This is a genomic window from Mucilaginibacter roseus, assembly GCF_021215455.1.
GTDB lineage: Bacteria > Bacteroidota > Bacteroidia > Sphingobacteriales > Sphingobacteriaceae > Mucilaginibacter > Mucilaginibacter roseus.
Genome location: NZ_JAJPWV010000008.1, coordinates 1 through 53,459, shown reverse-complemented (window position 1 = coordinate 53,459; position 53,459 = coordinate 1). Strand labels below are relative to the sequence as shown.

Below are 53,459 nucleotides of genomic sequence, written 5' to 3'. Positions count from 1 at the left end.
GTGTTTCGGGGGTCTACTAAAGAAGATGGTTCTATAATATCAAATTCTTTCATCAAGTTCCCTCTGGCACAAATGCTATTGATTTAATGTTTAAACTAATCTCTACGCCGGTCTCTATTTCTTAATCTCGATATTCTTTCGACTAATACTTTTCATTATTGATAACAGACTTTGTAAATCTTTATCGGATCGGGCTTCACCAAAAAGTTGTATCTTTTCGTACCAGTTTGTATTATCTGTATTCTGTATAATTACCTGTGTGTAATAATGGGAAGTACAACGTTTAATATCCAAGGTCTCAAACTGGCCTAAAGCCCAAATCATCTGCCTATTGACAGGGCAGTCATTTGGATATAAATCCCTTTTAGGGAAATTGCCAAGGTATACTCCACCTTTTGGTGATAGCCTATCTTGGTTGTTTTTCGGCTTGAATTTAAATATCCAATAATCTGTACCTTGTTGTTTAGTAAGCTCGTAATACCGGGGAATAGATATAGTTAAATTACTCATACCAAGATCAACCTTTCGAAGCGTGGTATCGGCGTTAATGTTATTTGTAATATCAGTTGGTTTATACTGATGGGAGTTGTTTTGTAAACCAAACACAACTATAAGAAAGGTGACGGGCAAAAACAGTAACTTTAAATTCATTCCCTAATTTGCTTGTTGCTAAGGAATAATCAAAACTATTTAATCCTATACAGTTCCCAGTCAGGTGTTTCGTACACCTTTTGCACCAGCATTCCGGGATCGTTGTTACGCATAAAGTTAAAGTACGTATTATTAAGCTGTGTATAGCCCTTTGCGCGGTTTGAAGTACTTGCAACCAGTATATAGCTTACATAGCCTCTCGGCGTTTCAATAGTAGTCAGAAACTTATCCTGATAAGGCATTACCAGTTTTTGTATATTATTAACAAAAGCCACAATCGGGTAAGCTATCGCGTCGTCCGTCATGATGAGCGTATTATCGGGGAGCGCGTTAATGTAATTGGCTATATCCTGATTCTGCTCCTGATCGTTGTTTTCAGTAGGCTTACGTAGCATAGCCATAAATTTTTGCTCATCAGCTATTGGCGAACGGTTCAAAAAGTAAAAGCCCGTAAATATCTGTATGGCCATACCTACCCCCATTAAAATCTTCAGGGTCTTTTTATCCTTGAATGATTCCAGCCGGAATATAATACATAGCAAAGCCAGCACCAGAAATATCAAGTAAAACTCGTGCGCTATGTAGATCTTGTCATACTTCAATCTTAAAAATTCAACAAAAGCGAAAGGAGTAAGCAGCGTAAGCGCCTGGTAAGTATTTTGCCTGTACATGTAGAGCGCCAGCAAAATTAGCGGACTATACATAATCATCTTAAGGGATAGCAGTACAGCTGAATCGGGTATTTTATAGGTTGTGCTGCTTGTAATCTCATCAAAATTTATTTTATCAACCAATACATTCCATGTGGCGTAAGGGCTTTCAATAAAGTAATTTAAATCATTGGCATGTGTTAAGTTCAGCAATTTGTAACACACAATGGATGCTATCGGCAGGATAAAAATGATAATATAGAGTGCAAAGGTTTTCGATATAAGCTTGCGCCTGAGCGATGGGTTATTAAAGCTCAAAAACAAGCGGAAGATGGATTCCTTTTCACCCAGGTTTAAACTTTTAAGTGTTATAGACAGTACCAACGGTATAAAAAACAGCGTCAGCCATATAAAACGATAATCGCAAAAAGTTAGCGTAACCAAACACATGCTTGCTATGGATACGTGATAGGTAGTGTTAGACCTGTAGAACTTCAGGATATTTAAAAAGAACAGGTAAAAGAAGGCTAACACAAGGTAAATACTCTTGCCGGCCGTTGCGGTATATAACATTCCCGGATGGAAAAGGAATAATACTACAAGCAGTACCAGGTAAAAATTATCTTTTACTTTTTTTAGTAAAGTGGACGATATCAGGTAGAATAATATAGCTGTGCCTATGGCCGATGCAATTACCGGTGCCAAGAGGTAATTTATTCCCGTAAAAATAAAAGTTGAGTAAAACGGAATTATAGGCGCTGTTAAACCCATTACCTTAAGCCGGTTACCCAGGCCTTCAAAAACTATTTTTGATTTTTCTATATAAAATAAGGCTTCGGCATTGTAATACCCCAGCTTATTAAAATATATGCCCAGCACCAGGTAGTAAGCACCCAGCAAAACAGTTATCAGTAAAAGTAATGTCGATCGTTTTATCATTTTACAACGTTAACCGGGCTACTCATTTTACTTAAACCGTGATTGGTTTTTTCCCAATAAAACGGGTTAACAATTAACTGGTACAAACCTTTATAAGCCGCCACCGAATGCAGCATCCAGTAAACAGGGTTTGCTACCGCGAATAATATAAGCTCGTAAAACCTGCGTTTAAATACGGCCATCATGTTTACATAGATCATCAGGATGTTACCTACCATCAGGTTGAATATGGACATGAAGAGCACCCAATCCGGAAACAGCGTACGTATGGTTGAAAGGTCAAACAGTATATAATTTAAAAATATGATTAACAGTAATGGATAAACCAAAAAGGTTATAGGTGTTGCGCCGATAAAAAAGCTGAAACCTAAAAAGCCTTTCAGGCCAATCTTACGGTATAACGCAATCGGATCGCGCATATGTACCAGGTAAGTTTGCATGTAACCTTTAATCCAGCGCGAACGCTGGCGTATCCAGTTAAACGGCTCGTTATTGGCTTCCTCGTATGTAGTGGAATTTACTACCGCTATTTTATAACCCTTGGCATAGGCACGTACGCCTAAGTCGGCATCTTCAGTTACGTTAAACGGGTCCCACGCGCCTAACTCAATCAGGTTCTCCATTTTAAAGTGGTTGCTTGTACCACCTAACGGAATCGGAATATCAAGCGTATCTAAGCCAGGCAGCATATAGTCAAACCAATATGAATATTCCAGCGTGAACATTCGCGTCAAAAAGTTCTCGTTACGGTTAAAGTAGTTTAGAGAGCATTGCACGCAGATAAAATGATCAGGCAGTTTTGTAAATAAGGCTACAACTTTTTTCAGTTGATCCGTATCCGGGATGTCCTCCGCATCATAAATGGTCAAAAATTTACCACGCGAAAAGTGCAGACCATAATTACAAGCTTTGGGCTTGGTTTTAGGCATATGGAAAGGCACCACTATTACCTCGAACGTTGCGGGGAAATCCAGGTTACGTACCGCGTTCAACGTTTTGTCATCATCCTCTTCAATCAGCAATTTAATATCCAGCTGCTCGCGTGGATAATCAATACTTTGCAGGTTCCATATTAGTTTTTTGATCAGCTTATCCTCTTTGTAAACCGGCAGGTGAATGGTGTAAACCGGCAGCTCCTCAGTCACTACATCGCGTACTTCCTGATTGGTTACAGCCTGGTGCAATTCAAACCTTGAACCTACCAGCGCCAAAAAGAGCTTGAACGATATGGCGATCAGAAAGAAGAAACTCAATATAACGTTAATTGTAATAGAGGTGTTTTTGAAATTAAGCACAAGGCCAACACAAATAATGCCAACCAACCCAAACAAAAAGATAAGCTGCTTTGACGTGAACGTAACCCTTGCTGAGTTGGCAGGGTCGCGGTGCATTAGCTCAAACACGGCCGACTTTACATACTTTTCACCCAGCAACCTATGGCTCATCCAGGTAATTTCCAGGTCTGAAGCCACGATAATCTCGGGTTCCATATCGTAAGTGAACCGTACAAAATCAATAAATAGCTGATCGGTAGGGTCGGCCATAAGGGTTATGAGTTTGCCGTCCTGCACGCGCAGGGGCAATGCTACATGATCATTGGCCAGTTTTAGCTCAATTTTACTAAGTATTTCAGAATCATGCTCTTCTTCACGAACCTCGTTCAATGTTATTCCGGCGTTTATAAGCGAGCGCTCATAATTTTTACGGGAGATGTAACCAAAATTGAGGGCTACCTTTATAAAAGCCTGCCCCAATGTTGCCGAAAGCTTTTCAATGCTTTCACGGTCAGCCCGGGTTATAAAACCATCGGTAATCAGTAGCTCGGCAACAGAGGTTATCATTTGTATATAGAGAGAAAGAAATTGCCCGGCTACGGTAAAGCTGTAGCCGGGCTTGATGCTTTATAATTATTCGTTAAACAGATCCTGAGAGCTTTGTACCCTCGAACGTACGTATAGGAATGATACCAGGATCAATACCAGAATACCTAACAGGATGTACAGGTTGTAGCTTTCCCAAAACTGAGCCAGTCCGCTTTTGGTATCTACATACTCCAGGTTCTCGCTTGATTTATTGATGTTGAACAAGTATTTGTTGGAGTTAACATCGGCAATACAAACGTTGCTCGAAAGGGTTGATAATTGCTCGGTAATAGAGCGAGATACAGCCAGGAAAGCCTCTGCTGGGTGTTTACCTGTAGCGGTAAGTACCAGCGTGGCGTTATTGCTGCGACCGTAAAATATTTGTGCCAGGCCGTTTGATACACTGTCAGAAAGGGAATAAACCACCTTGTTATTCTCGGCATTATATAGGCGGAATTTCTGATTGAATTTGATCGGCGCATCCGGAAAATCGTTCATTAGCTTATCATCCTTTGAAAGCAACGCTACAACGTTATACTTTTTCAGATCAGATGCGTCCACACCGTCAGAATATACTATTTCAGGGAAGTTATTAGCGTTAATATTATTATTCAACTCGTAAATGATCTCACCCAAAGCCGCAGCGGCATATTTTGCATAGCCTTTGCTTACAATCAGGCGGGTTGAACCGCTGTTAAACGCTTCGGGATATTGATAGAAGCTCAGATCATTGGTAATGAACGGGTTTTTTGAGGCCAGGTATGATTTATCAACATCAATCTCACAAAAGAAGTTGGTAAAGCTATTGGCACAATTACCACTGCTCGGATAAAACCTGAACTCCGCCTCAAGTGTGTTGTATTTGTGGTGCTGATAACGGTTGATGGTTACCGCGGTGTTTAATTTACCCGATGCGTCCAGCTTCTCGCTGCTGATCAATAATCCGTTCAAATAGATATTGAAGAAGCCGCGGTCACCAGGGTTCAGGCTGCTGTAAATACCGGCGAAGCGTATCTCAACTTCTTTAGGTGTAAAGCTAAAATCGCTGTTTTTAAAATTGTAAACGGTTTTTAATGAACCTATGCCCGACATAAAGTTGCTTGCGCCACCCAGCTGCTTTAATGATAATTTTGAACGGCTTTCGTCAATGTTTTGGAAGAAGCTATTTTGCGCTTCATTTATCAGCAGGTAGTCGCCGTAGGTGGAGTTAAGCACATTCATGTTACCCAAAGCGGTAATAGCCTTTTCGTAACCGGTATCATCACCGCCTGACACAAACAATATCTCATTAGGAACAACGCTTGTTGAAACCGTTTTAACCGGTACGTTTTTACCGCGTACGTCAACCATAGTAGTTAGCGTATCAGTTAAACTGGTTATGCTTTTGTGCAGATAAAGCATGCCTTGGCTGCCTTGCGGATTCACTTTAACCAAGCGGCGTTGTGCTTCCGGCAGTTGCGATACCTCGCCAACCATAATATAGTTCTTTACGCTATCAGGCAATTTGCCGGCCTCGTAAACATGTATCTCTTTTGAGGTAGTGCGCTTTAAGCGTGCGTAAGCCCATGCCACGGCTTTCAAATCATGCAGTGATGGGTTGTTCGGGAAAACAATAGCACGTTTTGAATCAAAGCAGTTGCTGATGTTTACATTATTAAAAAAATTCTTGTTGCTCTTGATGAGCGACAGGTAGGAGTTTCCCTTAACCTTGATCCACATGGCCGGGTTATCCAGGTCGCGGCATTTATCGTTACTGATGGTAGCAACGGTTTTAATCTGTAATTTCAGATACTTCTCAGGCGAAAGATCACTTCTTGAGAGGTTTATTACGACTTTTTGTATCGAGTCGCGTGTTAATCTCGAACTGATGATCGGCTGATCGTTGATCAAAATATTGATAAACGAGTTCTCCTTAATCAATGCCTGCGATGGTTCAAAATACAACACCAGTTTGCTGCCATTCATCTCAACCAGCGGACTAATCCGTAAAAAGTAAGATGTTGCGCCGTTCATGCCGTAAATGGCATTATCCGGATGCCCCATTGATTTAAAGGACACGATACTCTGTGCCTTTAAACCGGTTGATAGTACAAGTAAAAAGGCTAAGAAGGTTAAAACTCTCTTCATCGGGTTGTATTGTATATTAGTTAATAGCGTAAAATTCTACTCTGAAATAGTTGCCGTTATCATCACTGCGATAATAAATTTCGCCGCCCATTTCCTGCGTCATCAGTTTGGCAATTGAAAGGCCCAGGCCCAGCCTGCTTTCATGCACCGCGCCCACATCGTTAAGGGTTTTCAGCTTGTTGAACATCATATCCAGTTCCTGCTGACCGATGGCAATGCCTTCGTCAATAATCTCGAACACAAATTTTTGACGTTGCAGGCTGGTAACCACTTTAATGTTGTTATTGGTTTGCGAAAACTTAATGGCGTTTGATAGCAGGTTTTGAAAAACCTGGCCGGTAAATACGCGGTCGAGTCTTACATTCAGCGGCAACTTTAATATGTTATCAATCAGATGTATATTTTTCATATGGGCAGTTTCCTGCAAGCCTTTAAAAACATACTGCACTTCCTGGTTGGCATCAAATATCTCCAGGTTAAATTTAATCTCAGGCGATGAAATCTCTTTAACGTCCATCAGCTTGTTCAGCATATATTGCATCTTCTCGGCCGACTCAGTGATGTATCCAACAAATTCTTTCTGGTCATTGCTCAGGCGATAATCTTCCTCTTTCACCATGTTGTTGCTCATAATGATGGAGCCGATCAGGTTTTTAAGGTCGTGCCCAGCAATGTTTATAAAGCTGTTTTTTTGTTCGTCAAGCTTACGCAGCTGCGCGTATTGCATATCAATAATGTTATTCTTCTCATTGATATCCTGGTATTGGGCTTTAAGCTGATCGTTTGATTTCTCGATCAGTATCTGCGCCTGTACCTCGCGAACAAGCACTTTAAAGCGTGCATGCGGTATTATGGTTGATATAACAACGATTACGAAGAAGAACTGCCCGCCGTTGTTTACCAACAGGTCAATAGTGTACTCGCTGAAGCCGTTAAAAAATATGGCTAAAAATAAAAAGGCTGCCAGTGCCTGAATAATAGAGTTAAGCGCTTCCCAAAATACCTGCAGGTTAAAAAACAGTATAATGGCGGCATAAAGTAAAAAGTAAACGTTGATAGATTCGATATTAACCAGGTTGCACAACAGCGCGGTTGTTATCGAGAGAATGAACAGCACAGCGTGCAGCAGTATGCGGTAGTTTTTTTTATGAGCCTGAAAGTAATTGTAAAGCATGTAGATCACAAAAACCGAGGTTAGGCGCACAATCAAAAAACTAACCCAGAACTGGTTTGCGTATATAAAGTCGACTATGCTAAAAAGCGGGTATAAAAAAATGACCGTCCATACGATTATATTAGTTTGATACCAGGCCTTTTTCAAAACCTCTTTCGAGAACTCCTCTTTGGTGATCTTTAAAAACATTACGCTTAGTTGAAATATTAGGGGGTAACAGGTTTAGTGTTTATAAAAACGTGTTAGTAAACTACCGGCGTATCAGGCAGGGGGCTCACAGTTGCACAATAACAAAAAGCAATCCAATCAGCAAATAGATGAACAGCTTCAGGCGAGCGCGATGGCGCTAATGGTCTATTTATAAAAACCGTTTGCAGATAAGCAAGAAGCTGGCAAACAAAGCTGTTTAGCTAAAAAGCAATGTTTAATGCTGATTTAAAAACTTGTTGTAAACTAAACCGACGTACAATTGTTACTCAACTATAAGCTGTATTTTGATACTATATTTTTTTCCACACCGATAATGTTTAGCAACAAAACTTAAGTGGGGTGGGGTTATATCGAATAAACGGGGTAAATTTTCCATGTTTTGCGGAAAATTTTACCGGCTATCAACAATTGTTAGTAGCGGAATTTAAAGTCAAATCCGCTAAAAGTGATGTTGGTCACGCTGCTTAAAAACATGCAGTATAGTTAGTTAATTTAGCTAACTTTACGCCCTAATTGTTAATTATGAGATTTTTTGAAGAAAAGAGAAGGGAAGTAATGACGCATATTGAAAAATACATGCTCGATAAGATGCATGATTTTTTAAAGCCGATAGATACTATTTGGCAACCTGCTGATTTATTGCCTGATTCTTCACGAGATACCTTTTTTAATGAGATAAAGGAACTTCAGGAAAGCGCGCAAGGCTTATCGTATGATTTAATCGCCGTTTTAATAGGCGATACCATTACCGAGGAGGCGCTGCCGACTTATGAATCGTGGCTGACCATGGTTGATGGTGTGTCAAAAGATGAAGAGGGCGGCTGGATGAAGTGGACCCGCTACTGGACTGCCGAAGAAAACCGCCATGGTGATCTGCTGAATAAATACCTGTATCTGTCAGGCCGGGTAAACATGCGCATGATGGAAATATCAACGCAATACCTGATAGCTGACGGTTTTGATATAGGTACCGGTACCGACCCGTACCGTAACTTTATTTATACTTCTTTCCAGGAGTTGGCTACTAACGTGTCTCACCGCCGGGTGGCATCCCAAGCAAAAAAACAAGGCGATACGCTGCTATCAAAAATGTGTGGTGTTATTGCTGCTGACGAAGCCCGCCATGCCAAAGCTTACAAATACTTTATCGAGAAGATTTTCGAGGTAGACGCGAGCGAAGCCATGCTGGCGTTTGAAGATATGATGCGCAAAAAAATTGTTATGCCTGCGCACTTTTTACGCGAAGTAGGACTTAAGATAGGCCAAACTTTTGGCCATTTTACTGATGCTGCCCAACGTTTAGGTATTTATACTGCTGTTGATTACGTTGATATTCTGAAAGAATTGATTGAGGATTGGCATATTGAAAGCGTTACTGACCTTAACGCCGAAGCAGAAAAAGCCCGCGATTATATCATGAAACTGCCTGAGCGTTTGTTGCGCGTTGCCGAGCGCATGAAAAACCCGATGCTTGAGTATAAGTTTTCCTGGATAAACGGTTAAATCTGCGGGGCTGTTGCGCCGAGTTGCTTTACAAAAAGCTCATCCAGAACAGACTCAAGGGTAAGCACATTAACGTCGTCAACATAATGTTCTGATTTCGCTACTTCCAGCGTGTGGCTGCCTGTAGGCGTCAGTTTAAACAAAAATCCTTTGTATAAACCGGGTTTTTGTATGATGATGCTTTGCCCATCCATCAACAGTTCAAAATCAATATCCGTTTTCCGGTGGTTGGCAAACTGCGCGTTAAGTTTTGCTTTTAAATATTGATATAAGTCGTCAATCAATACCGGCTTTGTTGTGTTTATAATTTTCATAACCTGCTGTTGTGGGTTAATTTTGTTGATATACAACTGTGCACAGGTTTATAATGTTTTATACAAATCATCAGCTTATATGAATTACAAATTATTGGGCCGTTCGGGCTTAAAGGTTTCTGAACTATGTTTAGGCACCATGGGTTTTGGTACCGAGGCCGGCTGGGGTGCCGACCAGCAAACCAGTTTTGCCATTATGGACACCTTTGCCAACGCGGGCGGCAATTTTATTGATACTGCCAATGTTTATAAACTAGGCACCAGCGAAAAGATAATAGGCGAATACATCAGCAATCATGATAGGGATTACTTTGTGTTAGCTACCAAGTATACGTTGCTTGATAATCGTACAAACCCTAATGCATCGGGTAATAACCGCAAAAACATGATGCGCAGCGTTGAGGAAAGCCTCAAGCGTTTAAAGACGGATTTTATTGACGTGCTTTATCTGCATATATGGGATAACATTACACCCATTGACGAGGTATTGCGCGGGCTTGATGACCTGATAAGCCAGGGAAAGGTGAATTACGCCGCAATAAGTGATACCCCGGCCTGGGTAGTGGCCAAAGGCAATACCCTGGCCGAACTAATGGGCTGGAATCAGTTTATCGCGCTGCAAATTGAGTATAGCCTTTTACAGCGTACCCCTGAACGTGAGCTTACGCCAATGGCAGCACACTTCGGGATGACGGTTACGCCATGGGCTCCTTTGGCCGGTGGCGCACTTACGGGTAAATACCTGCGCGGAGAGCAGGGCCGTATAAAGCCCGAAAGCAAGCGCTTGGACGAAAACAGTGTACGTATCACCAAAAAAGTTATAGAGATAGCCGATGAGTTGGGTGTATCGCCGGGCAACGTAGCCTTGCAATGGACACGTCAGCAAGGTTTCTCTTCTATCCCTATTGTTGGGGCAACTAAGGTGGAACAGCTACAGGAAAATCTGAAAGTGACCGATCTTGTATTGTCCGATGCGCATTTGAAGGCGCTTGACGAAGTAAGTGCCGTACCACTTGGTTTCCCGGGTGATTTTTTCAAAGAGGATGCTGTTAAGGTTAACTCTTTTGGTGGTTTTTATGACCGGGTTGAAAAGCGTTGATATTTACGGCCTGCTGTAAACCCGTAAAATAAGGTAACAACAAGTTAATAAAATGTCTGCAAACTATTTTTTTAAAAAATAAGCGGCTGAAATTCATCTGCTTAAGTTGAATTGAATATGTTAGTATATTATTTCGCATTTAGGTGCGTTATAATGCTATGTAAGTTCAATTCTTACATATGTGATAAGGTTTAGGTTGAGAGTCCCCGGGCAGCGAGTGCAAGGGGGCTCTTATTTTTTTGGTATACTTGAAACCTTATTTTACCTTGATAGCATGACTGATCTGAAAGCCAAACTGCATTCGCTGTGTTTAAATTACGTACAACAGAAAATTGGTAACGCCGGAGAGGCCATAGCCGAAGCGCAGCAGGCCGCTAATAACGAAACTAAAAGCAGCGCTGGTGATAAGTATGAAACCGGCCGCGCTATGGCGCAGCAGGAAACCGACCGTAACATGGCCCAGCTTAACGAAGCCAATAAGCTTAAAGTAGCACTGAACCATATTAACACCGCACCTAACACAACCGGTATAGCTGATGTAGGCAGCCTTGTAACTACCGATAACGGAAATTTTTATATCGCGATAAGTGCGGGCATTTTGCAGGCTGATGGCGACAGCTACATCGCCGTTTCCGTGGCATCGCCGATAGGTGCCTTACTAAAAGGTAAGCGCAAGGGCAATGAGTTTGCACTTAACGGTAAAAAATACTTTTTAACTGGTGTTTATTGATGAGCCTTTTTGGGCAGGTATACAGTTACCTCTGTTCCGGCACCAGGTTCGCTGTGTATGGTTAACCGGCCTTTGTTAACTTCAGTAAATTGCTTTATCAGCAATAAGCCAATGCCGGCGCCTTGCTCATGGTTGGTGCCATAAGCGCTGATGCTTTTACCTACGACCTTAAATAGTTGCCCCATTTTTTCGAGGCTGATGCCCACGCCGGTATCCTTAATGTGGATGGCCTGGTAGTCGGTATCTTCTGTATAATAAATACTTACCGTGCCGCCTTGCGGCGTAAACTTGATGGCGTTACCTAATAGGTTTTGGATAATGATCTTCAGGTGGTCGGCATCAGCGTATACCGGTTTGGGTGAGTTGTAATCATGTATAAGCGCTACTTTTTTACTGTCAGACAGGTATGCCGAAACTCCCTTAATCTCGTTCACAATTTTAGTAGCATCCAAAAGAGCCGGCTGTGTAATATTGCCCTCGAGCTGGCTGTTTGCCCACAGCAGCAAGTTGTTTACCATGGCCGATATCTGGGCAACCTGCTTATAAAAATGTTCCAGAATCCGGTCGCGCTCTTCATCGGTAAGTTCATCATCACGTATAAGCTCAATAGTTTGCGTAATTGATGCAAAGGGTCCCCGCAAATCATGACTTATTACCGAGAATAATTGGTTTTTGGTGTGATTAAGCGCGTCGAGTTTTTCATTTTGTATGCTTATCTCTTCCTTTTGCCGGGCAATTGATTTATTGCGGCGTTCAAGTTTAGTGTTAAGGTTTGACTTCTGGATGTTACTGCGGCTCATTATAAAAGCGAACACACTTATACACACCGCCATAACGCCAATAGCTATCATTAGCAGCATATTAAAGCGCGTTTTTTGCTGTTCTACTTCGTTCTGCTTTTCAAGCGTCAGGTTTTCAGTGCGTTGCTGTTGCAGGTGCAGGTAGTTTAGGTTTCGTTCTTTCGATTCGTTCAACAGGCTATCGTTGTACGCTGTCATTAACGCGTTATATTTATAAGCTTGCTCAAAATTACCCGTTGCAGCATATGCTTTTCCTAATATTTTCAGCGCGCGAACCTGATCCCACAAACTGTTTACCTGGCTGGCGAGTGTAAAGCTGGTCAAAGCGTTTTGCTGTGCCTGCTTATAAAGCTTTAGTTCAAATTGCGATTGTGCCAAGCCGGAGTAAGCGAAGGCATTTTCCCATTTATCCTGATAATTGCCCCTTAATACCTTGTTGTGATAAACAAGGGCGGTATCGTACTGCTTAAAATGATAATGGGTTTCGCCCATGCGGTTATAGCTCATGGCTACAATCTGATTGTCGTGCGTGGCCATACCCATTTCACGGGCCTGTTTTAGGTATTGAAAAGCCCGGGCAGAGTCGCGCAACTCATCATAACTAAGCCCGATATCAAACAACATACGGCTCATTTTAAACTTATTGCCCAGTTGCCGGTAAATGTTAAGCGCTTTTGAAAATTCGCGAATGGCGTCCTTGAATTCATCCTGCCCGAGGTAAATCAACCCGCGGAGCTGATGCGCATCGCCGATACCCTTTTTATAGTTAATGCGGTGGCTGATATTCAATAGTTTTGTAACAGCCTCTAATGATAGAAAATAAGACCCTTTTACATAATAAGTGCCGCCTATGCTGGCCCAGGCATTAGCTTCGCCTAAATCATATTGAGTGTTTTGCGCAACCTTCAGGGCTTCTTTGGAGTAAAAAAGGGCGGTATCGGTGTTTTCTGTACGCAAGGCCAACGATAAGGAAGTCAGCAGTTTGATGTTTGCTGTATCGTTGTAAAAATTTTTACCAAGCTTCGCTTTTCGGTATTGTTGCCGCAAGCTGTCTGCTTGCCCGGAATATCCCTGTTTGCAAAAAACGGTGAGTAGTATAAATATCAGGTAGTATCCTTTTTTCATGCAACAGGTTACAGTGGTAAGCCAAATGTTGCAATAACTGCCGATAATATCAAATAATACTGCGTTTAAAGCATAAAACAGCGAAGGCGGCCCTGTGGAAGCCGCCCGCGCCGAGGAGTTGGTATAAGATCAGTTTTTATTTTTTAAATATCACTTTTGCTGATACGTTATAAAAGCGGGTGCTGTCGCTATCAGGCTCGTAACGGGTAGCAAATTTTATAGTTTGTGTTTTACCTTCAAGTGCCTCTTGCTGGGTAATGGCTTGTTCAGCAGTATCAAATACTTTGTAAAAAGTGAATTTGCGGGCAAACTTCACATTAACAACCGCTTTGCCACCTATGGTAGTATCGGCAACGGTTTTTTCAAACTGGTTAAGGTTGTACGATTTCCAGTTTTTTACGGTAGTACCCCATTGTGTTACTGTAGTGTAATCAAGATCTTGCAGGGCGGTGCCGGCATAGTTTTCAGTAAACATGATATACCATGATTTGCTGTAACGTTCTTTATCGATCAGCAACTGAACCTTCTCGTTAAAAACCAGGTTAAGTTGGGTGCCTTCAACGTTTGTGTTGATCACCTGTACGGATGGTTCACTGATAACCGGCGTAACCGTTAATGCTGCCAGGAGTTTCTTATCTTCTTCAGTTGCCGGTTTGGTAACTGTTTGCTCGTTTGGTATGGTTGACTCAGGCAAAACATCATTAAGCTTTTTGCAGCTTGCAAAAGCAATGATTATTATGGCGCTTAGTAATATTCGTTTCATGCCATAGGTAATCCAAAGATGAGTCCAATGCCAAAAAAAAGCGTAAATTAACCATAGCGGAAAAAGGGCGTGAAAAATTTGAATTTTTTAAATTGAAAGAAAATAATTTATATTTTTTTTCTCAAAAATGAAATTTGTTACTGTTTTGTATAACCTAAAAGAAATGTTTTGCAAATTTTAAGAAAAAGTGCAAACAAATAAGTTTTAAAAATAGCGTAACCTTAATTCGTATTTTTCGTATGGTGAAATTGTTTTAACAAAAAATGTGTAAATATTTCTTCGGTGTGGAATTTTTTGGGGAAATAATTACCCATTATTCCATTTTCCACAAATTGCATATATTGGCTGAACCAATTTTGCCAAATGACTAAAAAAATTTTACTGCCACTTGCATTGCTGCTTTTTGCAAATACATTGTTTGCTAAGGTTGAGCTTCCCGCATGTTTCACTGATGACATGGTTTTACAGCAAAAAACCCAGGTTAACTTTTGGGGTAAGGCTAAACCCGGCGCCAATGTTATCATCAGTACCTCATGGAACAAAAAGAATTACACCGCCAGGGCGGATGCCAGCGGAAAATGGACAGCAAAAGTAGCAACGCCATCCTACGGCGGGCCATATACCGTTACATTTAATGATGGTGAAAAGCTTCAGTTGAATAATGTGCTGATAGGAGAAGTGTGGGTTTGTTCGGGCCAATCCAATATGGAGATGACGCCGACCGCTATGTACGGCGATATATTAAATTATCAGCAGGAAAAGGCTAACGCAAATTATCCGCAAATACGGATGCTGAAGATAGAGAACATCACCCGGACCGAGCCGCAAACAGAAGTTAAAACGCGCGGCAACTGGCAAATCTGTTCTCCGCAAACATTTCCCAAATTTTCGGCAGTCGCTTATTTTTTCGCACGCGATATTTATCAGCATACCCACATTCCGATAGGCATAATTAATACCACCTGGGGCGGCACCATAGCCGAGGCCTGGACCAGCGGCGATGCGCTTAAAACTATGCCTGCCTTTGCGCCGGCGGTAACTGCCATGGAGAACAGTCCTGCAGAACAGGAAGTGTTAGCCCGCTACGATGCTGAACTTAAAACATGGATGGCGCAGATCGAGAAAAAAGATCCCTCATACACAAACAGCAAGTTGCCATGGATAGAAAGTAATTTTAACGATGCTGCCTGGAAGACCATCAAAGTGCCGGGCTATTGGGAAAAAAACGGTATGCCGAACTTTGACGGCGTAGTTGGTTTCAGAAAGGCGGTAAAAGTACCAGCAGCATGGGCAGGTAAAGATCTGGTAATCAGCCTGGGCACTATTGATGATATGGATGTAACCTGGTTTAACGGGGTTGAGGTTGGCCATAACGAGCTTTATAATGCAGGCCGTGTATATACCATCCCGGGTAAGCTGGTTAAGGCTGGCGATAATACCATTGCCGTAAGGGTGTTTGATACCGGCGGAGACGGCGGTATTAACGCTGATGAAATTACCCTGGCACCTGTAGGCAAACCTGCTGAGGCTATCAATATTGGTGGCGAATGGAAGTATAACGTTATCAACAAAATGAGCGATATGCCGCCTATGCCTTATCGTGCCGATGGGCCGAACCGGCCAACGGTATTGTATAATGCTATGGTAAACCCGATTATCAATTACACTATTAAAGGTGTTATATGGTACCAGGGCGAAAGCAATGCCGACAGGGCTCACCAGTATCGTACCTTATTTCCGTTAATGATCAATAACTGGCGCGGCAAATGGGGGCAGGGCAATTTTCCGTTCTATTTTGTGCAGTTAGCGGCTTTTATGCCTAAGGATAAAATGCCTGTTGAATCGGCCTGGGCTGAATTGCGCGAGGCGCAACTGATGGCCTTGAAACAACCCAACACCGGTATGGCCGTAACCATTGACATTGGCGATGCCGCTAACATACATCCCGCTAACAAGCAAGAGGTAGGCCGCAGGCTGGCACTTATAGCACGGGCAAAAAACTACGGCGAAAAAGTAACTTTTTCGGGTCCCGTTTATTCATCAGCTAAAGTAAAAGGCAATGCTATGGAGTTGACTTTTAATAATGCCTCGGGCTTAAAGGCAAAAGGCGATAAACCAACTGGTTTTGCCATAGCCGGCGCTGATAAAAAATTCTACCGGGCCGACGCTAAAATTGATGGAAATAAAGTGATTGTGAGCAGTGCCGATATAGCTACCCCCGTGGCGGTGCGTTATGGTTGGGCCAATAATCCAGACTGTAACTTATATAATGGCGATGATCTGCCGGCATCACCCTTCCGTACGGATGACTGGCAAGGTATAACTTATGGTAAACAATAAAATACAGCAGGATTTACCTGCTGTATCGCATTACCCTAACTAACTGGCGGTGCCTTTTGGCGGCGTAATAATCATTAGTTACCAGTATGGCATGTATAACACCCGGAATCCAAAAAAACAGGGTAAGTATTATGCTGAGTATGAAAGCGCCTAAGCGGCCGGTAGTAAACACGGCAAGCGGCGGAAATATGATGCAAAGAAAGTAACGCATGGTGTTTAAGTTTTATATTAATATGACGATGCCACTGCCAGATTGTTACACCGTTTAATTGAATTGCAGCAAAAATGCTGAGCCCTTGCCTTCAACTGATTGTACTTTGATATTGCCTTTATGCAGCAACATAATTTGCTTGCACAAGCTGAGCCCAATACCGCTTCCCGTTTTGCGCGTGCTAAAGAACGGTATGAATATTTTATCCAGCAGTTCCGGCGGCATGCCTATACCATTGTCGGATATTTTTAGTACGATCTTGTTGTTGGCCGTAGTTTCGGCGGATAGGGTGATCACCGGTTCCTTCTGATCCTTAACCGCTTCGATGGCGTTTACCAGCAGGTTGATCAGCACCTGTTCTATCAGGTTAACGTCTACCTCAATAGCTACTGAAAGATCGCGCAGAATAATATCCAGCTCAATATTCTTTTTCTCCAGCGATGGCTGCATCAGGTTGTTCAGGTTCTCAAAAAGGTCGCACACCAATACCTTCTCCAGGTCGAGCCGGGTAATTTTGTTGAGATTACGGTAGCTTTCTGTAAACTTCAGCAATCCTTCACTGCGCTTTTTAATGGTATCGATACCCAATTCCAGATCCTCTAACTGGCTGCTTACCGGACTTCCTGCTATTTCAGGGCTTTTTAACCGGTTTTTCAGGGTATCAGCCAGGGATGATATAGGCGCAACCGAGTTCATAATCTCGTGCGTCATTACACTCAATAGCTTTTGCCAGGCTTTTGACTCTGTTTCGTCAAGCGCCTCACTCACATTCTGAAAAGCAAGTAGTTTATAAAGCTTGCCCTCGCTGCGCAGCAAACTCGCGGTAACCAATATTTTAACCAACTGTTGGTTACGGTTTATAGTTACGATGTTGCTATCGCCGGGCTTTAGTTTAATAATATCCTTGTAAAGCGCTTCCTCTCGTTTTTCTAAGGAGTGTATGGATTTAAGGTAAGGTATGCCCAACAGATTTTTAAAGGCCTCATTTATCCACCCGGTTTCGCCGGTCTCTTCCTCGTACGACAAAATGCCGGTATCAACCAGTTCTAAAATTTTTTGTAAATAATAATACTGGGTTTCGCGTTCGCGGCTGATTACCTTGAAAGTGGTGTTAATATCATTAAATCCCTTGCGCAACGGTTTCAATTCGTCGGGCGCGCGGTGTACATCAAAGTGGCGCGAAAAATCACGGTAATGTATCGACTCAACAAACTGGCTGACCTCCTGCTGTGCTTTTTGCTGGAAGGAAATCATGCTGAAAACGCAATATATTACTGCCGGCCCTGTAATAATTAAATAGGGATACTGGCCCTTAACCAGTACAAAAGCGGTAGCCGTAACCGTGGCAAACAGGTACAGTACCCGCAGCACCAGGCGCCATTCGTAACGGTTAAATATCATATTTGCTTAATCTGCGGTATAGGGCGGTACGGGTTAAGCCCAACTCCTTGGCTGCACGGGTTATGTTGCCGCTGTGCTTTTCAATTACCCGGAGTATGGCGTTTTTTTCCATAGCGCTTAGTGGAATGTTGTCATCGCCTTCAAGGCTTTGCTGCACGGGTGCTTCTAATGATGAAAAGAGCAGGTCATCCGGGCCCAACGTATCATTGTCAGCCATAATAACTGCACGCTCAATAGAGTATTGCAACTCACGCACGTTACCAGGAAAGTTGTATGATTTGAGTTTTTGCAAAGCCGCGGCCTCAAACTCCATTGCCGGTTTAAGATACTTTGACGCATACATTTTGGCAAAGTGCCGGGCAAGCATTACAATATCATTATTACGTTTACGCAATGGCGGCATGGTAATTTCAACGGTGTTTATACGGTAAATCAAATCCTTACGGAATCGGTTTTCATTAGCCAGTTCCTGCAGCGGTACGTTGGTAGCGCATATCAGCCTGATGTCGATATCTATAGGCTTGTTAGTGCCCAAACGGGTTACCTGCCGGTTTTGCAATACGGTTAACAGTTTGGCCTGTTGTTGCAGGGTGATGTTGCCAATCTCGTCTAAAAACAAAGTACCGCCATGTGCATCCTCAAAGCGGCCGGGCCGATCTTCGCGCGCGTCAGTAAATGCGCCTTTTTTATGGCCGAACAGTTCACTCTCAAACAATGTGTCGGTAAGTGCACCCACATCAACCTTAACAAAAGGCTTGTTTGCCCTTAACGAGCGCTCGTGTATGGCTTTGGCCATAAGGTCTTTACCTGTGCCATTTTCGCCCAGTATTAATATATTGGCGTCGGTAGGCGCTATCTTATTTACTTTATGAAAAATGTCCTGCATAATTTCCGAATCGCCCAGTATATCTGTCGACCCGGCTTTGCTTTTCACTGGTTTATTGGTTTTGTCGCCCTCTTTCTTGTCCAGCAGGTCTGTGATGGTGCTGATCAGTTTCTCGTTATGCCAGGGCTTTACAATAAAATCATTGGCACCCTCTTTTAATGATCGTACAGCCAGGTCAATATCGCCATAAGCCGTTATCATAATAACGCATACGTTGGGCTTCCACTCCTTTACCTTGCGCAGCCAGTAAATACCTTCGTTACCGGTATTAATGGCGCTGTTAAAATTCATATCTAACAGTACAAGGTCAACCTGGTTACGCTGTAGCAGCCAGTTCAGGTTTTCAGGATTTTTCTCGGTAATAATCTCGTGTACCTCGGTTTTAAGCAATAGCTTTACCGCGGTAAGCACATCCGGATCATCATCAACGATAAGGATGGTTGCCTTTTTTAATATCATTTGTGCCAATGCTGAATATGATGTTAAGGTAAATAAAATATTGATCGCTTAAAATGCCGTTAACCAAATAGCATTGTTTTTCGCCGTTTTTAAGCTAAATTATATGCTCAGGATAGGCAACAAACCAACCATAAATTCAACTGATTGATAAACAGAATATTGCTGTTTTTAACCTTTGCGAACACTGTATCAATAACGTACACCTGCTGTAACATTAGCGTACGCAGTTATTAGCTATATGTGGCTTAAGTTGTTGTAATTCAGATTTTTAATTTGTGGCACATGTTTTTGTTAGGTACTGTAAATTCATTTATATCACAGTGGACAGAAAAATTGAGAAAAAGAAGTGGAATGCTAAACGTATAACTACCATAGCCGGTATAGCAGGCATAGTGCTGCTGGTTAGCGGTAGCATCTATTTTACATCGGGCAAAAGCAAGCTTAATGTTGATACCGAGCGTATTACTATCAGCGAGATAAAAAAAGGCCCTTTCCAGGAATTTATACCGGTTAACGGCGTGGTAATGCCTAAAACCACCATATACCTTGACGCGGTTGAAGGCGGCCGTGTGGAGAAACTATTTGTTGAAGACGGTACCACCATGAAAGCCGGCCAGCCGATATTAAAACTAACCAATACAGACTTGGAGCTAAGCCTGGCTAATGAAGAAACATCTGTATTTAACGTGCTTACGCAGATGCAGATATCGCGCGATAATGCCCAGCAAAATACAATTGGCAAGCTTAACCAGATGGCTGAGGTTGAAAGTGCGCTGAAAGAGGCCGAGCGTGTATTTAAATTGAACAAACACCTTTACGAGCAAAAAGCTATTGGCTTGCAGGAGTTCAAAAAATCAGAAAACGAGTACCTGTATGCTGTAAACCGTAAAAAACTCACTACAAAAATCCTGAATCAGGACAGCAGCTCAACCAAGCAGCAGTTAACGCAGATGGGCGAATCTTACGACCACATGAAGAGTACCCTGGCACTAATGCGTAAAAAGGTAGGCGACCTGATTGTGCGCGCGCCGGTTGACGGGCAGCTAACCTCGATGGATGCTGAAATTGGGCAGACCAAAAATAAGGGGCAACGTTTAGGGCAGATCGATGTCTTATCAGGATATAAAGTAAGGGTTGATGTTGATGAGCACTATATTTCGCGTGTGTACAATGGCCTGATGGGCGAGTTCACACTGGATAAAACTTATAAACTGCGCATAAAAAAAGTGTTTACCCAAGTAACCAACGGCCGTTTCCAGGTTGATATGGAATTTATTGGCGCCATACCAAAGGAGATGCGCCGCGGCCAAACCTTGCAGATACGATTGGCTCTGAGCGATGAAACACAGGCGCTACTGGTACCTAAGGGGGGCTTTTACCAGCAAACCGGCGGTAACTGGATATTTAAGCTGAGCGATGACGGCAAAACGGCTTACCGTGTTGATGTACAGCTTGGCCGCCAAAACCCGGATTATTACGAAGTGCTGCAAGGCCTGCAACCGGGCGATAAGGTGGTAACATCAAGCTATGATACCTATGGCGATATGCAGGAACTGGTACTGAAGAACTAACAAAAGATATTTATAAACTGAACAATCACAATTAATAACCACCATGTGGTTAAGGAGGAAAAAATGATAAAGATAACTGATCTCGAAAAGTTTTATCGTACTGAAGAAGTTGAAACCGTTGCGCTTAACAAACTATCGCTCGAAGTAAAAAAGGGTGAGTTTGTAGCCATTATGGGGCCTTCGGGCTGTGGTAAGTCAACGTTGTTGAACATCATTGGCATGCTGGATGACCCTGATGGCGGTAGCTACGTTTTCAACGGTACCGAGATTGCCCACTACAGCGAGCGCAAGCGTGCCGATCTGCGTAAGCATAACATAGGTTTCGTTTTCCAGAGCTTTAACCTGATTGATGAATTAACGGTATTTGAAAACGTAGAGCTCCCGCTGATCTACACGGGCGTAGCCGCGGCCGACCGCGCAAAGCGCGTTGAAGAGGTGCTGGATAAAATGCAGATCATGCACCGCCGTAACCACTATCCGCAGCAGTTATCGGGTGGTCAGCAACAGCGTGTGGCCATTGCCCGCGCGGTAGTTAACAAACCTAAGCTGATACTGGCGGATGAGCCTACCGGTAACCTCGACTCAAGCAACGGTAATGAGGTAATGGAGCTGTTAACTGATTTGAACGAACAGGGCACCACCATTGTAATGGTAACCCACTCCGAGCACGATGCGCGCTACAGCCACCGTATTATCCGCCTGCTGGATGGCCACACCGTAATGGAAAACATCATGATATAATAAGCAAACCAATACTCAAAACAATCACCTTTAATCACAATAAACATGTTCAAAAATTACCTTAAAATAGCCTGGCGAAATCTTGTACGTAACAAAGGCTTCGCTTTTACCAATTTGTTAGGCCTTACCATAGGTATTACCTGTGCCATGTTTATTTTTTTATGGGTGAAGGATGAGGTATCGTTTGATAAATTCAATACCGGCTATAACAACATATTTCAGGCTGTAGCTACGCGCGATTTTAAAAACAATGTTTTTACCGACGAGAACATGGTTTTCCCGCTGGCAACCGAGCTTAAAACCGGTTACCCGAATATTGAGCAGGCAGCGGTTACTACCCAAACCCAAAGCAACCTTTTTAACCTGGGCAATTCTAAGCTGAAGCGCGATGTATTGTATGTGAACGAGGATTTTTTAAAAGTATTTACGTGGAAGTTTGTAAAAGGTAACGCCGCACAGGCACTGAAAGACCCTTCATCCATCGTTATCACACAATCATCCGCAAAGGCTTTTTTTGGCGATGCTGACCCGATCAACAAAACATTAAAAATGAATAACGATCAGTCGGTAAAAGTAAGTGCGGTTGTAGCAGATCCTCCTGGCAATTCAACCGTACGTTTTGATGCTTTGATACCGATCAACTATTCTTCGCCGCAGGCTAAGCAGGATATGAATGAGTGGGTAAATTCATCGTGGCGGGTATATGTTAAAGTTAAAGAGGGCACTACCGAAGCTGAGGTAAGCCGCATTATAAACGGGGTGATGAAAAAACATAACCCTAACGAAAAGTTAAGCACCTACTTTGCGTACCCTATGAGCAAATGGCACCTGTACCACGACTTTAAGGACGGCAAAAACGTAGGTGGTATGATAGAGTATGTGCGCCTGTTCTCCATCATCGCGCTGGTAATATTGTTAATTGCCTGTGTAAACTTCATGAACCTGAGCACCGCCCGCAGCGAGAAACGCGCTAAGGAAGTAGGCATCCGTAAAACGTTGGGGTCTGATAAAAAACAACTTGTAATACAGTTTTTTGCTGAGTCGATGATATTATCATTGATCGCATTTGTGCTTTCGGTAATTCTGGTGGTAGCGCTGATGCCAATGTTTAACCAGTTGGTGGATAAGCAGCTTTTGTTAAACATAGGCGAGCCGCAACTTTGGCTGGGCGCTTTAATTATTATTTTATTTACCGGTATTACCGCAGGCAGCTACCCGGCACTATACCTGTCATCATTTAACCCGGTCAAGGTTTTAAAGGGTAGTATACCGGTAGGCAAAGGGGCGGTAACGCCGCGCAGGGTATTGGTGGTGGGGCAATTTGTGATGTCGATACTGTTAATATCATCAACCATCATCATCTACCAGCAAATACAGCACGTTAAAAACCGCAATGCCGGTTACAACGCCAATAACCTGATCATGTTGCCGAGCACCGGCTCAACAAACCGCAACTTTGATGTAATTAAAAACGAGCTGATGCAAACCGGTATCATTAAGGCCGTTAACCGTACTTTTTCGCCGGTTACAAATATCTGGTGGTTATCTGGCGGGCCCGATTATGCAGGCAAACCGGCGGGCGAGCAGATCATTTTTTCAGGCATGTATACTGATGTTAATTTCAGTAAAACGCTTGGGGTTAAAATACTCCAAGGGCGTGATTTTGATGGCACGCCGGCCGACTCATCAAACATGCTGTTAAACAAATCGGCAGTAGCGGCAATGGGTCTTAAAAATCCGGTAGGCATGAAAATGAACTACGGCCCTAATGTTTATACCGTTATAGGTATTACCGATGATATTGTAATGACCTCGCCTTACGAAAGCGTAAGGCCGATGATGACCTATTACCGCAGCGGTAACAACAACAACCTGAACATGATCAACATCAGGCTTAATGATGGCGTACAACCTAAAAAGGCGCTTGCTTCCATCAAGTCTGTTTATAATAAATACAGTCCTGACGACTTGTTTGAATACCAGTTTGCAGATCAGGAATACGGCGCAAAGTTTTATACCGAGGAGCTGATTAGCCGCATTACCAACATATTTGCCGGGCTGGCCATATTTATTTGCTGCCTTGGTTTAGCCGGGCTGGCCTCATTCACCATCGAAAAACGTTTCCGCGAAATTGGCATACGCAAGGTGCTGGGCGCATCGGTAAAGCAGGTAATTATGCTGATATCAACCGAATTTTTAAAGCTGGTAGGGCTGGCGTTTATCATAGCTGTGCCGGTAACCTGGTACCTGATGCACAACTGGCTGCAAAAGTATGCTTACCATGTTGACCTGAGTATATGGGTGTTTGGCTTTGTAGGCCTGTGCATACTGCTGCTCACATTAGTGGTCGTATCATTAAACACCTTAAAGGCGGCAACCAGTAACCCGGTAAAAAGCCTGCGGAGTGAGTAAAAATATCCAACCATAAATCACAATTATTATTAAAGCCATGTTAAAAAACTACCTTAAAATCGCCTGGAGAAATCTGCTTAAAAATAAAGGCTTCACTTTTATAAATATTGCCGGCTTAACCATTGGTATGGCAAGTGCCGCGCTTATTTTACTATGGGTGCAAAATGAGTTAAGCTACGATCGCTTTCATGATAAAAAGGATCGACTGTATACCATGTACAACCGGGCGGTTTTTGATGGTAACCTTTGGTGCTGGAATACCACACCCAAAATTATGGCCAAAACCTTAAAGGCCGATTATCCGCAGGTTGAAGAGGCGACGCATACCACCGAGTGTACATTTTTATTCACCGTGGGCGATAAGAAACTTATGGAGCGGGGTTATTTTACCGATCAGGGGTTTTTAAATATGTTCAGCTTTCCGCTGGTTAAGGGTGAACGTAACAAAGCGTTAGTTGACAATTCATCCATCGTACTTACAGAAAAAGCCGCTAAAAAATTATTTGGAAGCACTGATGCCGCCATGGGCAAAACGGTTAAGATAGATAGCAACGCGCATTTTACGGTTACCGCCGTTATGCAGGATCTGCCTAACAATACGCGCTTCAGATTTGAGTATTTACTGCCGTGGACCTATATGAAGAAAATAGGCTGGGACGATGAATCATGGGGAAATAACTCTGTGCAAACCTATGCCTTATTAAAGCCTGGCGTAAAATATGAAGCAGCAAACGCCCGCATAAAAAACATAACCAAATCACACTCTGATCAAAAGGATACCGAAGTATTTCTCCATCCTATTGAAAAATGGCGTTTGTATTCAAAATTTGAAAATGGCGTAAACACTGGTGGTAAAATAAGTACGGTAAGGCTTTTTGCCGCGATAGCCGGTTTGATACTGGTTATCGCCTGTATCAATTTCATGAACCTGAGCACCGCCCGCAGCGAGAAGCGGGCTAAAGAAGTAGGCATACGTAAAGTTGCCGGTGCGCCAAGGGAGTTTTTGATAGGCCAGTTTTTATCAGAATCGATATTGATAGCCTTGTTTGCCGGTGTGCTGGCATTAATTATTGTTCAGTTAAGCCTTTCGGGCTTTAATCAGCTTACCGGTAAGGAGCTGTTTATGCCTTACGCGAGTGTTGATTTCTGGATCATATTCTTCGGCTTTATCATTCTTACCGGCATCATAGCGGGCAGTTACCCTGCTTTCTACCTGTCGTCATTTCAACCTGTTAAAGTGCTTAAAGGTACATTTAAAGCGGCCAACGCGCTTGTTGCACCCCGTAAGGTACTGGTGGTTATACAATTTACCGTTGCCATTGTGCTGATCATCTGTACCATTATTGTTAAAAGCCAGCTGCAGCATGGCCAAAGCCGCGATACCGGCTATAAACGTGATAACCTGGTATATAGCTATATGACCGGCGATATGGGGAAACACTACAATGCCATCCGTAATGATATGATGGCAAGCGGTGCCGTAACCGGGGTAACCAAAACCAGCGCCCCAATTACAGAAGGCTGGAGTGATAGCTGGGGCTACAGCTGGCCGGGCAAAGACCCTAATGCGAAGCTCGATTTTAATGTGTTTAACGTTGATGGCGAGTTTACTAAAACCATGGGGCTAAAAATTATTGAGGGCCGCGATATTGATATTGTGAAATATCCAACCGACTCGTTAGCTATGCTGCTAAATGAGGCCGCTGTTAAAGTAATGGGTTTTAAAAACCCGGTAGGGCAAATAGTTAATAATGGTGATACAAAATGGCATGTAGTGGGCGTGATAAAAGATTTCATCCTACAATCGCCTTACGAGCCTGTGCACCCAATGGTTGTACAAGGGCCAAGTTCATGGTTCAACATTGTACACTACAAGCTTAACCCAGCGCGCAGCACCGCAGCAAACCTGAAAAGTATTGAGCAGGTATTCAAAAAATATAATCCCGACTACCCGTTTGAATACAACTTTGTGGATGAGGACTACGCTAAAAAGTTTGCCGAAGAGCAGCGCGTAGGTACACTGGCAACATTGTTTGCAGGGCTAACGGTATTTATATCATGCCTGGGTTTGTTTGGCCTGGCTACCTATATGGCGCAAAACCGCATTAAGGAGATCGGTGTACGCAAGGTATTAGGTGCATCGGTAGGGCGCATCACCCGTTTGCTTTCAATTGATTTTCTGAAACTGGTTCTAATCTCATTCCTGATAGCCGCGCCGTTCTCGTGGTGGGGTATGTCCGAATGGTTGAAAAGTTATACATACCGCGTTGATATCAGTATCTGGGTGTTTATTGGTGCGGGTGTAATGTCAATGTTAATAGCTATCGCTACCATCAGTTACCAGTCCATAAAAGCGGCAATTGCCAATCCGGTTAAAAGTTTACGCAGCGAATAAAAAATAAAAATAAAGGGAGATCATCATGCTAAAGAACTTTTTAAAAGTTGCCTGGCGCAACCTGTATAAAAACAAATCATTCTCTTTTATACACATACTGGGGCTAACCATGGCATTACGGTATGCACGATGATCTTTCTGTACATCACTAACGAATTTAGTGTTGACAGCTTCCATCAAAAAGGGAAAAACATTTACCGGGTAATGCGCGGGTATGATGCCACAAAAGCACGTGTGCCATACCTATCGGGCCCCTATGGTCCGGCTTTGCTGAACGATTACCCGAAGGATATCAAAAAAGCGGTACGTGTTATGCCTACACAGGCGCTGATAACCTTAGGCAATAACTCGTTCAACGAGAAAAATGTTTACGCCGTTGACCCCAGCTTTTTTGAATTATTTAGTTTCGGGCTGATCAAGGGCAATGTTAGCAGCGTTTTAAAAGATCCGCATAGCATTGTACTTACCGAAACAACCGCGAAAAAGTACTTCGGTAGTACCGACCCGGTAGGCAAGGTGATTGAAATGGACAAGAGCCTGCAACTTAAAGTTACCGGCGTTGTGCGCGATGTGCCTTCAAACTCACATCTCAACTTTACCATGGTGATGCCAATCACCAATTACACCAATGAGGAGTGGTTTACCAAATGGCGCAACAATAATGAGTTTGTTTATGTAGAACTTAACGAAGGCGTTAACCCGGCACAGCTCGAAAAGCAGTTTCCTACTTTTATGGATAAGTATATGGGTAAGGACCTGGCGCAGATGCATGCCCACTTTGATCTGGCATTAACCCCGCTGAAGGATATTTATTTTGAAGAATCGTCCAGCTTTGATAATGTTAAGCATGGTGATAAAAAGGTGGTGTATATCTTCCTGTCCATAGCCGTACTGATATTAGTAATAGCCTGCATCAACTTCATGAACCTTGCCACATTGCGTGCCGTTGAACGCTCAAAGGAGGTAGGCCTGCGCAAGGTGTTAGGGGCTATGCGTAACAGTTTGATAGGGCAATTCATAGGCGAATCGGTATTGCTTACGCTGATTGCATGTGTATTTGCCATCGCGTTATTATTATTGATAATGCCCTGGTATAATGGCTTGTTGGGTTATTCACTGGCAATATCATGGAATTCACCAGCGATATATCTGTTTTTATTGGGCGTGATATTATTTGTAGGCTTTCTGGCGGGTAGTTACCCGGCGTTCTTCCTGTCATCATTTACACCTATACAGGCGCTAAAAGGCAAATTGCAATTGGGCAAGGGCGGTGCGTTCTTCAGGCAGGCGCTGGTGGTGGTGCAATTCAGTATTTCGGTGTTCCTGATCATCAGCACTATCATGATAAAAAAGCAAATGAGCTTTGTAAAGAGTAAGGATCTGGGTTACAGCAAGGAGCAAACCATTGTTGTGCCGATTAATAACGGCGACATCTATAACAACCGCATAAGCTTTAAAAATGAGCTGATGGCGCATAGCAATGTGGAGTCAGTGGCCATGATGTCGGGCGAACCGGGTGGCTATTATGATAGGCATAGCTTTGAGGTAGAGGGCCAGCACGAAACCTATAATGCCCGTACCGAGTTTGCCGATTTTGAGTATGTAAAAACCCTCGGACTTAAAATTGTAGCCGGTCGCGATTTTTCGCCGAAGTTCGCTACCGATACCACCGGCTCAGTTTTAATTAACGAAACCGCCGCTCAACAGCTGGGCTTTACCCCGGCGCAGGCCGTTGGTAAATGGATTATTGATAACATGCGCGATAGCAACCGCAGGCACATAGTCGGAGTGGTGAAGGATTTCAACTTCCTGTCGCTTAAAGAAAATATGGATGCGCTGGTGATTTCGCCGGCTGAAGATAGCCGCGTTGCAGTCATCAAATTAAAACCGGGCAACGTAACTGCCGGATTAAATATAATTAAACAGGCGTATACCAAGGCGGCTCCGGCATACCCAATGGAGTACACTTTTCTCGACCAGAAATTTGATACTACTTACAAAGCCGATCTGCGGCAGCAAACCATATTGAGCGTGTTTTCAGGCTTGGCCATTTTTATTGCCTGCCTGGGGTTGTTTGGCCTGGCATCATTTACCGCGGGAAAACGGACAAAGGAGATTGGTGTACGCAAGGTGCTCGGTTCATCGGTACAAAATATATTGATACTACTGTCGGGCGACATGCTGAAACCCGTACTTGTCGCCACAGTTATAGCTATCCCGTTGGGGTATTACAGCGCTGATAAATGGCTGCAAAATTTTGCTTACCGCACACCTATGCATTGGTGGGTGTTTGGGCTGGCTGCCATTATCACTTTCGGCATAGCCATTTTCACGGTTAGCTTTCAGTCGCTAAAAGCAGCATTAGCCAACCCGGTAAAAAGCCTGCGCAGCGAATAGCTAAGTGTTTACTGTTTAAATACGGATATTATGTTCACTAAAAATTTGTTAATAACATGGCGCGGCCTGTGGCGCAACAAAACCTACGCGGTTATTAACCTGATCGGTTTAAGTGCTGGTATTACAGCATGCCTGCTGGTAGCCGCTATTGTGCTGGACGAACTATCGTATGATAAGCAGTGGACGAAAGCCAACCGTATATACCGGGCCATATCAGTAAACAATCGTATAAATGGTAGCGACCGCTTTCCGCAGGTGTTTACAGGTCTTGGTCCTTCGTTGAAAAAGGACTTTCCGGAAGTTGAGGACTATTGCCGCATGTCGGTATATGGCGACCGCCTCAAAATAGGTAACAACAGCGATGGTGTTGCAGTGCAAACGCTATCAGCTGAGTCATCTGTGTGGAATTTTCTGGATTTTCAGATCACTGAGGGCAACCCTAAAAAGTTTGTACCAGGCTACGCAAACCTCGTAATAACCGAAAAGATAAAGCAACAGTATTTTAGAGGGCAAAATCCGGTCGGTAAAATATATTACAACATGCCTGAGTACGGCGATCCGCAGCCTTACCTGGTAACTGGTGTTATAAAGGCCTTGCCGGTTAACACCCATTTAAGGGCCGATGTGATTTTAATCGCAAGTTATCGCCCTAAGGATGATCTGCTTGCCAAAGAAGAGTACGGCACTTTCAGCACGCAATATTTGATGCTGAAGCCTGGTACTGATACCAAAAACTTCAGTAAAAAAATAAACGCTTGGTACGCTAAAGTAACCGCGCCCAATAAGCCTGGGTACAGCTTCCAACTGCAACCATTTGAGGATGTATACCTGCGCTCGGATTTTGCCGGGGTGCAAAGTGTGCAGGGCAGTATGCGCAATCTGTACATATTTATCGCGGTAGCCGCCCTGCTGCTATTAATAGCCTGCTTCAACTTCATGACGCTGACCACTTCGCGCGTGTTTAGCCGCATGCACGAAACCGGTGTGCGCAAAGTGCTTGGCGCGAGTAAACCGCAATTAATGTCAAGGTATCTGACCGAGTCGCTGGTGTTTTTCAGTATGGCCTTTGTGTTGGCAGGGCTACTTTCCAAACTGTTTATGCCGTATCTGGAAACTTATATAGGGCACCAGCTAGTGTTTAATTTATATGGTTTTGGGTTTGTATGGCTGGCTGTTATTGCTGTTTTAGGGATGAGTTTGCTAACAGGTTTATATCCCGCCTGGTACCTGTCACGGCCGGAGCCGATGGTGATATTACGCAGCCAGGCTACCACTGGTTTTAAGCTCAACTGGCTGAAAAAATCGCTGGTGGTGGGTCAGTTTGTAATATCAATAGGGATAATCATCGCCACGTTGGTAGTGCATTATCAGTTGAGCTATTTAGACAAGGCCGATGTGGGTTTCGATAAAAATAACCTGATTAAACTGAGCTTTAATAACTGGGGTAAAAATGCCGAAGTGTTTAAGCAGCAGTTAGAGGCGTTGCCTGGTGTTGAAACAGTGAGTATAGCTTCCTGGTACCCGGGAGCAGGCGCGGGCTATATGTCAACAGAAATTAATGTACCCGGCCAGAGCGGTAAAATACAAGCCAATTATATCCGTGGTGATGCAGACCTGCCTGCTGTACTAAAAGTAAAGTTAACTAATGGAAGACTGTTCGATCGCAACCTGCGTACCGACGTAGTTGACTTTGACTCTGTAATGCGGTCAGACGAAAAGCGCGCCGATGAATTAATGCACAGCAGGCCGGTTATTGTTACCGACTATACTGTCAGGCTGCTTAACCTGAAGCTTAACAATAGGGTAGCCAACGTAGAAGGGATACCGGTAGGTGTGATCAGTAATTTTCATAATGAATCGCTGCATTTTGGCATGAAGCCATGTATCATCCGTGCTGAAAAATTGACCGAGGGTTATATACTGATCCGTTTAAAAAATAATCACCCTGGTAACTCGCTTACTTCTATCAATACGCTGTTTAAGGCTACATATCCTGAAAAGCCTTTTTTATATGAGTGGATAAATGATGTAGTAAACGCCCAGTACCAAAACGAGGCTAAGCTTAAGCAATTGTTTTTCAGCTTTAGCATGCTCATTGTGTTCCTGGCCTGCTTGGGCCTGTTCGGGCTCATTACATTTACGGCGCAGCAGCGTGTGAAAGAGATAGGTATACGCAAGGTGCTCGGCGCTTCGGTAGCCAACGTAGCCGCCTTGCTATCTGCTGATTTTGTTAAGCTGGTATTACTGGCCATGTTGATCGCCACACCGCTGGCAGGCTATATCATGTCGAGATGGTTGCAGGATTTTGCCTTTCGTATCAATTTAAGCTGGTGGATGTTCGGCCTGGCCGGCGCTATCACCATGTTTATAGCGGTAATAACGGTAAGTACTAAGGCTATTAAGGCGGCTACTGCAAACCCGGTGAAAAGCTTGCGCAGCGAGTAACACACTGTATCGTAAGCGAACAGTGTATGTTGCGCATGCGAACAGCAGTTAGATAATTGCTGTTTTTAAGTCGCTTTAAATCAAGGCTTTGAAATTTTGGTACACGCTTTACTTACAGTAAGCGGGCTTGGTTAGCTCAACAACCTTAAAACTAATCATACAATTGATATGCTAAAAAATTACATAAAAACTGCCTGGCGTAACCTTTGGAAGGGTAGGGTATTCAATATCATGAACATCATCGGCCTATCAGTGGCTGTGGCTTGTTGTATTATGCTGTTCCTTACGGTGTATTATGAGTTTTCGTACGATAAATTCCATGCTAATCTCGATAAGATCCACCAGTTTTATTTCACAAAAAATGGGGCCGAAAAGGTGGAGAAAGCTACCTCAATGCCTGCGCCCCTAACCCCAGCGGTAAAGGCCGAATACCAGGATATAAAATATATTACCCGCATGAGCAACGGTGGTACTGTTGTGCGTTATGGTGATAAGCAGCTTGAAGAAAGCATCCACTTTGTTGATCCTGATTTTTTGAAGATGTTCACCTTCCCGGTTGTTAAGGGTAACACCGATGCGCCGCTGAAGGATCTGAATGACGTGGTGCTTACCGAATTTGCGGCAACAGCCATATTTGGCAAGACTGATCCTATTGGTAAAAGTGTTGAGCTGAACTACTCGGGCGAGCCTAAAACGTTTGTAGTGAGTGCCGTGGTTAAAGATTTTCCGCCTAACTCAAGCATAGGTTTTGACGTGTTGCTGCGGTTTGAAAATACGCCAACCTACCAGGCGAACATGAAGAGCTGGGATCATCATGATCATAGCGTTTTTGTGCAGCTAAATGATAATGTAGAGCCCGCCGCGTTTGAATCCCGCCTGCAAAACTTTGTTAAAAAAACGTTTAAAACCACCATTGCCGATATGAAGCGCGACGGTGCCCGTCCGGATGCGCAGGGTAACGTATATACCTTAAATCTTTTACCTTTTGCTGATAACCATTTTGATACTGAACTGGTAGGGCTTGAGGGTAACTCGGTAAGTAAAATATATGTTCTGGCCTTGTTGGCTATAGGCATTTTTATATTGGTTATAGCGTGTATCAACTTTGTTAACCTATCGGTAGCGCGTGCCTTTACCCGCGCCCGCGAGGTTGGCGTTCGTAAAACTCTGGGTGCAGGTAAGTGGCAATTGCTTACACAGTTTTGGGTAGAAACGCTGCTGGTGTGTTTGTTCGCGCTTGTGCTGGGTATCATCATGGCTAACTTTGCTTTGCCAGGCTTTAAGGCAACCTTCCGCAGCCAGGTATCTATGAGTATGCTTCTACAGCCAATTCAATTAGTAGTTATCATTGGTTTATTTGTGCTGATTACCATAATAGCAGGTTTATATCCGGCTTTGCTGATGATGCGTTACAAAACCGTTATGGTTTTAAAAGGCTCTGTAAACACGGTAAAGCCCGGCAAGGTGCGTAATATATTGCTGGTAACGCAGTTTTCGCTATCAACCCTGCTCATTGTTTGTACGCTGATTACTTGGCAGCAAATAAATTACTTTAAAAACAAACCTTTGGGTTATAGTAAGGACGAGGTGGTGAGCATCCCGGTAGGTAATTCTGTCAACGGTGCCCGCGCGTTAGAGTTGTTCCGCAACCAGTTAAACGGCCAGCCGGGCGTGGTAGCTATATCAGGCGCTTACGATAATATGGGTAACGGTAAAGATGGATCAACCCGTACCTCAATTATTGGCTTTACCTATAAGGGCCACGATGTACGCACCAATATACAAGGTGTATCATACGATTATGCTAAAACCATGGGCATACAAATGATTGATGGCCGCGATTTTTCTCGTGAGTTCGCCACCGATAGTAATGCCATCGTAGTCAATGAAAAAATGGCCGCGCAGCTTGGTCGAAAAAATGTAGTGGGTACCTATGTGGCAATGGATGAAAAACATCCCCAGCTTGTTGTAGGTGTAATGAAAAATTTTCACTTCCGCTCGTTGCGTACCGAAATAGAGCCGCTGACCCTGGTGCTGAGTGGCTACGAAATGAACTACATATTTGTGAAGGTAAGGCCGCAAAACCTGTCGCAAACCTTTAACATGATTGAGCAGAAATGGAAACAAACGTTCCCTAACGCGGAGTTCCAAGGCTCATGGATAAATGAAAATACCGAACGGCAGTATAAGGCTGAGCAGCGCCTGTCAACCATATTCATCAGCGGTGCTATTATCGCCATTATTATATCCTGCATCGGTTTGCTGGCTATATCATTCATGATCATGGTGCAGCGTACTAAGGAGATTGGCATCCGCAAAGTGCTGGGTGCCAATATAGCCGGGTTGGTTCTGTTACTGTCCCGCGATTTTCTGAAACTGGTATTACTGGCAGCCGTAATAGCCTTCCCGATAGCTTGGTGGCTGATGAACCAGTGGCTGCAGAGCTTTGTTTACCGTATTGATATTCAATGGTGGATATTTGCTTTGGCCGCTTTTATTGCCGTGTTCATTGCTTTTATAACGGTAAGCTTTCAATCCATCAAGGCGGCACTGGCCAACCCCGTACGCAGCCTGCGCAGCGAATAAGTAACCCCTAAACATTACATCATCATGCTGAAAAACTATTTTAAAACAGCCTGGCGCAACATCACGCGCAACAAGCTATTCTCGGCTATAAATATTACCGGCTTAAGCATAGGCCTGGGGTGTGTTATGCTCATCATCCTTTACGTGCAGGATGAGGTAAGCTTTGACCGCTTTAATGATAATGGCCGGCGTATATACCAGATAGTACACCACGGCCGCGGCCCCGAGGGCGATGAGCAAAAAGGCAGCATAACCGGCGCGGTGCATGCCGCCATGTTTAGGCAGGAGATACCCGAGATACAGGATATATGCCGCGTTAACAGCTCATCGGGCCTTGTAAAAAAAGGTACCGAAGTTATTAGCGAAAGGGGCATGTATGTTGATGACAGCTTTTTTAAAGTATTCACTTTCCCGTTGGTAGAAGGTAATTCGAGCACTGCTTTGGCCGGTCCAAACAATATCGTACTGGCCGAATCATTAGCAAAAAAATACTTTGGCAACGCCAATGCAGTAGGTAAAACCCTGCAAATAAACGTTGATGGTAAGTTTGAACCGTTCGTGGTTACGGGAGTGGCTAAACAACCGCCGCTTAATTCCACCATCAGATTTGATTATGTGATGAACATCACCCGCACCTTCCAAAAACAGGAGTGGAAAGCGAACGACTTGTTTACCACCTGGCTCAATTCATTCATACTGCTGCGCCCCGGCGCTGATCGGGCCGCGGTGGAAAAGAAGATGGAGCGTGTGTTTAACAGCTATGCCGGTAAATTGATGGCCGATATCAGGAAGCAGTATGGTAATAAGATCTACATTAAATATGTACTGCAGCCATATCTCAACATCCATTTAGACAAAGGCAATTACTACGCCGGTAATGGTTTAACGCCCAACAGCAAGTCGGACTACTCGTATATATTAGGCGGCATCGCGTTATTTATCCTGATAATTGCCTGCATTAACTTTGTTAACCTTACGCTTTCGCGCTCGCTGCGCCGCAGTAAGGAGATCGGCATCCGCAAGGTGAGCGGCAGCTCGCGCGGAATGCTCATTGGGCAGTTCATGGGCGAATCGCTCCTGCTGACATTGCTGGCCTTTACGCTGGCCCTGGCACTGGTTAGTATTTGTTTGCCCTTTTTTAATGAAGTGGCCGAGAAGCAGTTGCAGCTAAGCTATCTGTTCAATCCGCAAACTATATTGTTGTTTTTAGGGCTGATCGTTTTAAATGCTGTTTTATCGGGCTTTTACCCGGCACTGGTTTTATCGGGCTTTAACCCGGTAGAAACACTTTATGGTAAATTTAAGATAGCAGGGAACAATTACCTGGGTAAGGCATTGGTGGTGGTGCAGTTGAGCATCGCGGTACTGCTTGCTATAGGTACTATTATTATGCAAAAACAATTCAACTACATGTTGAATAAAGATCTGGGCTACAAGCCTGATAATATTGTAAATGTTTATATGCCGTTCAATAATAATCCGGGTACTAACATTTTCAAATCCGAGTTGAGCAAATATCCGTTCATAAAAGGCGTTACTGCTCAAAATACCGCGTTCGATGGATTTACGGGCAGGCAGTTCAAGGCTAATAATAAAGACTTGTTCAGTACCCAATTTTTTGATGTCGACAATAACTTTATTAACCTGATGCAAATGAAGCTGGTATCGGGCCGCAACTTCAGCAGCACAACAGACACGGTATCGTGCATCGTTAACGAATCCTTTGTGAAAGCCGCCGGATGGAAGGGGAGCCCGATAGGCGAAACGGTTACCTGGAACGATAAACCGCGTGAGGTAATCGGCGTGATTAAAGATTTCCATTCCGCATCGCTGCAAAGCACCATCGCGCCGCTATTGCTTGATCAGGGTATAAAAGATAATAACTATTATGTGCTGGTGGTAAAAATTGATCCGGCTAAAAAAGCCGAAGCCATACAAACCATACAGGCTACTTACAAGCGTATTGTGCCTGATCAGCCGTGTAACTATTCGTTTTTAACCGATATGCTGGCCGACCAGTATAAGAGCGAAAAGCGGTGGAAGTCAATCATTAGTACTGCATCCTTTATCTCTATCCTGATATCGTGCATGGGGCTGTTCGGCTTGGCCACACTGTCTATTGAGCAGCGGGTTAAGGAGATTGGTGTGCGCAAGGTATTAGGTGCAAGTTCGGCGGCTATAGTAAGGTTGTTGTCATTAAGTTACCTTAAACTGGTATTAATATCGCTTGTAATCGCTTCGCCAGCGGCCTGGTACCTGATGCACCGCTGGTTGCAGGACTTTCCATATCGTATTGAGATGAACGGCTGGACCATAGCGCTGGCAGCGGCCGGTTCCATATTGATCGTACTGTTTACCGTCGGGTCACAATCTATACGCGCATCCATGGCCAACCCGGTAAAAAGCTTACGTAACGAATAGTTTTTTATTTTAATAGTCATGCAATGCCCCGCCTAAAGCGGGGCATTTGTTTTAGGTGACCAAGGCAGATGAACTGTATCATAACCGTACGCTCCATGTTACATAAGCGAACAGGAATTTGCTGTTCGGTTTGTTTTAAGTTGTTGATATTTAGTTGTTTATTGTTTTGGTATGTTATTCATATATTAATGGCATAATCACAATTAAAAATACGATGCTATCACTACAACATATTTCAAAGTATTACCAAACAGGCGGCAACAAAACCTTTGTACTGAATGATCTGAGCCTGGATATCGATCAGGGCGAATTTGTATCGATCATGGGGCCTTCCGGCTCGGGTAAATCAACCCTGCTGAACATTATCGGTATGCTCGATGAGCCGACCAGTGGCTACCACTACTTCATGGATCAGCCCGTGCATCAGCTTAAGGAAAAACAACGCTCGGCATTATATAAGCAATATATCGGCTTTGTGTTCCAGGCCTACCACCTGATTGATGAGCTTACCGTTTTAGAGAATATTGAAACTCCGCTTATTTACCAAAATATAAAAGGCGCTGAGCGCAAAGCCCTGGTGGCCGATATGCTCGACCGGTTTAACATCGTAGGCAAAAAGGATCTGTTCCCGGCACAGCTATCAGGCGGACAGCAACAACTGGTGGGCATTGCCCGCGCGTTGATAGGCAAACCTAAACTGCTTTTGGCCGATGAGCCTACGGGTAATCTTAACTCAAAACAGGGTGAGGAGATCATGGAGCTGTTTAAAAAAATAAATAAGGAAGACGGCGTCACCATCATCCAGGTAACCCACTCCGAAAAAAATGCCGAATACGGCTCGCGCATCATCAACCTGTTGGATGGACGCATTGAATCAACAACCACCCTTTGATAGGATATTTTACATGCGATACTTTTTATTATATATAGTTACCTCACTGGTTTTAGTTACCGGCGTGGCCCAGGCGCAGCAGGCAGATTCTGTGTATAGCTTGCAGCAATGCCTGGATATAGCCATCCGCAATAACCTCGATGTCAAAAAGAGCGAGCTGGAAATGGAGCGCCAGCGTATTTACTGGAAACAAGCCCGCCTAAATCTGTTGCCAACCATTAATGGTAGTGTTGATCACTCCATCAACAACGGCCGTAGCCAGAATGCAGACCTTACCTATGTTAACGCGCAAATTACCAACGCGAATTATAACCTGAACAGTAATCTGGTACTGTTTGACGGCTTGGCCATGTTTAGCAGTATTAAACAAACCGCGCTTGCTTACCAGGCCGGGCAAATGGATTTTCAGGCGGCAAAGAATAGTATCAGCCTGAATGTTATAACCACCTATCTGGCTATGCTTAATAACGAGGATCAGGTAACGCAGGCCGAAACCCAGGTGCAGGTATCAAAGCAACAGGCAGACAGGCTGGAGATACTCAATCGTGATGGTAATGTTACCCCTGCAGAGTTTTACAACTTAAAGGGGCAGTTGGCAAATGATCAATTATCGCTCATTACGGCTAAAAATAACCTGATCGCCTCAAGGCTTAATTTGCTCGAGTTGATGAACATCCCTTACAACAAAAACATAAAGTTTGAACGCCTGAGCGCTGCTGAACTGCCGGCAGCCTACAAAACGGCCCAGGACGACGTATATAACACCGCCCTTAAAGATTTGGCACAGGTTAGGGCAACCGAGCTGCGGGTGCGAAGTTCAGAAAAAGCGGTTAAAGTGGCCAAAGGGCGTATATTCCCAACGCTGAGCCTTTATTCAGGGGTGTTTACCCAGTACTCAAGCGGGTCGGCAGGTAGTTATACCACGCAGTTCCGTAATAACTACAATACCTCGTTCGGCTTAAATTTATCAATCCCTTTTCTGAATGGCTTTAAGCGCAGGAATGATATAGCACTGGCTAAAATAAACCTGCAGGAATCGCAATATGTTGATTATACCACTAAGGTAAAGCTCAAGCAAAATGTTGAGCAGGCCTATGCTAATATGACTTTGGCGTTGGAACGGTATAAAATTCAGGCTGACCAGGTGGCGGCTTATGCCGAGGCTTTCCGCACTACCGAGATCAGGTTTAATGCCGGCGCAGTTACCTCGGTTGAATTTGTGATAGCCAAAGGTAACCTTGACCGCTCGCGTACAAACCTTATAGTTGCCCGTTATGATTATTTTATCCGTACTAAAATATTAGATTATTACCAAAACCGGCTTTCATTTAACTGATAGCTTTTGTCATCACAATAGTTTTATAGCCTTTGCCATTGTGGTAAAGGCTTTTTTGTGCCGGGTTTATTCCTTTTAATTGTAAAAATCGTAATTCGACCGTTTTGCCGAACTTTTTTTCCGCTAAATCAGTTTAAAGGGTTGCGTGCCTTTATTACGAGTGCACTTTTTGTTATATTAATAGCTAAACCAGCGGCTTGTATGAAAAAACTGTTACTCATCTTTTCGGCATTATTGTTAATAGTATCGGCCTGTAAAAAAGATCCGGCTGATTTTACCGGTTACGAGAATGTTATAGCATCCGTTGATAGCTATCAGCCCCTTTTAAAGGGTAGTTACTGGGTTTATGCCGCAACTTCAGCGTCATCAACGGACACCATTATAAAAACCATCAACGGCAATACAATCAATGTAAATGGTAATACCTATTACGAAGCAAGCGTGGTATCGGCAAGCAACGGAACGTCAAAAGAATACTATTATTCTGATGGGCATAGCTATTATACCCGCACCATAGACGCCCTGCTAAGCGACGAGCCGGTTAACTTTTACTACCTGGTTGATACCGCTAAAGATAATACCGGATGGAGCGGCCGGCTAACAAATAACGGCATGGTTGAGGGCAGGGAAGTGATACAGGTTGGCCTCATGAAAAATAATGACACTACCCGCAATGTGCTCGGTAAGGATTACAGCAAGGTGGTAAGCACGGGCGTTACCGTGTCGGCCAAGCTGGATGATGGCAGTTACGCGTCGTTATATACCTATAATCATTACATGGTTAAGGGCATTGGCACCATACAAACCGATATACAGCAGGGTAATCGCTTAATTGGCAGCATAAGTTTGGTGCGTTATTATATACCCGAACTCCCCGAAAACTAAAACAAAAAACCTTACGCCCGAATTTGTAATTTAGTGTCCGCAAAAAACGGATACGCTTAATTATGCTTCAAAAGCTAACCATAAACAATTACGCGCTGATTGACAACCTGGAGATCAGTTTCGATAAAGGGCTCAACATACTCACCGGCGAAACAGGGGCGGGTAAATCCATTATTCTGGGTGGACTGTCGCTTATATTAGGCCAACGTGCCGAGAGCCGTTACTTTTTTAATCAGCAAAAAAAATGCATCATCGAGGGCTTGTTCCGTGTAGATAATCTGGGTATAAAAGAGTTTTTGGCAGAAAATGATCTGGATTACGATGCCGAAACTGTGCTTCGCCGTGAAATATCGGCCGACGGCAAATCGCGCGCTTTTGTTAACGATACCCCGGTAAACCTGACTACCCTGAAACAATTAGGCGAAAAGCTCATTGATATACACTCCCAACATGCAACGCTCGAAATTAACGATCCTGACTTTCAGTTAATGGTGGTTGATGCCGTGGCTGGCAATACAGCGCAGCTGGAAACTTATCAGGCCAAGTTTAAACAATACCGCGCGGAAAATGCCCGGTTAAAACAGTTGATTGATGATAGCGAGAAAGCCAAGGCCGATTTAGACTATTACCAGTTTCAGTTTGATGAATTGGAAAAAGCCGGTTTGGCAGCCGACGAACAAGAACAGCTGGAGCAGGAACTCTATACCCTGAACAATGCCGAAGAAATAAAACGCAATCTGCTTGGAGCAAATTATTTATTGCAGAACGGCGAAGCTGCGGTATTGGCGCAACTGAAAGAGGCGGGACAGCAATTATCGGCTTTGGAAAAATTTAATCCGGAGATTGAGGATCTGCATGCACGCCTTAACAGTACAGTTATAGAACTGAAAGACATTGCCGCCGAAATTGAAAGCCTGGAGCAGCGCACCTTTACCAACGAGGCGCGTGCCGGCGAGGTGAACGACAGGCTGAGCGTGATGTATAACCTGCAAAAAAAGCACCGGGTAAACACCAATGCCGACTTGCTGCAACTGCAGGATGAACTATCTGCCAAAATAGAGCAGGCTATATCAAGCGATGATGCTATTGAGAAATTGCAGAAAGAAATTGCAGCGATAAAAAAGGATTTGGAGAAGCAGTCGGCCGGGCTTTCGGCCAAACGCAGTAAGGCTATTCCATCTATTGAAAAGCAAGTGATAGATACCCTGGCCGAAATGGGGATGGGGAGCTCGGTATTAAAAATTGAGCTGAACAAAGCTACTGATTTTACCAAAACAGGTACTGATACGGTACGTTTCCTGTTCTCGGCCAACAAAGGCCATGCGCCGGGAGAGATGAGCAAGGTAGCGTCGGGCGGCGAGCTATCGCGGGTAATGCTGAGCATTAAATCATTAGTAGCGCAGTATACCGCTTTGCCAAGTATTATTTTTGATGAGATAGATACGGGCGTATCCGGCGAGGTTGCCAACAAGGTGGGCCAGATTATGGAGCGCCTGGCCGCTAACCTTCAGGTGATCACCATTACGCACTTACCGCAAATAGCCAGCAAGGGTCAGCAACACTTTTTTGTGTATAAAGATCAGCAGGGCGACGTTACCTATAGCCGCATAAAGCCACTTGCCGAGCAGGAACGTGTACTGGAGATAGCCAAAATGCTAAGCGGCGACAAGCCCGGCGAAAGTGCACTGCAAAATGCAAGGGAATTGCTTTCTTTATAAGTCTTTATGAATTTGCAGTTTGCAGTGGGCAGTTTGCTTTTAGTTAGCAGTTTGCAGTTGTTTGGGTTAAAAGACAGCCGCCAACTGCCCACTGTAAACCGTCCACTGCCCATTGCGAACTCTCCCCTGCGAACTGCCCACCGCAAACTGCCAACTGAACACCGCCAACTGAAAAAATAATTATAACTTTACCCCGATTATAAAAAACTCATATAATGGCTTTTAATTTATTACAAGGTAAAAAAGGGATAATATTTGGTGCCCTTAACGAGCAATCAATAGCCTGGAAGGTAGCACAGCGCGCCGTACAGGAAGGTGCCGAAATAGTATTAAGCAATGCACCTATTGCCTTGCGCATGGGCGAGCTAAACAAATTGGCCGAGGAGTGCAACGCGCCGGTTATTGCAGCCGATGTTACCAGTAACCAGGACATTGAAAACCTGCTTACCAAAACACAGGAGCACTTTAACGGCGGCGTTGACTTTATACTGCACTCAATTGGTATGAGCGTTAACGTTCGTAAAAGCATCCCTTATCCTGAAAATAATTACGATTATACTTTTAAAGGTTTTGATATATCGGCCCTGAGCCTGCACCGTATTTTACAGCTTGCCATGAAGCAGGATGTAATAAACGAGTGGGGATCAGTAGTGGCATTGAGCTATATAGCTGCTCAGCGTTACTTCCCTGGGTATAATGATATGGCCGACAACAAAGCCGTATTAGAAAGCATTGCCCGTAACTTTGGTTACGAGTATGGCATGAAAAAGAAGGTGCGTGTTAATACCATCTCACAATCACCAACGCGTACTACCGCCGGTTCAGGTGTCAAAGGCTTTGACGGTTTTATTGAATTTGCCGAGAAAATGAGCCCGCTGGGCAATGCCGATGCGGATCAGTGTGCCGATTATGTAGTAACTCTTTTCTCTGACCTTACGCGCATGGTAACCATGCAAAACCTGTATCACGATGGTGGTTTTTCATACACCGGCGTAACACAGGCCGTAATTGATCAAATGGCTAAATAATCAGCTAAGCAATACTAACAAAAAAGGAGACAGCGATGTCTCCTTTTTTGTTGATCTACTTTTCCGTCGGCGGGCTGCCTCTAAAGGCGTCCAGCTTATCAATACGTTCCAGTTTTACAGGTTTGCCGGTGCGGGCCGATTCGTAGATAGCTTCCAATACCTTGTGGTCCTGCAAACCTTCTTCACCCGGCGTGTAAGGTGTTTTATTGTCCATTACGCATTCCGAAAAATGATCGATCTCCAGCGCGAACTGGTTCTTTTCACCTTTAGACGGATTTTGTTTCATTTCGATATCACCTTGTGTTTGCGATACTTCCATTTTTAAGCCATGGTAAGCAAAAGCCGGGTCGAGCCCGAACCAGCCGCCGTTATCAGCATAACACCGATAGTGCTTGGAGTCGTGCACGCCATAACTGCATAAGTTGTTTGCCACCGCCCCGCTCGGGAAAAACATCTGGAACATCACCGTTTCTTCCACCTCTTTAAAGCGTGGGTCATTCGGTGTGCTGTACATGCTGGCCAATACGGTGTGCGGTTCTTCGCCTAATAAAAAGCGGTTGGTATTGCTGCAGTATAAGCCAATATCAGGCAGCGAGCCGCCGCCAGCCAGTTTCTTGTCCAGGCGCCATTGTGGTGGCGCGCCGGAGTTTTGAACGTTGACAGAGTTGATCACCTTAACCTGTCCATATTTCTTGTCACGCGTCCATTGCATGGCCAGGCGGTTATGCGGTTCATACTGTATACGGTAGGCAATCATCAGCTTTTTGCCGGCCTTTTTGCAGGCATCTATCATCTCCTGCGCCTCGGCGGATGAGTTGGCCATAGGCTTTTCGCACAGTACATGCTTACCGGCCTTCGCCGCACGTATAGTATACTCTTTATGCATGGAGTTCGGCAGCACAATATATACCGCGTCTATCTCCGGGTTTTTACTTATGCTATCGTAATTCTGGTAGTTGTAAATATTTTTATCGGCAATACCATATTGAGCGGCTACCTTTTTTGCCTTATCGGGGCTGCCGCTTACCAGCGCCACTACCTTTGAATATTTGCATTCTGCAAAGGCGGGCAGCAATTCGCCAAGGGTTAGGTTGCCCAAACCAACCAGGGCATAGCCAACCCGTTTTGCAGGTGGTGAAATGGCCGGCCATTTATCTTGCTTTTCGCTTGGTGCGTGGATGGGCGGTAATTCAACCTTTATGGCGTCGCTGGTTTTTTTGCTGCCGGTACCTGTAGGTGTTTGTGCCTCGGCCTCGTTATTTAATGATGCGCCGATGATGCCTGAGGCTATAATGGTTTTACCGGCATTTCCAATAAACCGCCTGCGGTTATAGCCATGGTTATTGTCCGGTATGTTATTGTTACTCATAAATTACTATACTAATGGTTAATATTTTTTACTAAAAACCAATATTCCGCCGTTAAGTTTCAGTAATCTCGCGATTAAATTACCGCCCAAAAGCAATTATTGCTTAACTTCAACATAAAACCTGTCATATTTGTAATCATAATATTTCCACTACCTTAGTATATGCACTCATTTGATTTCAGCTTTGTAAAGGTTACCGTGTTTGATGTATTGGATGTGCTGTTGGTGGCCTTTATTATTTACCAGCTTTACAACCTGATACGGGGCACTATCGCAGCCAATATATTCATTGGTTTAGCCGTGGTATGCGCGCTGTACTTTGTAGTGCGCGCGCTGGATATGAAGCTGCTTACCGGCATCCTGGGCAACTTTATGAATGTGGGCATTATTGCTATTGTAGTGGTATTTCAGCAGGAGATAAGGCGCTTTTTGTTATTAGTGGGTAAAAACGCATCCTTACAGCGCAACCGGGCATGGTGGCAATATTTTTTTGGTAAGAGTACAGTTGAAAAGAATAACTACATCCGCATTAAGCCTATAATTGATGCCTGCAAAAGCATGAAGCAATCGCGCACCGGCGCGCTGATTGTGATTGTAAAGATATACGACGAGCAGTTTTACCAAAATAGCTGCGAGATGATGGATGCCCGCATATCTAAGCGTTTGCTGGAAAGTATATTTCAAAAACATAGTCCACTGCATGATGGTGCGGTGATCATCTCCGAGAACAAGATCAAATCAGCCAGCTGTATTTTGCCGCTGACAGAAAAAAGCGACCTGCCTGCACAGTTCGGCCTTCGCCACCGTGCAGGTATAGGCGTTACCGAAGCCAACGAGGCAACAGCGATCATCGTATCAGAGGAAACCGGCGAAATATCATACGCCAAACAAGGCCGTGTAAAAATGAACATCAGCTTTGCCGAGTTAGAGAAATTGTTGAACAAGGATTTTTAATCTTTTTGAAATGAAGATTTGGCTTTTATTCACGTTAGTTGCGCTTTACGGGTTTAAAGCCTCGGCTCAATGTGCTATCGATAAAAGTATCATAACCAACAACTCCTGGCGTACCACCGTGCACCATGCCCGGTATATAGGTAATGCGCCAAGTTATGTTTTTGCCGCTGGTGGCGATACTGCAGCAAATTGGAATGTTTTGCGTAAGCCCATCGATATCAAACAAATACCCGAAAAGGCATTGGTTTATAAGAAAAGGGTAGAGGACTCAATAATCAGCTATTCGGGAAAGGCGTTCTTTAACGATCTGAGATTTATAAGCGCTGAGGTAGTTTATCCTGATCGGGTTGAACACTTCAGGCAGCACGGTCGCCCGGATATTTTGCAAATGTATACAGCCACTTACTTATATACTTACAGGACGGAGGTAGATAGTCTGGCTTATGTGGATTTTGAGTTTCCGGTTAATGGGAATGGCGACCTGATGGATTGGCTGATTATCCCGCAAAAGGGAAAATACAGGCCAGTGATAAAAAAAGTTGACTATTGTAAACTTATAAAAGTAGCAGGCAATGCGGCGAATGATCTATTTCCGGTGGGAGAAATATCTTTTGAATATGATATGAACCTAAAAAACTTCAACTGGATTATTACGCATAAATCATCGGTTGTTCAAACTGAAAGCGGTAAATACAGCATTCGAAACGTGCGTGTTGACGCGGCAGATCTTGGTCAGGTAACTCCCGGTTTTACAACACAAGAGGTAATAGTGGACTACATAAAGTTAATTCCGAAAACTACGGAGTAATCTTCACCCTGCCCACGGTATCCGGATTAATGATTTGTACTTTTTTTACCGGCATATTATAACCTGTAATTTTATTGCCTTTACCTTGTACCGGCATTTTGCTGTTGTAGGGATGAATTTTTGATACCGGCATACGGCTGTATACTATAATATCATTATTGATCGGCCCGCTTTGTACAGCTACTATCTCATTTAGGTTTGATTTTACTCTGCTACTATCCGTTGGGAGTACATAGCTTTTGTTTTGATCAGACTTTTTAGGCTGAGCCGTAATAACTACCTGTTGCTGCGCACGTGCGTAACTGAAAGCGGCCGAAAAAAGGGCAATAAGAGCAATTTTCTTCATGATAACAATCCGGTTTGTAATAAAAAAGGGTCGCTTGTATTACTACAAGACAACCCTTTAGACTTAATGTTGCAAGTAAGGTTTAATTACTTGGCATCATTTATTGCTTTGATGGCATCATCAGCAGCTTTTACCGATGCATCATCTTTTAATTCGGTACGTTTGGTTTTAATACCGGTTATGGTAGTAATTACAAAAGGCGCAATGCCATATTTTTTGTATTTAACCCCCATGTTTTTTAGCACCTCAATACCTTGCTGTGCGTAAGCAGGGTTTTTAACGCGCCCGGCCAGGTCAGCAAACTCTTGGGCAGAGTCAAACTGAGCTTGTATGCCCATTTCTTTGTATTTGCCATACACGTAAGGCCATTCCGCATCGCCGCCGGCAATTGCATAGGTGCCCATAATAGCGGTAGCTAATGCGCCTTTGCTGTCATTCTCTAAAGATTTCGCTACTTTTAATGCCTCCGCCGGCTCAAGTTGTGCCAAAGCGTTTAATGATGCTCCCTGTACCGCGTACGATTGGCTTTGTACGCCATCGCGGAAAATCTTGATCATGCCTGATGCTTTTAATTTACCTAATACGGTGATAGCAGCAGCTTTAACATTATTATCCTTGTCGTTACGGGCAATATCCATCAGGATAGGTTGTGCTGCATTTCGTACATCGTCATTCGCCATATTGGCGGCGTCAATTGCTTTTATACGCAGGCCATAATACTTATCTTTTAAAGCGGCAATAATAATCTTTTGAGCATTTTTATCGCCTTGCGCAGGTATTGCCGCGGCAATAGCTTCACGACGGTCAACATATAAAGGCGCGTTAGCGTACTGGAATGCAAACTCCTCTAACGTTTTTTTATCTGTCTTTTTAGTCGGCACTACTTTATCACCGTCAACATTCACCAAATCAGGTTTTGATGCTACTTTAAAGGTTAAGGTATCTGCCTTATTACGCAGCCATACCTGATGGCGTTCTTTTTTACCGCCGGCGTATACATCAACCGCTATAGGTAAAATAAAGGCATCGCCGGTTTGGGTTTGGTTAACGTAAACGGTTTGGGTTTTGGTGCCCTCATCCCATTTGTAAGTAATATCAAGCACCGGGTGGCCGGCGTTGAAATACCACTCGTTAAAAAACCAGTTCAGGTCGCGGCCGCTGGCTTCTTCAAGGGCAAGGCGTAGTTGGTGCGCTTCGCCATTCTTAAAGGCGTTTGTTTTCAGGTAGATACTTAAGCCTTTGTAAAAAGCATCCTCGCCCAAATAGTTACGCAGGTAGTTTAATATAGTACCGCCTTTTTGGTAGGTAACCACATCAAATACATCCTCTTTATCATGATAATGAAAGCGTACCAGGTTTTTGTTTTTAGCGTCGGCACTACGCAGGTAGCTTTGCAGGTCGTCATAAATATGCGCGCCGCCTTCGTCTTTGCCGTATTTATACTCGGCCCACATGGTTTCGCTAAAGTCGGCAAATGATTCGTTCACCGTAAGGTTGCTCCAGCTTTCGGCGGTAACATAATCACCAAACCATTGGTGAAACAACTCGTGTACTATAGTGCTGCGGCCACCATCGTAACCGGCATCCATCAGCTCACGCGGAGTGCCTTGTACATATTCGCCGTGCAGGGTAGCGCTGGTGTTCTCCATGGCGCCGCTCACGTAATCACGCACTACAATCTGCGCGTATTTGTTCCAGGGATAATCAACGCCTAATTTTTTGGAGAAGAACTCCATAGTCTCCGGCGTAAAGCCGAAAATCTCCTTAGCGTAAGGCGCGTACTTTGGTTCCAGGTAATAGTTAACCTCCTTGTCGCGCCATTTATCTTTATAAATCTTGAAATCGCCCACAGCCATCATAAACAGGTATGGCGAGTGCGGCAACTCCATCTTCCATGTATCCGTACGGGTGCCGTCTGTATTAGTTTTTTGCGCGGCTAAACGGCCGTTTGATAGGGTAACGTACTTGGCAGGTACCGTCATGCTGATCTCCTGGGTGGTTTTTTGATTCGGCTTGTCAATAGTAGGGAACCATGCTGATGATGATTCCGTTTCGCCTTGCGTCCATATCTGGGTTGGCTTATCCTTCTCCGTGCCGTCAGGGTTAATAAAATATAAACCTTTAGCATCGCTTATGGCGGCGCTGCCCTGGGCTTTCAGTTCATCAGGCTTTGCTGTATAATCAAGGTATACAATATAGGTTTCGTTGTTACCATAAACTTTATCCAATTTAATGGCCAGCGACAGGCTATCATAAGTAAATTTAAGCGGCACATTTTTGCCGTTTTTAACAACCGAAATATTTTTGATGTCCATCCCTTTAGCATCCAGTCGCAGGCTGTCGGTAGGGTAAAAGTGTGGTTTCAGGGTAATCCACTCCTTGCCGTACAGGTAACGTTTTTTGTAATCAAACCGCACGTCGAGCTTGGTGTGCACCAGGTCGTTAATTTTAGTAACGGTTTCGCGGTAGATCTTTAATTTAGGATCGTCGGCCGGTTTTTGCTGAGCCACAGCCGGTACAATGCAGGCAGCCATTAGGAGGGCTTCTGCAATCAGCATTTTTTTCATGTTAATGAGGTTGTTAAAACGCAAATTTAAAATATTAATAAAGCCCTGCAATCTTTACATAATTAAAGTCGGGCTAAAATTACTCCGGTTAAGATGCTGCAAATAGCCAAAATGTTACACGTAAAATAGTCTGTTTGGCTATATTTACCACTAAGTTTAGCTAACCAATTAATATACAATACTAGGCGTATTGTATATTTAATTTTCTATCAACCAATATATGAAAACAAACCGCAAAATACTGCCGCTTATTATTGCAGCAATCATGCTGGCCGGAGCATCATCAGCACAAACAAAAAAAGGTTACACCAGCCTGTTTGATGGCAAAACCCTTAAAGGCTGGAAGCGCCTTGCCGGCACTGCCGATTACAAGGTGGTTGACGGCGCTATACAAGGTACAACCGTTACCGGCAGTGGCAACACGTTTTTGGTTACTGAAAAGGAGTATGGCGATTTTGTACTGGAACTGGATGCTAAGTTAGAGAATGCCATCAGTAATTCGGGCGTACAAACCCGCAGCCACTTTGATGCCGCGGCCAACAACGGTAAGGGTAAGGTTTATGGCCGCCAGTGCGAGTTTGACCCATCGCCAAGGGCATGGGCAGGTGGTGTTTATGATGAGGGCAGGCGCGACTGGCTGTACCCGATGGATTTGAACGCTAAAGCGAAAGGAGCTTTTAAAGTTGGCGAGTACAACCATATTAAAATAGAATGTATTGGTAACCAGATGAAAACCTGGATCAACGGCGTGCCGATGGCTTATGTTATTGATACCGTAGATGCCAAAGGTTTTATTGGCCTGCAAGTACACGCGGTAAGTAAACCTGAAGAGGCTGACAAGAGAATATGGTTTAAAAACATCCAGATAAAAACAAAGGGTTTAAAGCCCGAGCCTTTTAATAAAGATGTTTATGTGGTAAACCTTACGCCGAATAGCCTGTCGGCATTTGAAAAGCAAAGCGGCTGGCAGCTGTTGTTTGATGGTAAAACCAGTACCGGCTGGCACAGTGCCCGCAGTGATAAATTTCCGGCAAAGGGCTGGAACATCAGTAACGGACTAATCAGCGTGGAGCCATCAAACGGGGCAGAATCAACTAATGGTGGTGATATTGTAAGCGATGGGCAATACAAGGCCTTTGACCTTTCTTTCGAGTTCAGGCTTACCGAAGGCGCTAACAGCGGGGTGAAGTATTTTGTTACGCTTGGCGAAAAAACACAAGGCTCGGCTATCGGCCTGGAGTACCAGGTGCTGGATGATGTGCGCCACCCGGATGCTAAATTAGGGCGCGACGGTAACCGCACGCTGGCATCGTTATATGATTTGATTACAGCCAAAAAGCAGCCACGGTTTACACACGCCATCGGCCAGTGGAATATTGGCAGGGTAGTGGTTTACCCTAACAACCATGTGGAGCATTACCTGAATGGTGTTAAGGTGCTGGAGTATGATCGTGGCTCAAAGGAATTTAAAGACCTGGTAGCCATCAGTAAATACAAAGTATGGCCAAACTTTGGCGAAGCGCCGGAGGGGCACATCCTGCTACAGGATCATGGCAATTCAGTAAGCTTCCGCAATATTAAATTGCGCAACCTGTAACGGTAACCTCCATAAAGTGATTGTTAGTTTATTAAAAGCTAACAATCACTTTACTTTCATAATATAGCTTAGCCAATTGTTATGAAGTATTCTGCCCTAAAACGTTCGGCGCTTGTTTCAGTTGTTTCGTTACTGATTGCCGTAACTTCTTTTGCTCAAAACGTGGCTATTAACAAAGCGCATAGCCATAATGATTATAAGCAGAATATCCCTTTTTTGCAGGCGTACTATGCCCAGGCCGGTTCTATAGAGGCAGATGTTTTCTACCTGAACAACAAATTATATGTTGCGCACGAACGCAAGGAGATTGAAGAGAGCCGCACACTTACTCAACTTTACTTAAAGCCGCTTGCCGCACTGTTCCGAAAAAACGGCGGTCGCCCTTATGCTGATTCAGCCCTGCACCTACAGTTGGTGGTTGATATCAAGGAAGATAAAGCGCATGTAATACCGGCGTTAATCAAAGAACTCGAGCCTTTTAAGGATATTTTTCAGGGAGGTAAGAATACTGTAAAGATCGTGTTGAGTGGCGACATGCCTGCGCCGGCAGCGTTTGATCAATTCCCGGCTTATATTTACTTTGACGGTAGGCCTAATATTAGTTATACCGATGCGCAGCTAAAACATGTGGCCATGATAAGCGACGACTTAGGCAACTATACACAATGGAATGGCAAAGGCGTTTTGATCGGGCCTGATTCACTCAAACTTGCTACGCTGATTAATAATGCCCACAGCAAAGGCAAACCTTTCCGCTTTTGGGCAACGCAGGATAGCCCTAACACCTGGATTCAACTACAAAAACTTGGTGCGGATTGGATCAACACTGATCATTCGCAGCAATTGCATGATTTTTTGGCCAATCGTTACAAACTGGAATTTATTAACCCAAAACCTCACCCAATATACACGCCAACATATAAAACCGATGGGTTGAAAAAGCCGGTAAAAAATATCATCCTGCTTATTGGTGATGGTATGGGGCTGGCGCAAATTCAGGCCGGGCTCACAGCAAACCACGGGCAGTTAAATCTTCTGCAATGCCGTTTTAGTGGATTTTCGCAAACGCGAGCAGCTAATTCTGATAATACCGACTCCGCGGCGGGTGCAACAGCCATGGCAACCGGCCACAAAACCAATAACCGTTATATCAGCATCGATCCGGCAGGAGCACAACTGACGCGTATACCTGATACGCTGGCCACCAAAAAGATAAAAAGCGGCATTATCAGCTGTGCAGATATTACCGATGCTACCCCAGCTGCCTTCTACGCGCACAATACCGAGCGTACTAATTCTACCGCCATAGCTGCCGATTTACTGACGAGTAATGTTGATGTACTGATAGGATCAAACCAAAAGAGTTTTTTCAATAACCCGGATGCCGGGTTGATGCAAAAGCTGAAAGCTAAAGGATATACCGTTGATACTACGCTTACGGCATTGCAGCAGCAAAAGCAAGGCAAACAACTGGTGCTGTTAAGCGATGCTGCAACCCACCCTGTAATAAAGGGCCGTGGCGATATGCTGGCGCAATCGCTTAAGGAAACCATCAGGCTGCTATCAACCAATAAAAACGGCTTTTTTATTATGGCCGAGGGCGCGCAGATAGATCATGGCGGCCATGCTAATGATCTGCCTTTTCTGATTACCGAAATGCTCGACTTTGACCGTACCGTTGGCGAGGCACTTAAATTTGGCGATCAAAACGGCGAAACACTGGTGATAATAACTGCCGATCATGAAACCGGTGGACTCAGCTTGCTGGATGCTTCAACCGCTGAGGGCAGGGTGCTGGGCAGCTTTAGTACTAATGACCACACCAGTGTCAACGTACCGGTGTTTGCCTACGGACCAAATGCAAATGAATTTATCGGGACATATCAAAACACCGAAATATTTAATAAAATAGTGAGGCTGTTGCTTGCCCCTGGCAGATAAATAACAAACGGAGTTGCCGTATATAAGCAACTCCGTTTGTTTTATAGATAGATGGCGAATGGTTATTTAATATTATAGCTCATCAGCTCTGTTTTAGCAGAGATGTTACCGTTTACACCACCGTAAGTAGCAATCATACCAATGCCTTTGGCAATGTAAAAATCCATTTGTGCTACTGTTACCCAATTGTTATTAATCTTAAAGCCGGTTTCAACTATGGTATGTATCACGTTGTTGTAGCTTTTGCCTAAAACCGTTTTTGTAATGCTTTTTTCCTTAATGGTGGTTTTCAGGCGTGCCTCTATGTCACCGTCCTCGTCATCGATAGTAAACAGCGTTTCCCAACTTTCATTAACGGCCTTTGATTCGTTCAGGTAAGCAAATTCCAGATCCTTGCCTGCAAGTTCATCACTAATAATGGTGCTGTACACATTGTTGTTCAGGCCAAGGTAAGTTTCTTCAGTGCCTTCATCATCCACAGATTTAGCTACGTAATACTTTTTGTTGTTGATGGTTTTGGTTTGGGCGGTCATGGTGTTAACGCTCGTGTCAACCAATGGAGCGCCTTCGCCAAGGTCTATTTCAGTACGGTATTTCCATTCTGACCCGGCGGTGAAGGGCTGGTAGGTGTTTGAGCCGCCACCGGGATTATTGTCGTCGTTATCTTTTTTGCATGATGCTAATAATAGAGCGCTTATAGCTAAAAGGGTATAGAGAGTTTTTTTCATTGTGATTGAATTTAAATTGCCCATACAGGCTGTTATTATTTGATAAATGTTTTTGGTTTACCACATTAGTTGCAGGGTACCTCTGCAGCATAGTGGCCGTTTTGAAAGACCTTGACGGATATTTATTGGGGAACGTTACAGCTGTGTAACAAAAATATTATACAAATTTTTGCTTAGTGTAAAGTGGTTCGCCGGCATGTAACGTGCGTGTGGTACAATATTACGACAGGTTTTTTTTGACCGATCAAACATTAGCTTAGTGTATTGAATTGTGGCGAAAAAAATCTGCAAAAAAAAGCGGAACGATGTGACTTTCGTTCCGCTTTGTTAAATAAGCCGGTTTAAATTATTTGCCTGGCGTATAGCTTACCAGCTCCATTTTATCAATTTCCATATCAAAAGCGGATGCTGTGGCATAAATAATACCTATACCTTTGGCGAGGTAAATGTCATTCGCACTGTAGGATACCCAATCATTACCAAAGTTTACCTCAAGCTTTATGCGGGTATGCACAACATCATCATAAACTTTGCCGCGCACGGTTTTGCTTATGCCTTTTTCGAGCAGCTCGACATTAAAGCGCGCGTTAACAGTTTGGCCTTCGCTTACATAGGTAAATGTTTGCAGATAGCTTTCACCAATATTTTTACGGTCGTTATAAATTGGCATAATGGAGTTTAGTCCTATTGCAGCAATCTCAACTTGTTGAGCGTAAATGCCGTTATTGTAACCAATATATCCGCTAACAGTGCTTGTGGAACTGGTGGTTGTTCCCTCGTAATAAACCAGACCGTCTATTTTTTTTGATTTGCCGTTTAATGTGGTAGTACGGGTATCTTCCGTAACAAAGTCACCAATGCCGGCTGTAGCGTGATATACCCATTTTGCGCCTGCACCAAAAGGTTGATAGGCTGCATTAACAGCTCCGCCGGGTATGTTTCCGGTGTTTGGCGTGTCCGGAAAATCATCAACACCTTTTTTGCAGGCCGTGAAAGTGATTGCTAACGCGATAAGGAAAAAGTAAGCTTTTTTCATGTATGTGCTAAAGTTGTCGCTAACATACAAAAATCGGTTAAT

Annotated in this window: 37 protein-coding genes; 21 read left to right on the top strand and 16 right to left on the bottom strand. The window is 43.9% G+C overall.

Going from position 1 to position 53,459, the window contains the following annotated elements; translation table 11 throughout:
* Positions 1-114: 114 nt before the first annotated feature.
* The 5 genes from LT679_RS18530 to LT679_RS18510 form a co-directional block, all read right to left on the bottom strand.
* Positions 115-651 (bottom strand): hypothetical protein, encoded by a 537-nt coding sequence (locus LT679_RS18530; RefSeq protein ID WP_232179178.1) that lies wholly within the window; start codon positions 649-651, stop codon positions 115-117.
* A gap of 35 nt (positions 652-686) precedes the next feature.
* A complete protein-coding gene (locus tag LT679_RS18525; protein ID WP_232179177.1) occupies positions 687-2,240 on the bottom strand; it encodes a hypothetical protein in 1,554 nt (517 codons plus the stop codon).
* Complete coding sequence (locus LT679_RS18520) at positions 2,237-4,081, bottom strand: glycosyltransferase (protein ID WP_232179176.1); 1,845 nt, start codon at positions 4,079-4,081, stop codon at positions 2,237-2,239. The genes LT679_RS18525 and LT679_RS18520 overlap by 4 nt, the downstream gene beginning before the upstream one ends.
* Before the next feature lie 66 nt (positions 4,082-4,147).
* Entirely contained in the window at positions 4,148-6,229 is a 2,082-nt protein-coding gene (locus tag LT679_RS18515; protein WP_232179175.1) for a cellulose biosynthesis cyclic di-GMP-binding regulatory protein BcsB, read from the bottom strand.
* Between the two features lie 16 nt (positions 6,230-6,245).
* A complete protein-coding gene (locus LT679_RS18510; protein WP_232179174.1) occupies positions 6,246-7,592 on the bottom strand; it encodes a sensor histidine kinase in 1,347 nt (448 codons plus the stop codon).
* A gap of 543 nt (positions 7,593-8,135) precedes the next feature.
* On the opposite strand from LT679_RS18510, the gene LT679_RS18505 reads away from it, so the two are divergent.
* Positions 8,136-9,116, top strand: coding sequence for an acyl-ACP desaturase (locus tag LT679_RS18505; protein WP_232179173.1), 981 nt, complete (start codon positions 8,136-8,138; stop codon positions 9,114-9,116).
* Here LT679_RS18505 and LT679_RS18500 read toward each other — a convergent pair.
* Entirely contained in the window at positions 9,113-9,430 is a 318-nt protein-coding gene (locus LT679_RS18500; protein WP_232179172.1) for a BTB/POZ domain-containing protein, read from the bottom strand. The genes LT679_RS18505 and LT679_RS18500 overlap by 4 nt on opposite strands.
* Positions 9,431-9,509: 79 nt before the next feature.
* Between LT679_RS18500 and LT679_RS18495 the strand changes: the two genes are divergently transcribed.
* A complete protein-coding gene (locus tag LT679_RS18495) occupies positions 9,510-10,529 on the top strand; it encodes an aldo/keto reductase (protein WP_232179171.1) in 1,020 nt (339 codons plus the stop codon).
* A gap of 274 nt (positions 10,530-10,803) precedes the next feature.
* On the top strand, positions 10,804-11,259 hold the full coding sequence (locus LT679_RS18490; protein ID WP_232179170.1) for a 3-oxoacyl-ACP synthase: 456 nt from the start codon (positions 10,804-10,806) through the stop codon (positions 11,257-11,259).
* Here LT679_RS18490 and LT679_RS18485 read toward each other — a convergent pair.
* Both LT679_RS18485 and LT679_RS18480 read right to left on the bottom strand, forming a co-directional pair.
* The gene (locus LT679_RS18485) at positions 11,253-13,184 is read right to left on the bottom strand and encodes a tetratricopeptide repeat-containing sensor histidine kinase (RefSeq protein ID WP_232179169.1); all 1,932 of its coding nucleotides are present in this window, start codon (positions 13,182-13,184) and stop codon (positions 11,253-11,255) included. The two genes, LT679_RS18490 and LT679_RS18485, sit on opposite strands and share 7 nt — an antisense overlap.
* Before the next feature lie 136 nt (positions 13,185-13,320).
* Entirely contained in the window at positions 13,321-13,947 is a 627-nt protein-coding gene (locus LT679_RS18480) for a hypothetical protein (protein WP_232179168.1), read from the bottom strand.
* A gap of 363 nt (positions 13,948-14,310) precedes the next feature.
* Here LT679_RS18480 and LT679_RS18475 point away from each other — a divergent pair, with 363 nt between their 5' ends.
* On the top strand, positions 14,311-16,287 hold the full coding sequence (locus LT679_RS18475) for a sialate O-acetylesterase (RefSeq protein WP_232179167.1): 1,977 nt from the start codon (positions 14,311-14,313) through the stop codon (positions 16,285-16,287).
* 13 nt (positions 16,288-16,300) lie between these two features.
* Here the strand turns inward: LT679_RS18475 and LT679_RS18470 are convergent, their stop codons facing one another.
* The 3 genes from LT679_RS18470 to LT679_RS18460 are packed head-to-tail and all read right to left on the bottom strand — an operon-like array spanning position 16,301 to position 19,244.
* Entirely contained in the window at positions 16,301-16,498 is a 198-nt protein-coding gene (locus LT679_RS18470) for a YqaE/Pmp3 family membrane protein (protein ID WP_232179166.1), read from the bottom strand.
* 54 nt (positions 16,499-16,552) lie between these two features.
* The gene (locus LT679_RS18465; RefSeq protein WP_232179165.1) at positions 16,553-17,899 is read right to left on the bottom strand and encodes a sensor histidine kinase; all 1,347 of its coding nucleotides are present in this window, start codon (positions 17,897-17,899) and stop codon (positions 16,553-16,555) included.
* Complete coding sequence (locus tag LT679_RS18460) at positions 17,889-19,244, bottom strand: sigma-54-dependent transcriptional regulator (RefSeq protein ID WP_232179164.1); 1,356 nt, start codon at positions 19,242-19,244, stop codon at positions 17,889-17,891. The genes LT679_RS18465 and LT679_RS18460 overlap by 11 nt, the downstream gene beginning before the upstream one ends.
* 320 nt (positions 19,245-19,564) lie before the next feature.
* Between LT679_RS18460 and LT679_RS18455 the strand changes: the two genes are divergently transcribed.
* The 13 genes from LT679_RS18455 (at position 19,565) to LT679_RS18395 (ending at position 42,071) form a co-directional block, all read left to right on the top strand.
* Positions 19,565-20,815 (top strand): efflux RND transporter periplasmic adaptor subunit, encoded by a 1,251-nt coding sequence (locus LT679_RS18455; protein WP_232179163.1) that lies wholly within the window; start codon positions 19,565-19,567, stop codon positions 20,813-20,815.
* A 63-nt stretch (positions 20,816-20,878) separates the two neighbouring features.
* Positions 20,879-21,556 carry an ABC transporter ATP-binding protein gene (locus tag LT679_RS18450; RefSeq protein WP_232179162.1) on the top strand — a complete coding sequence of 226 codons (678 nt, stop codon included), beginning with the start codon at positions 20,879-20,881 and terminating at the stop codon, positions 21,554-21,556.
* A 45-nt stretch (positions 21,557-21,601) separates the two neighbouring features.
* Positions 21,602-23,968 carry an ABC transporter permease gene (locus tag LT679_RS18445; protein WP_232179161.1) on the top strand — a complete coding sequence of 789 codons (2,367 nt, stop codon included), beginning with the start codon at positions 21,602-21,604 and terminating at the stop codon, positions 23,966-23,968.
* 37 nt (positions 23,969-24,005) lie between these two features.
* Positions 24,006-26,363: an ABC transporter permease gene (locus tag LT679_RS18440; RefSeq protein ID WP_232179160.1), complete on the top strand. Its 2,358-nt coding sequence runs from the start codon at positions 24,006-24,008 to the stop codon at positions 26,361-26,363.
* A 129-nt stretch (positions 26,364-26,492) separates the two neighbouring features.
* On the top strand, positions 26,493-28,760 hold the full coding sequence (locus LT679_RS18435; RefSeq protein ID WP_232179159.1) for an ABC transporter permease: 2,268 nt from the start codon (positions 26,493-26,495) through the stop codon (positions 28,758-28,760).
* 30 nt (positions 28,761-28,790) lie between these two features.
* Entirely contained in the window at positions 28,791-31,205 is a 2,415-nt protein-coding gene (locus LT679_RS18430; protein WP_232179158.1) for an ABC transporter permease, read from the top strand.
* Positions 31,206-31,373: 168 nt separating this feature from the next.
* Positions 31,374-33,791, top strand: a complete 2,418-nt coding sequence (locus tag LT679_RS18425; RefSeq protein WP_232179157.1) for an ABC transporter permease — start codon at positions 31,374-31,376, stop codon at positions 33,789-33,791.
* Between the two features lie 24 nt (positions 33,792-33,815).
* A complete protein-coding gene (locus tag LT679_RS18420; RefSeq protein ID WP_232179156.1) occupies positions 33,816-36,212 on the top strand; it encodes an ABC transporter permease in 2,397 nt (798 codons plus the stop codon).
* Between the two features lie 214 nt (positions 36,213-36,426).
* Positions 36,427-37,104, top strand: a complete 678-nt coding sequence (locus LT679_RS18415) for an ABC transporter ATP-binding protein (protein WP_232179155.1) — start codon at positions 36,427-36,429, stop codon at positions 37,102-37,104.
* A 13-nt stretch (positions 37,105-37,117) separates the two neighbouring features.
* A complete protein-coding gene (locus LT679_RS18410; protein WP_232179154.1) occupies positions 37,118-38,440 on the top strand; it encodes a TolC family protein in 1,323 nt (440 codons plus the stop codon).
* A gap of 201 nt (positions 38,441-38,641) precedes the next feature.
* Complete coding sequence (locus LT679_RS18405) at positions 38,642-39,325, top strand: hypothetical protein (protein ID WP_232179153.1); 684 nt, start codon at positions 38,642-38,644, stop codon at positions 39,323-39,325.
* Positions 39,326-39,387: 62 nt separating this feature from the next.
* Positions 39,388-41,043, top strand: a complete 1,656-nt coding sequence (gene recN / locus LT679_RS18400) for a DNA repair protein RecN (protein ID WP_232179152.1) — start codon at positions 39,388-39,390, stop codon at positions 41,041-41,043.
* 215 nt (positions 41,044-41,258) lie between these two features.
* Entirely contained in the window at positions 41,259-42,071 is an 813-nt protein-coding gene (locus tag LT679_RS18395; RefSeq protein ID WP_232179151.1) for an enoyl-ACP reductase FabI, read from the top strand.
* Positions 42,072-42,126: 55 nt separating this feature from the next.
* On the opposite strand, the gene LT679_RS18390 is transcribed toward LT679_RS18395, so the two are convergent.
* Positions 42,127-43,440, bottom strand: a complete 1,314-nt coding sequence (locus LT679_RS18390; RefSeq protein WP_232179150.1) for a Gfo/Idh/MocA family protein — start codon at positions 43,438-43,440, stop codon at positions 42,127-42,129.
* Positions 43,441-43,602: 162 nt separating this feature from the next.
* Between LT679_RS18390 and cdaA the strand changes: the two genes are divergently transcribed.
* Positions 43,603-44,394: a diadenylate cyclase CdaA gene (gene cdaA / locus LT679_RS18385; protein WP_232179149.1), complete on the top strand. Its 792-nt coding sequence runs from the start codon at positions 43,603-43,605 to the stop codon at positions 44,392-44,394.
* Between the two features lie 10 nt (positions 44,395-44,404).
* On the top strand, positions 44,405-45,202 hold the full coding sequence (locus tag LT679_RS18380; protein ID WP_232179148.1) for a hypothetical protein: 798 nt from the start codon (positions 44,405-44,407) through the stop codon (positions 45,200-45,202).
* On the opposite strand, the gene LT679_RS18375 is transcribed toward LT679_RS18380, so the two are convergent.
* The gene (locus LT679_RS18375; protein WP_232179147.1) at positions 45,192-45,548 is read right to left on the bottom strand and encodes a hypothetical protein; all 357 of its coding nucleotides are present in this window, start codon (positions 45,546-45,548) and stop codon (positions 45,192-45,194) included. The genes LT679_RS18380 and LT679_RS18375 overlap by 11 nt on opposite strands.
* Before the next feature lie 86 nt (positions 45,549-45,634).
* Positions 45,635-48,115 carry a M1 family metallopeptidase gene (locus LT679_RS18370; protein ID WP_232179146.1) on the bottom strand — a complete coding sequence of 827 codons (2,481 nt, stop codon included), beginning with the start codon at positions 48,113-48,115 and terminating at the stop codon, positions 45,635-45,637.
* A gap of 220 nt (positions 48,116-48,335) precedes the next feature.
* On the opposite strand from LT679_RS18370, the gene LT679_RS18365 reads away from it, so the two are divergent.
* Together LT679_RS18365 and LT679_RS18360 are read left to right on the top strand one after the other, a co-directional pair.
* The gene (locus LT679_RS18365) at positions 48,336-49,712 is read left to right on the top strand and encodes a 3-keto-disaccharide hydrolase (RefSeq protein ID WP_232179145.1); all 1,377 of its coding nucleotides are present in this window, start codon (positions 48,336-48,338) and stop codon (positions 49,710-49,712) included.
* An 81-nt stretch (positions 49,713-49,793) separates the two neighbouring features.
* Complete coding sequence (locus LT679_RS18360; protein ID WP_232179144.1) at positions 49,794-51,653, top strand: alkaline phosphatase; 1,860 nt, start codon at positions 49,794-49,796, stop codon at positions 51,651-51,653.
* 62 nt (positions 51,654-51,715) lie between these two features.
* Here the strand turns inward: LT679_RS18360 and LT679_RS18355 are convergent, their stop codons facing one another.
* Together LT679_RS18355 and LT679_RS18350 are read right to left on the bottom strand one after the other, a co-directional pair.
* Positions 51,716-52,381 carry a hypothetical protein gene (locus LT679_RS18355; protein ID WP_232179143.1) on the bottom strand — a complete coding sequence of 222 codons (666 nt, stop codon included), beginning with the start codon at positions 52,379-52,381 and terminating at the stop codon, positions 51,716-51,718.
* A 346-nt stretch (positions 52,382-52,727) separates the two neighbouring features.
* Positions 52,728-53,459: hypothetical protein (locus tag LT679_RS18350; protein ID WP_232179142.1), on the bottom strand; the 732-nt coding region annotated here is incomplete at its 5' end.

Coding starts and splice junctions, on each gene's coding strand:
- LT679_RS18465 (WP_232179165.1), bottom strand. CDS start 17,899: ATGATATTTAACCGTTACGAATGGCGCCTGGTGCTGCGGGTACTGTAC.
- LT679_RS18415 (WP_232179155.1), top strand. CDS start 36,427: ATGCTATCACTACAACATATTTCAAAGTATTACCAAACAGGCGGCAAC.
- LT679_RS18410 (WP_232179154.1), top strand. CDS start 37,118: ATGCGATACTTTTTATTATATATAGTTACCTCACTGGTTTTAGTTACC.
- LT679_RS18500 (WP_232179172.1), bottom strand. CDS start 9,430: ATGAAAATTATAAACACAACAAAGCCGGTATTGATTGACGACTTATAT.
- LT679_RS18370 (WP_232179146.1), bottom strand. CDS start 48,115: ATGAAAAAAATGCTGATTGCAGAAGCCCTCCTAATGGCTGCCTGCATT.
- LT679_RS18380 (WP_232179148.1), top strand. CDS start 44,405: ATGAAGATTTGGCTTTTATTCACGTTAGTTGCGCTTTACGGGTTTAAA.
- LT679_RS18525 (WP_232179177.1), bottom strand. CDS start 2,240: ATGATAAAACGATCGACATTACTTTTACTGATAACTGTTTTGCTGGGT.
- LT679_RS18510 (WP_232179174.1), bottom strand. CDS start 7,592: ATGTTTTTAAAGATCACCAAAGAGGAGTTCTCGAAAGAGGTTTTGAAA.
- recN (WP_232179152.1), top strand. CDS start 39,388: ATGCTTCAAAAGCTAACCATAAACAATTACGCGCTGATTGACAACCTG.
- LT679_RS18515 (WP_232179175.1), bottom strand. CDS start 6,229: ATGAAGAGAGTTTTAACCTTCTTAGCCTTTTTACTTGTACTATCAACC.
- LT679_RS18435 (WP_232179159.1), top strand. CDS start 26,493: ATGATCTTTCTGTACATCACTAACGAATTTAGTGTTGACAGCTTCCAT.
- LT679_RS18485 (WP_232179169.1), bottom strand. CDS start 13,184: ATGAAAAAAGGATACTACCTGATATTTATACTACTCACCGTTTTTTGC.
- LT679_RS18530 (WP_232179178.1), bottom strand. CDS start 651: ATGAATTTAAAGTTACTGTTTTTGCCCGTCACCTTTCTTATAGTTGTG.
- LT679_RS18440 (WP_232179160.1), top strand. CDS start 24,006: ATGTTAAAAAACTACCTTAAAATCGCCTGGAGAAATCTGCTTAAAAAT.
- LT679_RS18430 (WP_232179158.1), top strand. CDS start 28,791: ATGTTCACTAAAAATTTGTTAATAACATGGCGCGGCCTGTGGCGCAAC.
- LT679_RS18355 (WP_232179143.1), bottom strand. CDS start 52,381: ATGAAAAAAACTCTCTATACCCTTTTAGCTATAAGCGCTCTATTATTA.
- LT679_RS18375 (WP_232179147.1), bottom strand. CDS start 45,548: ATGAAGAAAATTGCTCTTATTGCCCTTTTTTCGGCCGCTTTCAGTTAC.
- LT679_RS18450 (WP_232179162.1), top strand. CDS start 20,879: ATGATAAAGATAACTGATCTCGAAAAGTTTTATCGTACTGAAGAAGTT.
- LT679_RS18395 (WP_232179151.1), top strand. CDS start 41,259: ATGGCTTTTAATTTATTACAAGGTAAAAAAGGGATAATATTTGGTGCC.
- LT679_RS18390 (WP_232179150.1), bottom strand. CDS start 43,440: ATGAGTAACAATAACATACCGGACAATAACCATGGCTATAACCGCAGG.
- LT679_RS18405 (WP_232179153.1), top strand. CDS start 38,642: ATGAAAAAACTGTTACTCATCTTTTCGGCATTATTGTTAATAGTATCG.
- LT679_RS18445 (WP_232179161.1), top strand. CDS start 21,602: ATGTTCAAAAATTACCTTAAAATAGCCTGGCGAAATCTTGTACGTAAC.
- LT679_RS18360 (WP_232179144.1), top strand. CDS start 49,794: ATGAAGTATTCTGCCCTAAAACGTTCGGCGCTTGTTTCAGTTGTTTCG.
- LT679_RS18480 (WP_232179168.1), bottom strand. CDS start 13,947: ATGAAACGAATATTACTAAGCGCCATAATAATCATTGCTTTTGCAAGC.
- LT679_RS18490 (WP_232179170.1), top strand. CDS start 10,804: ATGACTGATCTGAAAGCCAAACTGCATTCGCTGTGTTTAAATTACGTA.
- LT679_RS18520 (WP_232179176.1), bottom strand. CDS start 4,081: ATGATAACCTCTGTTGCCGAGCTACTGATTACCGATGGTTTTATAACC.
- LT679_RS18505 (WP_232179173.1), top strand. CDS start 8,136: ATGAGATTTTTTGAAGAAAAGAGAAGGGAAGTAATGACGCATATTGAA.
- LT679_RS18365 (WP_232179145.1), top strand. CDS start 48,336: ATGAAAACAAACCGCAAAATACTGCCGCTTATTATTGCAGCAATCATG.
- LT679_RS18495 (WP_232179171.1), top strand. CDS start 9,510: ATGAATTACAAATTATTGGGCCGTTCGGGCTTAAAGGTTTCTGAACTA.
- LT679_RS18425 (WP_232179157.1), top strand. CDS start 31,374: ATGCTAAAAAATTACATAAAAACTGCCTGGCGTAACCTTTGGAAGGGT.
- LT679_RS18470 (WP_232179166.1), bottom strand. CDS start 16,498: ATGCGTTACTTTCTTTGCATCATATTTCCGCCGCTTGCCGTGTTTACT.
- cdaA (WP_232179149.1), top strand. CDS start 43,603: ATGCACTCATTTGATTTCAGCTTTGTAAAGGTTACCGTGTTTGATGTA.
- LT679_RS18420 (WP_232179156.1), top strand. CDS start 33,816: ATGCTGAAAAACTATTTTAAAACAGCCTGGCGCAACATCACGCGCAAC.
- LT679_RS18475 (WP_232179167.1), top strand. CDS start 14,311: ATGACTAAAAAAATTTTACTGCCACTTGCATTGCTGCTTTTTGCAAAT.
- LT679_RS18460 (WP_232179164.1), bottom strand. CDS start 19,244: ATGATATTAAAAAAGGCAACCATCCTTATCGTTGATGATGATCCGGAT.